Annotated in this window: 38 protein-coding genes and 1 tRNA gene; 24 read left to right on the forward strand and 15 right to left on the reverse strand. The window is 65.0% G+C overall.

Annotated elements, in window-relative coordinates; all coding sequences use genetic code 11:
* Nucleotides 1-84: 84 nt before the first annotated feature.
* A complete protein-coding gene (locus G0P99_RS24205; protein ID WP_164133067.1) occupies nucleotides 85-975 on the reverse strand; it encodes a LysR family transcriptional regulator in 891 nt (296 codons plus the stop codon).
* A 112-nt stretch (nucleotides 976-1087) separates the two neighbouring features.
* On the opposite strand from G0P99_RS24205, the gene G0P99_RS24210 reads away from it, so the two are divergent.
* Both G0P99_RS24210 and G0P99_RS24215 read left to right on the forward strand, forming a co-directional pair.
* Nucleotides 1088-2638, forward strand: a complete 1551-nt coding sequence (locus G0P99_RS24210) for a proton-conducting transporter membrane subunit (protein ID WP_164133068.1) — start codon at nucleotides 1088-1090, stop codon at nucleotides 2636-2638.
* Between the two features lie 16 nt (nucleotides 2639-2654).
* Nucleotides 2655-5057 (forward strand): YbcC family protein, encoded by a 2403-nt coding sequence (locus G0P99_RS24215; protein ID WP_164133069.1) that lies wholly within the window; start codon nucleotides 2655-2657, stop codon nucleotides 5055-5057.
* A gap of 55 nt (nucleotides 5058-5112) precedes the next feature.
* On the opposite strand, the gene G0P99_RS24220 is transcribed toward G0P99_RS24215, so the two are convergent.
* The 3 genes from G0P99_RS24220 to dnaE are packed head-to-tail and all read right to left on the reverse strand — an operon-like array spanning nucleotide 5113 to nucleotide 9286.
* Nucleotides 5113-5481, reverse strand: coding sequence for a hypothetical protein (locus G0P99_RS24220; protein WP_164133070.1), 369 nt, complete (start codon nucleotides 5479-5481; stop codon nucleotides 5113-5115).
* 33 nt (nucleotides 5482-5514) lie between these two features.
* Nucleotides 5515-5730 (reverse strand): hypothetical protein, encoded by a 216-nt coding sequence (locus tag G0P99_RS24225; protein ID WP_164133071.1) that lies wholly within the window; start codon nucleotides 5728-5730, stop codon nucleotides 5515-5517.
* A 55-nt stretch (nucleotides 5731-5785) separates the two neighbouring features.
* Entirely contained in the window at nucleotides 5786-9286 is a 3501-nt protein-coding gene (dnaE, locus tag G0P99_RS24230; protein ID WP_164133072.1) for a DNA polymerase III subunit alpha, read from the reverse strand.
* A 99-nt stretch (nucleotides 9287-9385) separates the two neighbouring features.
* On the opposite strand from dnaE, the gene G0P99_RS24235 reads away from it, so the two are divergent.
* The 11 genes from G0P99_RS24235 to G0P99_RS24285 all read left to right on the forward strand — a co-directional run bounded on the left by G0P99_RS24235 (nucleotide 9386) and on the right by G0P99_RS24285 (nucleotide 20960).
* A complete protein-coding gene (locus G0P99_RS24235) occupies nucleotides 9386-10183 on the forward strand; it encodes a sulfite exporter TauE/SafE family protein (protein ID WP_164133073.1) in 798 nt (265 codons plus the stop codon).
* A 315-nt stretch (nucleotides 10184-10498) separates the two neighbouring features.
* Nucleotides 10499-11884 carry a xanthine dehydrogenase small subunit gene (gene xdhA, locus G0P99_RS24240; protein ID WP_164133074.1) on the forward strand — a complete coding sequence of 462 codons (1386 nt, stop codon included), beginning with the start codon at nucleotides 10499-10501 and terminating at the stop codon, nucleotides 11882-11884.
* Complete coding sequence (gene xdhB / locus G0P99_RS24245; RefSeq protein ID WP_164133075.1) at nucleotides 11881-14211, forward strand: xanthine dehydrogenase molybdopterin binding subunit; 2331 nt, start codon at nucleotides 11881-11883, stop codon at nucleotides 14209-14211. Before xdhA ends, xdhB begins: the two co-directional genes overlap by 4 nt.
* A complete protein-coding gene (xdhC, locus tag G0P99_RS24250; protein ID WP_164133076.1) occupies nucleotides 14201-15133 on the forward strand; it encodes a xanthine dehydrogenase accessory protein XdhC in 933 nt (310 codons plus the stop codon). The genes xdhB and xdhC overlap by 11 nt, the downstream gene beginning before the upstream one ends.
* Entirely contained in the window at nucleotides 15130-16647 is a 1518-nt protein-coding gene (locus G0P99_RS24255; RefSeq protein WP_164133077.1) for an ABC transporter ATP-binding protein, read from the forward strand. Before xdhC ends, G0P99_RS24255 begins: the two co-directional genes overlap by 4 nt.
* Nucleotides 16648-16701: 54 nt before the next feature.
* Nucleotides 16702-17784 carry an ABC transporter permease gene (locus G0P99_RS24260; protein ID WP_164133078.1) on the forward strand — a complete coding sequence of 361 codons (1083 nt, stop codon included), beginning with the start codon at nucleotides 16702-16704 and terminating at the stop codon, nucleotides 17782-17784.
* A complete protein-coding gene (locus G0P99_RS24265) occupies nucleotides 17784-18080 on the forward strand; it encodes a hypothetical protein (protein WP_164133079.1) in 297 nt (98 codons plus the stop codon). Before G0P99_RS24260 ends, G0P99_RS24265 begins: the two co-directional genes overlap by 1 nt.
* Nucleotides 18080-19000 (forward strand): ABC transporter permease, encoded by a 921-nt coding sequence (locus G0P99_RS24270; RefSeq protein WP_164133080.1) that lies wholly within the window; start codon nucleotides 18080-18082, stop codon nucleotides 18998-19000. The genes G0P99_RS24265 and G0P99_RS24270 overlap by 1 nt, the downstream gene beginning before the upstream one ends.
* 37 nt (nucleotides 19001-19037) lie before the next feature.
* Nucleotides 19038-20111: a BMP family ABC transporter substrate-binding protein gene (locus G0P99_RS24275; RefSeq protein WP_164133081.1), complete on the forward strand. Its 1074-nt coding sequence runs from the start codon at nucleotides 19038-19040 to the stop codon at nucleotides 20109-20111.
* A gap of 211 nt (nucleotides 20112-20322) precedes the next feature.
* On the forward strand, nucleotides 20323-20556 hold the full coding sequence (locus tag G0P99_RS24280; protein ID WP_164133082.1) for a hypothetical protein: 234 nt from the start codon (nucleotides 20323-20325) through the stop codon (nucleotides 20554-20556).
* 5 nt (nucleotides 20557-20561) lie between these two features.
* Nucleotides 20562-20960, forward strand: a complete 399-nt coding sequence (locus G0P99_RS24285; RefSeq protein WP_164133083.1) for a hypothetical protein — start codon at nucleotides 20562-20564, stop codon at nucleotides 20958-20960.
* 43 nt (nucleotides 20961-21003) lie between these two features.
* Here G0P99_RS24285 and G0P99_RS24290 read toward each other — a convergent pair whose 3' ends face one another.
* A complete protein-coding gene (locus tag G0P99_RS24290; RefSeq protein WP_164133084.1) occupies nucleotides 21004-22242 on the reverse strand; it encodes an HlyD family secretion protein in 1239 nt (412 codons plus the stop codon).
* Nucleotides 22235-22648 (reverse strand): hypothetical protein, encoded by a 414-nt coding sequence (locus G0P99_RS24295; protein ID WP_239059927.1) that lies wholly within the window; start codon nucleotides 22646-22648, stop codon nucleotides 22235-22237. Before G0P99_RS24295 ends, G0P99_RS24290 begins: the two co-directional genes overlap by 8 nt.
* Before the next feature lie 125 nt (nucleotides 22649-22773).
* On the opposite strand from G0P99_RS24295, the gene G0P99_RS24300 reads away from it, so the two are divergent.
* From G0P99_RS24300 to G0P99_RS24315, 4 genes are all read left to right on the forward strand, one after another.
* Entirely contained in the window at nucleotides 22774-23712 is a 939-nt protein-coding gene (locus G0P99_RS24300) for an aldo/keto reductase (protein WP_164133085.1), read from the forward strand.
* Complete coding sequence (locus tag G0P99_RS24305; protein ID WP_164133086.1) at nucleotides 23709-24779, forward strand: FAD-binding oxidoreductase; 1071 nt, start codon at nucleotides 23709-23711, stop codon at nucleotides 24777-24779. The genes G0P99_RS24300 and G0P99_RS24305 overlap by 4 nt, the downstream gene beginning before the upstream one ends.
* Nucleotides 24776-25426, forward strand: a complete 651-nt coding sequence (locus G0P99_RS24310) for a DUF938 domain-containing protein (protein ID WP_164133087.1) — start codon at nucleotides 24776-24778, stop codon at nucleotides 25424-25426. Before G0P99_RS24305 ends, G0P99_RS24310 begins: the two co-directional genes overlap by 4 nt.
* A gap of 68 nt (nucleotides 25427-25494) precedes the next feature.
* Nucleotides 25495-25830, forward strand: coding sequence for a carboxymuconolactone decarboxylase family protein (locus G0P99_RS24315; protein WP_164133088.1), 336 nt, complete (start codon nucleotides 25495-25497; stop codon nucleotides 25828-25830).
* 12 nt (nucleotides 25831-25842) lie between these two features.
* On the opposite strand, the gene G0P99_RS24320 is transcribed toward G0P99_RS24315, so the two are convergent.
* Nucleotides 25843-26454, reverse strand: coding sequence for an MliC family protein (locus G0P99_RS24320; RefSeq protein WP_164133089.1), 612 nt, complete (start codon nucleotides 26452-26454; stop codon nucleotides 25843-25845).
* A 74-nt stretch (nucleotides 26455-26528) separates the two neighbouring features.
* Nucleotides 26529-27380: a LysR family transcriptional regulator gene (locus G0P99_RS24325; RefSeq protein ID WP_164133090.1), complete on the reverse strand. Its 852-nt coding sequence runs from the start codon at nucleotides 27378-27380 to the stop codon at nucleotides 26529-26531.
* Between the two features lie 101 nt (nucleotides 27381-27481).
* On the opposite strand from G0P99_RS24325, the gene G0P99_RS24330 reads away from it, so the two are divergent.
* Nucleotides 27482-28072 (forward strand): HD domain-containing protein, encoded by a 591-nt coding sequence (locus G0P99_RS24330; RefSeq protein ID WP_164133091.1) that lies wholly within the window; start codon nucleotides 27482-27484, stop codon nucleotides 28070-28072.
* Nucleotides 28073-28374: 302 nt separating this feature from the next.
* Nucleotides 28375-28806 (forward strand): EF-hand domain-containing protein, encoded by a 432-nt coding sequence (locus G0P99_RS24335; RefSeq protein WP_239059928.1) that lies wholly within the window; start codon nucleotides 28375-28377, stop codon nucleotides 28804-28806.
* A gap of 75 nt (nucleotides 28807-28881) precedes the next feature.
* On the opposite strand, the gene G0P99_RS24340 is transcribed toward G0P99_RS24335, so the two are convergent.
* The 5 genes from G0P99_RS24340 to G0P99_RS24360 form a co-directional block, all read right to left on the reverse strand.
* Nucleotides 28882-29679, reverse strand: a complete 798-nt coding sequence (locus G0P99_RS24340) for a hypothetical protein (protein WP_164133093.1) — start codon at nucleotides 29677-29679, stop codon at nucleotides 28882-28884.
* 16 nt (nucleotides 29680-29695) lie between these two features.
* Nucleotides 29696-32203, reverse strand: a complete 2508-nt coding sequence (locus G0P99_RS24345; RefSeq protein ID WP_164133094.1) for an FAD-dependent oxidoreductase — start codon at nucleotides 32201-32203, stop codon at nucleotides 29696-29698.
* Between the two features lie 233 nt (nucleotides 32204-32436).
* Nucleotides 32437-33834, reverse strand: a complete 1398-nt coding sequence (locus G0P99_RS24350; protein ID WP_164133095.1) for an FAD-binding oxidoreductase — start codon at nucleotides 33832-33834, stop codon at nucleotides 32437-32439.
* A 101-nt stretch (nucleotides 33835-33935) separates the two neighbouring features.
* Nucleotides 33936-35726, reverse strand: a complete 1791-nt coding sequence (gene ggt, locus G0P99_RS24355; protein ID WP_164133096.1) for a gamma-glutamyltransferase — start codon at nucleotides 35724-35726, stop codon at nucleotides 33936-33938.
* Nucleotides 35727-35821: 95 nt separating this feature from the next.
* Nucleotides 35822-36808, reverse strand: coding sequence for a D-glycerate dehydrogenase (locus G0P99_RS24360; protein WP_164133097.1), 987 nt, complete (start codon nucleotides 36806-36808; stop codon nucleotides 35822-35824).
* A gap of 165 nt (nucleotides 36809-36973) precedes the next feature.
* On the opposite strand from G0P99_RS24360, the gene G0P99_RS24365 reads away from it, so the two are divergent.
* On the forward strand, nucleotides 36974-37465 hold the full coding sequence (locus tag G0P99_RS24365; RefSeq protein WP_164133098.1) for an SH3 domain-containing protein: 492 nt from the start codon (nucleotides 36974-36976) through the stop codon (nucleotides 37463-37465).
* A 7-nt stretch (nucleotides 37466-37472) separates the two neighbouring features.
* On the opposite strand, the gene G0P99_RS24370 is transcribed toward G0P99_RS24365, so the two are convergent.
* Entirely contained in the window at nucleotides 37473-38381 is a 909-nt protein-coding gene (locus G0P99_RS24370) for a haloalkane dehalogenase (protein ID WP_164133099.1), read from the reverse strand.
* A gap of 83 nt (nucleotides 38382-38464) precedes the next feature.
* Between G0P99_RS24370 and G0P99_RS24375 the strand changes: the two genes are divergently transcribed.
* The 4 genes from G0P99_RS24375 to G0P99_RS24390 all read left to right on the forward strand — a co-directional run bounded on the left by G0P99_RS24375 (nucleotide 38465) and on the right by G0P99_RS24390 (nucleotide 42356).
* Complete coding sequence (locus G0P99_RS24375; RefSeq protein ID WP_164133100.1) at nucleotides 38465-39457, forward strand: NADPH:quinone reductase; 993 nt, start codon at nucleotides 38465-38467, stop codon at nucleotides 39455-39457.
* 93 nt (nucleotides 39458-39550) lie between these two features.
* Nucleotides 39551-39625, forward strand: a tRNA-Gln gene (locus G0P99_RS24380).
* Nucleotides 39626-40006: 381 nt separating this feature from the next.
* Nucleotides 40007-41293 (forward strand): hypothetical protein, encoded by a 1287-nt coding sequence (locus G0P99_RS24385; RefSeq protein WP_164133101.1) that lies wholly within the window; start codon nucleotides 40007-40009, stop codon nucleotides 41291-41293.
* A complete protein-coding gene (locus G0P99_RS24390) occupies nucleotides 41205-42356 on the forward strand; it encodes a calcium-binding protein (RefSeq protein ID WP_164133102.1) in 1152 nt (383 codons plus the stop codon). The genes G0P99_RS24385 and G0P99_RS24390 overlap by 89 nt, the downstream gene beginning before the upstream one ends.
* A 110-nt stretch (nucleotides 42357-42466) precedes the next feature.
* Here the strand turns inward: G0P99_RS24390 and G0P99_RS24395 are convergent, their stop codons facing one another.
* Nucleotides 42467-43972, reverse strand: coding sequence for a hypothetical protein (locus tag G0P99_RS24395; RefSeq protein WP_164133103.1), 1506 nt, complete (start codon nucleotides 43970-43972; stop codon nucleotides 42467-42469).
* Nucleotides 43973-44142 lie beyond the last annotated feature (170 nt).

The raw sequence follows: 44142 nt of genomic DNA on the forward strand, positions 1-44142 counted from the left end.
TACGTCGAATTAACCGTTTTGTGCCCGCTCTCGGGGACGGTTTGACCGTTTTGTACAGGTGTGCGGGCGCGGGTACCGCGCCGCTCAGGCCATTAACTCCGGACTGGCGTTACGGGTCAGCAACTCCTGCACCAGCGGGTTCGGGAACCGCCGCCGCTGGGTGACGGCGAAGAAGGTCTCGCGGATGCGCGGGTGCGCCCGCGCCTCGACCAGACGACCCGAGGTGAGTTCGTCCCGGACCACGATGGGGGCGACCAGCGCCAGCCCGATATCCTCGCGTGCCAGCAGGCGCATCATCGCCATGTCATCGACCTCGGCCACCACCTGTGGCCGCACCCCCATCCGGCTGGCCATGGCGTCGAAGGCGGTGCGCAGGGTGCTGTCGGTGGTGGGCAGGATGAAGGGTTGTTCCGCCAGCAGCGCCTTGATCGGGCGGTCGGGGTCGAGCCGGTCGGGCGTGCCGACGATGCTGACCGCCTGTTCGGCGACATGGTGGGTCTCGTAAGGCGTCAGGCTGTCGTCGGGCGGTTCGCGGTTCATCAGAACCATGTCGAGGTTCAGGGTGCCCAGACCTTCGAGCAGTTCGGTGGGGCTGCCGGAGCGCAGGATGACCTCGACATCCTCGCGGCCGAGGATCGGGCGTAGAAAGCCGATCTGGAAGTTGCGCGACAGCGTGGCTTGTGCGCCCACCCGCAGCGCCCGGCGGGTGCGGCCGGTTTCCTGAAGCGTCGCCACCAGTTCCTGCCCGGTGGCGAAGATCGCATCGGCATGGTCGAGCGCAATGCGCCCGGCCTCGGTCAGGTGCAGCTGGCGGCCGCGCCGCTCGAACAGGGCGTGGCCCAGACGGTCTTCGAGCTGCTTGATCTGCACCGAGAGGGCCGATTGCGACAGGTTCAGACGCTCGGCAGTGCGGGTCAGGTTGCCGTCATGGGCGACGGCCCAGAAATAGCGCAGGTGATGATAATTGAGAGGCATATCGTTCTATTTAAATGAACGTTTCCCTGCAAACAATGAATTTTTATTAATTCTTATGATGGCCTAGGTCCAGTGCAAAGGGCTGTGCCCGCAAGGATCGAAGGGAATTGCCATGTGGTATCTGTATCTGCCTCTCTTGAGTCCGCTGCTGTTGCTGGCGGTTGTTGTTCAGGCGCGCCGCACGCCGGGCCTGCGCCCGGGACGCTTGCCGAAACTGGCCGAGAGCGCGGCGCTGGCCGGATTTGCGGTGGCCGTTGTCGCGGCGCTGTTTCTGGTTTTGAACGGGCCGGGCACCTCGGGCCTGATCGGGATCTGGGGGATCGGGCTGTCGGTGCGGCTGGATGCGGTCAGCGCCACGATGCTGGTTCTGGTCAGTTTTATCGGCTGGATCGTCCTGCGCTATAGCGCCACCTACATGGATGGCGAGGCGCGGCAGGGCGCCTTTACCGGCGGGATGGCGGCCATTCTGGCCGCGGTCCTGCTGCTGGTTATGTCCGGCAACCTGGTGCAGATGCTGGCGGCCTGGACGGCGACCAGCCTGGTGCTGGGCCGACTCTTGCTGTTCTATCCCGAGCGCACCACCGCCCAGCGCGCGGCGCGCAAGAAAGCTGTCGTTGCACGGCTGAGCGAGGTGGCGCTGGCGGGTGCGGTGATGCTGTTGATCGCGGCCTATGGCACGACGGATATCGCCACGATTCTGGACACGGCCACGCCCGGCTGGGCAACGCTGGCGGCAGCGGCGCTGCTGGCGCTGGCGGCGGCTCTCGCCTCGGCCCAGTTCCCGGTACATGGCTGGCTGACCGAGGTGATGGAGGCGCCGACGCCGGTCTCGGCCCTGCTGCATGCGGGCGTGATCAATGCCGGGGGGTTCCTGCTGATCCGGATGGCCGATGTGATGCTGACGGCACCGGGCGTGATGGCGGTGCTGGTGATGCTGGGCGGGCTGACGGCGCTGTTTGGCGGGCTGGTGATGCTGACGCAACCGGCGGTCAAGACCTCGCTGGCGTGGTCGACCATCGCGCAGATGGCCTTCATGATCATGCAATGCGGTCTGGCGCTGTTCCCGCTGGCGCTGCTGCATATCGTGGCGCATTCGCTGTACAAGGCGCATGCCTTTTTGAGCGCGGGCGAAGCGGTGCGCAACGTGGCCGCGATCCGTCGGCCCGGCCCGGTGGCGGTGCCAAGTGCGCGCAACGTGGTGCAGGCCTTTGTCATCGGCATCGCGATTTACGGGCTGGTGGGGCTGGTCATCGGCTTTGACGGCAAGTCGGTGCAGGCCATTGCGCTGGGCGTGATCCTGATCTTTGGCGTGGCCTATCTGCTGGCGCAGGGGTTTGCCGATGCAGCGCCCGGTGCGCTGACCCGGCGGATGGTGATCTATGCCTCGGTCACCTCGGTCAGCTACTTCGTTCTGCAACTTGTGGCGCTGCACCTTACCGCCGGGACACTGCCGCCGGTGCCCGCACCGGGGCCGCTGGAATGGGCGCTGATCGTGCTGGCGCTGATCAGTTTCGGCGTGGTTGCGGTGGCGCAGGCGACCTTCCCGCTCTGGGCCATGCATCCGGCGGCCGCCGGTATCCGGGTGCACCTGTCGAACGGACTTTATGCCAATGCGATCTTTGACCGGCTGCTGGACGGCTGGTCGAAGCGGACCCCTGCCTGACCTGGAGACGAGAGAGATGTTTGCAAAGCTTGAAACCCTGCCCGCCCCGCTTTTGGAACTGGTGTCCGAGGCCAATGGCGCCGCGCGCGCGATCCCGCCGCTGTTCCCGTTGTCGGCGAGCGTCGCGGTCAACCCCTTTCTGGGCCAGTCGGACGAGCCGCTGGCAGTGAGTGCCGCGCGGCTGGCGCGGGTGGCCGGCGCCCGGATCATGCCCGAGCGGGCGGTCTGGGCCGAGAAGTTCTCGGCAGGCGAGATATTGGAGAGCGATCTGGCGGCGGCGCTGCGGTCGGCCCGGTTCGGGCGGCTTACGCTGGCCGAGGTGGTGGCGGCGGTGGAGACGCAGGCCGCGCAGCCCGAGGCGCTGCCCACGGTGGCCGATCTGGCCGCCGAGGTGTCGGGCGTCGACTGGCCCGGTCTGATCGAGGACCGGATCGGGGTCTGGGCGGCCAGCCATTTCGATGAAGGACAGGCGCTGTGGCAGCCGGGGCGGACCGGCGGGGCGTTCAGTGCATGGCGCGAGTTTGCCAGCCGTGACCTGACGCCCGAGATTCACGGGCTGACTGGGTTCGGTGCCTTTGTCGCGGCGACCAACCGGTCGCATTGGCGGGCAATCGGACGGGCGAGCGAGGCGCTGGGGCTGAGCACAGCGGCCTCTGGCACAGCCTTTCACCGCTGGTTGATGACGCTGGGCGGTTGGGCGCAATATGCCCGCTACCTGCTGTGGCAGGCCGAGCTGGAAGGGGCGACCGACAACACGGTGACCGAGCTGCTGGCGATCCGGATGGTGTTCGACGAGGCGTTGATGGGGCTTTACGGCGCTCAGATCGCGGATCGCTGGGCCAAGGCGGTGGCCGCGCATGAGGTGCCGGTGACGCCCACGCGGGACATGGCCATCGACGCGGTCTGGCAGGAGGCCAGTGAGCGGGCGGCGCAGCGCAGGCTGGCCGAGACGCTGGAGGGCGGCGCGGCAGCGATCCGGCAGGAACGGCCTGCGGTGCAGGCCGCGTTCTGCATCGACGTGCGGTCCGAAGTGTTCCGCCGGGCGCTGGAGGCACAGGACGCAGGCATAGAGACCATCGGCTTTGCCGGGTTCTTTGGCCTGGCCAGCGCGCATAGGGCGGTCGGGTCGGACGTGGTCGAGACGCGGGGGCCGGTGCTGCTGCGGCCCGGGGTGCAGTCGCAGGCGGTGGAACCCGGCGAGGTGGACCTGGGGCGCCGATATACCGCACGGGCCGGGCGGGCCTGGGGCCGGTTCAAGCTGGCGGCGGTGTCGTCCTTTGCCTTTGTCGAGGCGACGGGGCCGGTCTATGCCGGCAAGCTGGTGCGCGATGCACTGGGGCTGGGCAAGGTGGCCAAGGCCGATCCGGCGCCGCAGCTCGACCCAGCGATTGGCCCCGAGGCACGGGTTGCCATGGCACGGACTGTGCTGGGCGCGATGTCGCTGACAAGCGGGTTCGCGCGGGTGGTGATGGTTGCGGGTCATGGCGCCGATGTCACCAACAACCCGCATGAAAGCGCTTTGCAGTGCGGGGCCTGTGGCGGTTACGCGGGCGATGTGAACGCGCGGCTGCTGGCCGGGCTGCTGAACGACGCGGGCGTGCGCGAGGGGCTGCGGGCGGAGGGGGTCGAGATCCCCGCCGACACGGTGTTCCTGGCCGCGCTGCACCATACGACAACCGACCGGGTGACGCTGTTCGATCAGGACCTGCCGTCAGGCGATTGGGCGGCGGATATCGCGCGGCTCAGGGCCTGGCTGGAGCAGGCCGGGCAACTGGCACGCGCCGAGCGCGCCGCCCGGCTGCCGCGCGCAAAGGGCGGGGCGGATATTGCACGGCGGGCGCAGGACTGGGCCGAGCTGCGCCCTGAATGGGGGCTGGCGGGCTGCCGTGCCTTTGTCGCCGCCCCCCGGCACCGGACCGAAGGCACCGGGCTGGCGGGACAGGCGTTTCTGCACAGCTATGACTGGCGCCGCGACGAAGGCTTTGGCGTGCTGGAGCTGATCCTGACCGCGCCGGTGGTGGTGGCAAGCTGGATCAGCCTGCAATATTACGGCTCGACCGTGGCCCCTGTCCTGTTCGGCGGCGGCAACAAGCTGCTTCATAACGTGGTGGGCGGTATCGGAGTGCTGGAGGGCAACGGCGGCGCGCCGCGCCCGGGCCTGCCGTGGCAGTCGGTGCATGACGGCGAAGGGTTCCAGCACGAGGCCCTGCGCCTGTCGGTGGTGATCGAGGCGCCGCGCGCGCCGATGACCGACGTATTGCGGCGGCACCCCGGGGTCAGGGCGCTCTTTGACAATGGCTGGCTGCACCTGATCGCGATGGACGATACGGGCAAGCTGGCCTGGCGCTATGACAGTGATCTGACCTGGGTGCCCTTTGCACCTGAGGCACAAGAGGATCGGGCAATCGCCGCCGAATAAGGCGGCCAATTGCCCCCGCGCGGCGGCAAGTCCCCCGCCGCCGCGCGTCTGGCCGTTACAGCCCCAGCGTGGATTTCACCGCCGTATCGACTACCCCGCCCAAAAGCGCGTTCTGGTCTGACTGGCATCCTTCGCCCAGCGCGGCGACGAAGGCTTCGCGCAGGCGGGTCTTGTCCTCCTCCGAGGTGGAGTAGGCGGTGATGTCGATCTCGCGATTGTAGAGCGACAGCGCCACCATCTTCGACACCACGTCGAGGACATAGGCCTCGTCCCCGTCTGCCTCGTCGATGACCGACTGGCAGGTGTGGTACATCACGTCGAGCGCGTCCTGCACCATCTTCTCGGCCTCTTCATCCGCCCGCGCGGCGGTGGTGAACAGGCAGGTCGCGGCAAGTGCGGCGATCCAATGTCTTGTGTCAAACATCCCGGCCTCCCGACTGGATATCGCGTGGGTGTGTCATTTCTTGTTGGCGCCGACGATGGCGCCGACAACCGCGCCCGCGGCGGCGGTCTTGCTGTCGCCGACCAGTGCCCCGACCCCGGCGCCGATCAGGGCCCCCTTTATGGCACGGTCGGTTTTCTTGTCGGCAAGCGCCGCGCCGGGCGCAATCGCGGCAAGGCCCAGGGCAAATGCCAGCGCGGCGGTCAGGTAAAAACGAGGATTGCCTGTCATGTCTGTCCTCCCTTCAAGAGTTCTGACGAAAAACGGAGACAGGGGAAGTATCGCCTCAGATCTCCTCGACGTCCAGCACCCCGTCGAGCGACTTGATCGCGCCCTTGATCTGGGGGTTCAGCGGGAAGTCCTGGCCCAGGTCCATCTCGACCTCGCCGGGCAGGCCCGGGTCCATCAGGCAGAGCTGGATCGGGCCGCGGGCGGCATTGCGGGCGGCCTGCGCCGCCTCGGCCAGGATATGGGCGACGGTGGCCACGGCGCTGGCATCGTCCATGAAGACGCGCAGGCCGGTGGCACCCGCTTCGGCCACCACGGTATCGGCGGGGCCGACCGAGCGGGCGAGCAGTTTCAACTGGTCGGCCTCCATCGTCGCCTCGGCGGTCAGCACCACATGGGCGCCGGTTTCGAGATAGTCGCGGCTTTTCTCCAGCACCTCGGAGAAGAGCGTCACCTCGAAGGCGCCGGTGGGGTCGGACATCTGGGCAAAGGCGAAGCGGTTGCCACGGGCGGATTTGCGTTCCTGCCGCCCGGCGACAACGCCCGCCATCTTGGCCAGAACCGGGCCTGAACGGGCCTGTTCGGTGACCTCGTCCAGCGTCAGCACGCCCCGGCGTTTCAGCGCGGGCATGTAATCGTCGAGCGGGTGGCCCGAGAGGTAGAAGCCGATCGCCTTGAACTCCTCCGACAGGCGCTCGGCGGGCAGCCAGTCGGGAACGGCGGCCAGGCGCGGTTCGGGCAGGTCATCGCCCGCCTCGCCAAAGAGCGAGACCTGGTTCGAGGCTTTCTGGTCATGGATGGCGGCGGAATAGGCGCTGAGCGCCTCGATGCTTTCAAACACCCGGCGGCGGTTGGGGTCGAGCTGGTCAAAGGCCCCGGCGCGCGCGAGCATTTCCAGCGGACGTTTGCCGACCTTTTTCAGATCGACCCGGCGGGCCACGTCGAAGAGGTTGACGAAGGGTTTCTGTCCCCTGCCCTCGACCACCAGGCGCATCGCCTCGACGCCCACGTTCTTGAGCGCGCCCAGCGCATAGACGAGCTCTCCGTTCACCACGTCGAACGTGGCCTGGCTGCGGTTCACGCAGGGCGGCACGTAAGGCAGACCCAACCCCTTGCGGACCTCTTCGAAATAGACCGCCAGCTTGTCGGTGAGGTGGATATCGCAGTTCATGACGCCCGCCATGAACTCGACCGGGTGGTTGGCCTTGAGCCAGGCGGTCTGGTAGCTGACCACGGCATAGGCGGCGGCGTGGGATTTGTTGAAGCCGTAGTTGGCGAATTTTTCCAGCAGGTCGAAGACCTCGCCCGCCTTTTCCTTGGTCACGCCATTGGCGGTGGCCCCTTGGATGAACTTGGGGCGTTCCTTGGCCATTTCCTCGGCGATCTTCTTGCCCATGGCGCGGCGCAAGAGGTCGGCGCCGCCAAGGCTGTAGCCCGCCATCACCTGGGCGATCTGCATCACCTGTTCCTGATAGACGATGATGCCTTGTGTTTCTTCGAGGATGAAGTCGATCGAGGGGTGGATCGAAGCCAGATCGCGGACGCCGTTCTTGACCTCGCAATAGACCGGGATGTTCTCCATGGGCCCGGGGCGGTAGAGCGCCACAAGGGCCACGATATCCTCGATACAGGTGGGTTTCATGCGCTTGAGCGCATCCATCATGCCCGAACTTTCCACCTGGAACACGGCGACGGTCTTGGCGGCGGAATAGAGTTTATAGGTGGGCTCGTCATCCAGCGGGATGGCGTTGATCTGGTTCTCGGCCCCCTCGGCGGGATCATAGAGCTGGCGCCCGTCTGCGGCCATATGCAGCGGGCGGCCCGATTTGAAGATCAGATCCATCGCGTTCTGGATCACGGTCAGGGTTTTCAGGCCGAGAAAGTCGAATTTCACCAGCCCCGCCTGTTCCACCCATTTCATGTTGAACTGGGTGGCCGGCATGTCCGAGCGCGGATCCTGGTAGAGCGGCACCAGCGCATCAAGGGGCCGGTCGCCGATCACCACACCGGCAGCATGGGTCGAGGCGTTCCGGAGCAGCCCTTCGACCTGCTGGCCATAGGTCAACAGGCGGTCGACCACCTCTTCCTCGCGCGCGGCATCGCGCAGGCGCGGCTCGTCGGCCAACGCCTTTTCGATGCTGACGGGTTTCACGCCTTCGACCGGGATCATCTTGGAGAGGCGATCCACCTGGCCATAGGGCATCTGCAACACCCGGCCGATGTCGCGCACGGCGGCCTTGGACAGAAGCGCACCGAAGGTGATGATCTGGCCCACCTTGTCGCGGCCGTATTTCTCCTGCACGTAGCGGATCACCTCTTCGCGCCGGTCCATGCAGAAGTCGATGTCGAAGTCGGGCATCGAGACCCGTTCGGGGTTCAGGAAGCGTTCGAAGAGCAGGCTGTAACGCAGCGGGTCGAGGTCGGTGATGGTCAGCGCATAGGCCACCAGCGAGCCCGCGCCCGAGCCCCGCCCCGGCCCCACCGGAATATCATGATCCTTGGCCCATTTGATGAAATCGGCCACGATCAGGAAGTAACCGGGAAAGCCCATGCCCTCGATGATGTCGAGCTCGAAATCGAGCCGTTTCTGGTAATCCTCGGCGCTGACCGCATGCGGGATCACCGCAAGACGGGCCTGCAAGCCCGCGTTGGCCTGGCGGCGCAGTTCCTGCACCTCGTCATCGGCGAACTTCGGCAGGATCGGCGCGCGCTTGTAGGCCATGAAGGCGCAGCGGCGGGCGATCTCGACGGTGTTCTCGACCGCCTCGGGCAGATCGGCAAAGAGAGTCGCCATCTCCTGCGGCGATTTCAGGTAATGCTGCGCGGTCAGGCGGCGGCGGCCCTGCTGCTGATCGACATAGGCGCCCTCGGCGATGCAGATCAGCGCATCATGCGCCTCGTACATGTCTGAGCTGGGGAAATAGACATCGTTGGTGGCCACCAGCGGCAGGCCCTTGGCATAGGCCATCTCGACATGGCCGCGTTCCGTCAGGCGCTCGGCCTCGGGCGCGCCACCCTCGCCCGGGTGGCGTTGCAGCTCGATATAGAGGCGGTCGGGGAACATCCCCGCCAGCTGGTCCACCAGCGCCTCGGCCGCCGGGCGCTGACCCTGCTGCAAAAGCCGCCCCACCGGCCCGTCGGGCCCGCCGCTGAGACAGATCAGCCCTTCGGAATGGGCGGCAAGCTCGTCCAGCGTGACCTGCGGCAGCTGCCCGCCCTTGTCGATGTAAAGGCAGCTGTTGAGCTTCATCAGGTTCTCGTACCCCGCCTCGGACTGGGCCAGCAGAACGATCCCGGCAGGCGGCTTCGGCTTTTCCCCCGGCATCGGCGTGACATAGGCCAGCGAGACCTGGCAGCCGATGATCGGCTGGATGCCCGCGCCGCTGGCCGAAACCGAGAATTCCAGCGCGGCAAAGAGGTTGTTGGTATCGGTGACCGCCACCGCCGGCATGCCCATCTTCTCGCAAAGCGCGGGCAGTTTCTTGAGCCGGATCGCGCCTTCGAGAAGCGAGTATTCGGTATGCAGGCGGAGGTGGATGAATCGGGGGGTACTGCTCATGCCAGAGACGATAGGCGATCCGGATCAGGGGCGCCACGGGGGATGTGACGACCCCGGCGAAAACCCCGATTGCGGGACGCCCGGGAATAGCTTAGCGAGATGGCAACCAGGCTCTTTTCCCCCGAGTCGCCCTTGGACCTGTTCCTGACCTTCGCCCTTGTGGGCTTTATCGCGCAGCTTGCAGACAGTGCCCTGGGCATGGGGTTCGGTGTCATCTCGGCCTCGGTGCTTTTGGCCCAAGGTGTGCCGCCGCCGCTGGTGTCCGCCAGTGTCAACGCGGCCAAGGTGCCGACCGGCATCGTGGCGGGGATTTCCCATGCGCTCAACGGCAATATCGACAAGGCGCTGTTTGGGCGCCTGGCGCTGGCCGGGGCGGCGGGCGGCATCATCGGCGCGCTGATTTTGGGCGAGCTGAAACGGCCGGTGCTGACGGTGATCATCGGCGGATACCTCTTGCTGATCGGCGGGCTGATCCTGTGGCGCGGGCTGTCGGGGCGGGCGCCGCGCCTGTTGGCGACCGGACGGATCTCGGCGCTGGGGGCCACCGGCGGGCTGATCGAGGGGATCGGCGGCAGCTGGGGACCGGTGGTGACCAGCGGGCTGATCAGCGCGGGCCACGAGCCGCGCCGCGCCATCGGGTCCTCGGCGCTGGCCGAGCTGGTGGTCAGCCTGACGGTGTTCCTGGCGCTGATGGCCGGGTACCATCTGGGCCGATGGGGCACCGGGCGCGACCTGCACGAGGTGTTGCTGCCCGTGGCTGGACTGGTGGCCGGCGGCGTGCCTGCCGCGCTGGTGGGCGGCCGGCTGGCGGCCATCGCGCCGCGGCGGCCCCTGACGGTGGCGGTTGGAGTGCTGGCGATCGGGATCGGCCTGCAACGGCTGGCCTCGCTGCTCTGAGGCGGCAGGACGGGCCGCAGACTACCACCCGTTCGCCAAAAGGCCGCTTGCGATTATTCGTTAAAACCTGAAGGTCTTTCAAACCCGCGTCCGGGCCGCAGGGGCAGACCGTTGATTCAGTTGGAGTATTTTTCAGGCATCTTTTCAAACCCGCGACGGACAACGCAAAAATGTTGCAGCGCAGAATGAGTTTTTCTTGCCAGATGGCCGCTCGCGTTTCTAACCTTTTGCCATAACACAGCCCGCCTCTTCTTCTACGTCGCATCGAAGGAGGGCACCGATGGGCCAACAGGGTAAGGCGACGGGTTTCACAGTATGAAGATCACGTTTCTTCTGAACGGAGAGACAGTGGAGCTGGTGGAGGCCGACCCCACCGCGACGCTGCTCGACTGGCTGCGCGAGGATCGCGGTCTGACCGGCACCAAGGAAGGCTGCAACGAGGGCGATTGCGGCGCATGCACCGTGGCCGTCAGCGATGCCGACGGCACCCGCGCCCTGAACGCCTGCATCCTGTTCTTGCCGCAGCTTCACGGCAAGGCGGTGCGCACGGTCGAGGGGCTGGGCGGCAGCCATCCGGTGCAACAGGCCATGGTGACCCATCACGGCAGCCAGTGCGGCTTCTGCACGCCGGGCTTCGTGATGTCGATGGTTGCGGGCCATGCCGAGGGCGCCACCGACCACGACACCCAGCTGGCCGGCAATCTCTGCCGCTGCACCGGCTATGCCCCGATCATCCGCGCCGCCCGTGCGGTCGAAAGCGCGCCGAAACCCGACTGGCTCGCCACCGATCGCGCCTTCATTTCGCCGGAAATACTCCGGGGGGAGGCCGCAGGCCGGGGGGCAGAGCCCCCCTCCTCCCCCACCTCAAGCGATGAACTCGCGGCCCTCTACGAAGCCCACCCCGACGCCACGCTGGTCGCCGGGGCGACCGATGTGGGCCTCTGGGTCACCAAGCAGCTGCGCGAGTTGCCCAAGGTCATTTTCCTCTCCGGCTGCGCCGACCTTAAAGAGATCGAGGTCACCGATACACATGTGCGCCTGGGCGCCATGGTCGACATGAACCGGATGCGCGACGCCGTCGCCCCCCTGCACCCCTCTTATGGTGAGATGATCCGCCGCTATGCCAGCGTGCAGGTGCGCAACGCCGCCACTGTCGGCGGCAATATCGCCAATGGCTCGCCCATCGGCGACAACCCGCCCGCGCTGATCGCGCTGGGCGCCACCCTGCATCTGCGCAAGGGCGACACACGCCGCGACCTGCCGCTCGAGGCGTTCTTCCTCGACTATGGCAAGCAGGACCGCGCGCCGGGCGAGTTTGTCGAGGCGGTGAGTTTCCCGCGCCAACCCGACCGGCTGAAATGCTACAAGCTGTCGAAGCGTTTCGATCAGGATATCTCGGCCGTTTGCGGCTGTTTCAACATCACCGTCGAGGGTGGCATCGTTACCGCCGCCCGCATCGCCTTTGGCGGCATGGCGGGCATCCCGAAACGCGCCCGCGCGGTCGAAGCTGCGCTGATCGGACAGCCATGGACGCAACAGGTTGTTAACGCCGCGCTGCCAGAGTTCGAGGTCGATTTCACCCCGATGTCGGACATGCGCGCCTCGGCCGCTTACCGGATGGAGACCGCCAAGGCGATGCTGAGCCGCTATTTCACCGAGGATCAGGGCCAGTTGGCCAATGTGCTGGAGGTACGGGCATGAGCGTTGCAAAACCCCTGCCGCATGACGCGGCACCGCTGCACGTGGCCGGCACCGCCCGTTATGTCGACGATATCCCCACCCCGCGCGACACGCTGCATCTGGCCTTTGGCCTGAGCACGATTGCCAAGGGGCGGATCACCGCGATGGATCTGGACGCGGTCCGGCAAGCGCCCGGCGTGGTGCTGGTGATGACGGCCGATGACCTGCCCTTTGCCAACGATGTCTCGCCCTCGATCCATGACGAGCCTTTGCTCTCGGACGGTACGGTCAACTACGTGGGCCAGCCGATCTTCGCGGTGGTGGCGACCAGCCACCTGGCCGCGCGCAAGGCGGTGCGGCGGGCGCGGATCGACTATGCCGAGGAACCCGCGATCCTGACCATCGAACAGGCGCTGGCGGCCAACAGCCGGTTCGAGGACGGGCCGCGCATCTATGAAAAGGGCGATGCCGAGGCGGCGATTGCCGGGGCGGCCCATGTGATCGAAGGCACGTTCGAGCTGGGCGGGCAGGAGCATTTCTATCTCGAAGGTCAGGCCGCGCTGGCCCTGCCCGGCGAGGGCGGCGACATGCTGGTCCACAGCTCCACCCAGCATCCGACCGAGATCCAGCACAAGGTGGCCGAGGCTTTGGGCGTGCCGATGCACGCCGTCCGGGTCGAGACCCGCCGCATGGGCGGCGGCTTTGGCGGCAAGGAGAGCCAAGGCAACGCGCTGGCGGTGGCCTGCGCCGTGGCGGCGCGCGCCACCGGCCGCGCCTGCAAGATGCGCTATGACCGCGACGACGACATGGTGATCACCGGCAAGCGCCACGCGTTCCGCATCGCCTATCGCGCCGGGTTCGACACGGAGGGCCGGATATTGGGCGTCTCCTTCCTGCATCACGCGATCTGCGGCTGGGCGCAGGATCTGTCGCTGCCGGTGGCGGATCGGGCGATGCTGCATGCGGACAATGCCTATCTGCTGCCCAACGCGCGGATCGAAAGCCACCGGCTGAAGACCAATACCCAATCCGCCACCGCCTATCGCGGGTTTGGCGGGCCGCAGGGGATGGTCGGGATCGAGCGGGTTATGGACCATGCCGCGCATGTGCTGGGGATCGACCCGGTCGAGTTGAGGCAGCGCAATTACTATGCGGCGCCGGCGGGGGGCTCTGCCCCCCACACCCCCCGGAGTATTTCCAGCGAAATGAAGGAGAACACCACGCCCTATGGGCAGGTGGTCGAGGATTTCGAACTGCACGGGATGACCGAGGCGCTGCTGGCGTCGTCGGATTACGCCACGCGAAAGGCGGCGGTGGCGGCGTGGAACGCGGCCAACCCGATCGTCAAGCGGGGCATCGCCTTTTCGCCGGTAAAGTTCGGGATTTCCTTTACCCTCACTCATCTGAACCAGGCGGGCGCGCTGGTGCATGTCTATCAGGACGGCTCCGTGCATCTGAACCATGGCGGCACCGAGATGGGCCAGGGCCTGTTCCAGAAAGTGGCGCAGGTGGCGGCAAGCCGGTTCGGCATTCCGCTGGAGATGGTCAAGATCACCGCCACCGATACAGCCAAGGTGCCCAATACTTCGGCCACGGCGGCCTCGTCGGGGTCGGACCTGAATGGCATGGCGGTCAAGGCCGCCTGCGACACCATCCGCGACCGGATGGCGGCCTCTCTGGCCGAGCGGCATCAGGCGGAGGTCGCCTCGGTCCGGTTCGGGAATGGGCAGGTCGAGGTGGGCGAGGCGCGCTACAGCTTTGCCGAAGCGGCGGCGCTGGCCTATCAGGGGCGGATCAGCCTGTCGGCGACCGGGTTCTACAAGACGCCCAAGATCGAATGGGACCGGATCCAGGGACGCGGGCGGCCGTTTTACTACTTTGCCTATGGCGCCTCGGTGACCGAGGTGGCGGTGGACACGCTGACCGGCGAATACCGCATCCTGCGCGCGGACATCCTGCATGATGCCGGTGCCTCGCTGAACCCCGATCTGGATATCGGCCAGGTCGAGGGCGGCTATGTGCAGGGTGCGGGCTGGCTGACCACCGAGGAGCTGGTCTGGGACGATCACGGACGGCTGAGGACGCATGCGCCTTCGACCTACAAGATCCCGGCCTGTTCGGACCGGCCCGAGGTGTTCAACGTGGCGCTATGGGACGGGCAGAACCGTGAGGACACGATCTACCGGTCGAAGGCCGTGGGCGAGCCGCCGTTCATGCTGGGCATCTCGGCCTGGCTGGCTTTGTCTGATGCTGTGGCGTCCTGTGGCGATGCCTATCCGGCGCTGAACGCGCCCGCGACGGCGGAGGAGGTCTGGAAAGGCATCCGGAGGCTTGGCGATGGCATTTGATCTGGAGGGGCTGCGCGCGGCGGTGGCCGACCATGGGGTGGTGACCCGGGTGGTGATCGCGGCGATCAGGGGATCGTCCCCGCGCGAGGTGGGCGCGGCGATGCTTGTCTGGAAGAACGGCCAGTCTGGCACTATCGGCGGCGGTGCCTTGGAGTTTCAGGCGGCAGAGGCGGCGCGGGCCGGGCGGCTGGGGCTGAGTCGGCATGCGCTGGGGCCGGAGCTGGGCCAGTGCTGCGGCGGGGCGGTGACGCTGTTGACGGAAGTCTGGGATGCGGCGCGGCTGGAGGCGATTGACGGCGAGGTTGTCGCGCGGGCGGCGAGCGGCGCGGCACCTGTGCCGCTGGCGGTCAAGCGCCTGCTGGCGCGGGCGCGCGGACAGGGTGTGCTCCCCGAGGCGCAGCTGGTCGGCGACTGGATGGTCGAGCCTGTGTTGAGACCGGCGCGGCAGCTCTGGATCTGGGGCGCGGGCCATGTGGGCCGGGCGCTGGTCGATGTGCTGTCGCCGCTGCCCGAGATCGCCATCACCTGGGTCGATACCGGGGTGGAGCGGTTTCCCCAAGACGTTCCTGCCGGGGTGACGCCGCTATCCGCGGCGCGGCCCACCGATCTGGTTGCCTATGCGCCGCGCACGGCCGAGCACCTGATCCTGACCTATTCGCATGAACTGGACCTGGAACTGTGCAACCGCTTGCTGCGGCACGATTTTGCCTTTGCCGGGCTGATCGGCTCGGCTACCAAAAAGGCGCGATTCCGGTCGCGGCTGGCGGCCCTTGGCCACACGCCGCAGCAGGTCGCCCGCATCACCTGTCCCATCGGCGATCCCGCCCTGGGCAAACATCCCGCCAGCATCGCCATTGGCGTTGCCGCCCGGCTGCTGAGCCCGGCGCATAGCGAAAAGACAAGGAAGGAGCTGAGCGCGTGAGCACACCACTTCTGAGCATCAAGGGGCTGACCAAGGCCTATCCCGGCGTGGTCGCCAACGACAATGTCAGTTTCGACATTGGCGAGGGCGAGGTGCATGCCCTCTTGGGCGAGAACGGCGCGGGCAAGTCCACGCTGGTCAAGATGATCTATGGGCTGGTCAAGCCCGACAGCGGCACCATGTCCCTGCGCGGCGCGCCCTATGCGCCGCCTGAGCCACGCGCGGCGCGGGCCGACGGGATTGCCATGGTGTTCCAGCATTTCTCGCTGTTCGACGCGCTGAACGTGGCCGAGAACATCGCGCTGGGGATGGAGAACCCGCCCGCGATGGGCGATCTGGCCGCGCGCATCCGCGAGGTGAGCGAGACCTATGGCCTGCCTCTGGATCCGTTCCGCACCGTCGGTGATCTGAGCGCGGGCGAGCGGCAGCGGGTCGAGATCATCCGCTGCCTGTTGCAGGACCCCAAGCTGTTGATCATGGACGAGCCGACCAGCGTGCTGACGCCGCAGGAGGTGGAGATCCTGTTCCAGACGCTGCAAAAGCTGCGCTCCGAGGGGACCTCGATCCTCTATATCAGCCACAAGCTGGAGGAGATCCGCACGCTTTGCGATCATGCCACCATCCTGCGGCTGGGCAAGAACGTGGGCGAATGCACCCCGCGCGAGACCTCGGCCCGGGACATGGCCGAGATGATGGTGGGCACGGCGCTGAAGACGCCGGAACGGTCGGGCCGGGAGTTCGGCGAGATCGCGCTGGATATCTCGGGCCTGTCGGTGCCCTCGCCCAGCGAATTCGGCACCTCGCTGAAGAATGTGCATATGACGGTGCGCAAGGGCGAGGTTCTGGGCATCGGTGGGGTTGCGGGCAACGGGCAGGACGAGCTCTTGGCCGTCTTGTCGGGCGAGATCCTGACGGCGGCGGACGCGGTCAAGAAGGATGGCCAGCCGGTGGGCCGGATGGGTCCGACGGCGCGGCGGCGGCTGGGCCTGCTGACGGCGCCCGAAGAACGGCTGGGCCATGCAGCGGCGCCCAACATGAGCCTTACGGAAAACGCGCTGCTCACCGGATCGGTGCGCGAGGGGCTGGAAAGCAACGGGTTCCTGAAATGGGCCGAAACGCAGGCGTTCGCCGAGCGGATCATCAAGGAATTCGACGTGCGCACGCCGGGGCCGGAAAACGCGGCGCGGTCGCTGTCGGGCGGCAACCTGCAAAAATTCGTCATCGGGCGCGAGGTGTTGCAGAACCCTGACGTGCTGGTGGTGAACCAGCCCACCTGGGGCGTGGATGCATCGGCGGCGGCCGCGATCCGGCAGGCGCTGCTGGATCTGGCGGCCAAGGGCACGGCGGTGGTCTGCATCAGCCAGGACCTGGACGAGCTGATGGAGATCTCGGACACGTTCGCGGCGCTGAACGAGGGGCGGCTGAGCGCACCGCGCACCACCACCGGGCTGACCGTGGACGAGATCGGCCTGATGATGGGCGGCGCCCACGGGATGGAGGTGGCGCATGTCTGACCTCATCCTGAAACAGACTGGCAACAAGAACACCGTGATTGGGGGGACGCGCGGATGATCGTTCTGGAGAAACGGCCGCAGCCTTCGCGGGCCTGGTCGATGGCGACGCCGCTGGTGGCGGTGCTGGCCACCATGTTTTTCGGCGGGCTGCTGTTTGCGGCGCTGGGCAAGAACCCGGTCGAGGCGATCGGCACCATCTTTTGGGAGCCGCTGTTCGGGGAATATGCGTTCTACTATCGTCCGCAACTGCTGGTCAAAGGGGCGCCGCTGGTGCTGATCGCCATCGGCCTTTCCCTGGGGTTCCGCGCGGGCATCTGGAACATCGGGGCCGAGGGGCAGTACATCATGGGCGCCATCGTGGGCGCCGGTGTGGGGCTGGCCTTTTACCCGATGGAGGCGTTTTACATCTTTCCGTTGATGGTGATCGCGGGGGCATTGGGCGGATGGGCCTGGGCCATGGTGCCCGCCTTCCTCAAGGTGCGGTTCGGCACCAACGAGATTCTGGTGTCGCTGATGATGGTCTATGTGGCCGAACAGCTCTTGGCCTCGATGTCGTTGGGTCTGCTCAAGAACCCCGAGGGGTTCGGCTTTCCCGGTTCGCGCAACCTGCAATCCTATGCCAGCGCGCATAATGCCGAGCTGATCGAAGGAACGGGGATGCATTGGGGCGTGGTGGCGGCGCTGATCGCGGTGATCTTTGCCTATGTGCTCTTGAACCGGCACATGACCGGGTTCCACATCCGCCTGACCGGCGAGGCGCCGCGCGCGGCGCGGTTTGCCGGGGTGAAACCAGCCCGGCTGATCCTGTTCTGCCTGGGCGTCTCGGGCGCGCTGGCGGGGCTGGCGGGGCTGTTCGAGGTCTCGGGCCCATCCGGCCAGGTCAGCATCGATTTCAACGTGGGTTATGGCTTTACCGCGATCATCGTGGCCTTTCTGGGCCGTCTGCATCCGGTGGGCATCCTGCTGGCCGGGGGGTTGATGGCGCTGACCTATATCGGTGGCGAGATCGCACAGGGCAGCCTGGGCCTGCCTGCCGCCGCGATCCAGGTGTTCCAGGGGATGCTGCTCTTTTTCCTGCTGGCACTGGATCTGTTGACCAACTACCGCATCCGTGCGGCCCGCAAAGAGGTGGCGTGATGAAAACCCATCTCCGCCGCTTTGCGATCTTTGCCGGGTGCAGCTTTGTTCTGTTGGCCGCGCTTGCGTTCACACCGCTGGATGGCATTCCAATGATCATGAGCCTTGCAGCTTTTGGGTGGGAGGGGTTGCTGGTCACGCTGCTTGCTATCGGTGCTCCATTTGGTGGATTCCTCCTGCTCTTGCTCGTGACGCCGACCAGCAGATGGGCACATGAGGCATCCGCACTTTCCGGAATGTGGTTTGGTACCATTTTCGGCTCTTTCACTGGCCTTAAACTCGCGGGGACGCTGTAATGGACCTGTCTGCAATCAATCCCGTCCTTCTGGTGGCCTCTCTGATGGTCGCCGCAACCCCCCTCTTGCTGGCTGCAATCGGTGAATTGGTGGTGGAGCGCGCGGGCGTTCTGAACCTGGGCGTCGAGGGGATGATGATCGTTGGTGCGATCAGCGGTTTCGCCATCGCGGTCGAGACCGGCTCGCCCTGGCTGGGCTTTATCGGCGCTGCCGTGGGCGGCGCGATCCTGTCGCTCTTGTTCGTGGTGCTGACCCAGGTGGCGCTGGCCAACCAGGTGGCGAGCGGTCTGGCGCTGACGCTGTTCGGTCTGGGGCTGAGCGCGTTGATGGGCCAGTCCTATGTCGGGATCAAGCCGCCGGCGATGGGCAAGCTCGACATTCCGGTGCTGAGCGATCTGCCGGTGGTGGGGCCGATCCTGTTCAGCCATGATCTGGTCCTGTACCTGGGCATCGCGCTGACGGGTGCGGTCTGGTGGATGCTGAAATACAGCCGCGCGGGCCTGATCCTGCGGGCTGTGGGCGAGAACCACGATGCCGCCCATGCGCTGGGGTACAAGGTAATCCGCATCCGGGTCATGGCGATCATGTTCGGCGGCGCCTGTGCCGGGCTGGGCGGGGCCTATATCAGCCTCATTCGCGTGCCGCAGTGGACCGAGGGCATGACCGCCGGTGTCGGCTGGATCGCGCTGGCGCTGGTGGTGTTCGCAAGCTGGAAGCCCTGGCGGGCGCTGTTGGGGGCCTATCTCTTTGGCGGAGTCACGGTCATTCAGCTTAATCTGCAAGCGGCGGGCGTTGCCATCCCGGTCGAGTATCTGGCAATGTCGCCCTATGTCATCACCATCCTTGTCCTTGTCATCCTTTCGGCCGACAAGAGCAGCGCACCGGCCTCGCTGGGCCGCACCTTCCACGCCTCTCACTGACGAGAGCAAACTAACAACCAAACAGGGGAGTTCCTAAATGAAGTTCACGTCTCTTCTCGCAACCGCCGCGATGGCGCTGGGTCTGGCGACCGGCGCGATGGCACAGGACAAGACCAAGGTCGGTTTTGTCTATGTCGGCCCCGTCGGCGACGGCGGCTGGACCTATGAGCATAACAAGGGCCGTCTGGCCGTCGAGGAGCATTTCGGCGACAAGGTCGAAACCGTCTTCGTCGAAAGCGTGCCCGAGGGCCCGGATGCCGAACGGGTGATGACCCAGATGGCGCTGGAAGGCGCCGATCTGATCTTTACCACCTCGTTCGGTTACATGGATCCGACGATCAACGTGGCCAAGAAGTTCCCGAAGGTGAAGTTCGAGCATGCCACCGGCTACAAGACCGCGCCAAACGTGTCGGTTTATTCGGCCCGTTTCTATGAGGGCCGCGCCGTGCAGGGCACCATTGCCGGGCGCATGACCAAGTCGAACGTGGTGGGCTATATCGGCTCTTACCCGATCCCCGAAGTGATCCGGGGCATCAACTCGGCCTTTATCCACGCCCGCAAGGTGAACCCGGACGTTCAGTTCAAGATCGTCTGGGCCTATACTTGGTTCGACCCGGCGAAAGAGGCCGATGCCGCCAAGGTGCTGATCGAACAGGGTGCCGACGTGATCCTGCAACACACCGATTCGACCGCACCGCAGGCCGCCGCGCAGGCCGCAGGCAACGTCATCACCTTTGGCCAGGCCTCGGACATGAGCGAGTATGCCCCGATGCCGCGCGTCAGCTCGATCATCGACAACTGGGCGCCCTACTATATCGCGCGCACCCAGGCGGTGATGGACGGCAGCTGGGCCACCGTGAACACCTGGGACGGCATCGGCGCCGGAATGGTGGGCATCGGCGAGATCTCGGACGCGGTTCCGGCCGAGGTGAAGGCCGAGGCGCTGGCGCTGAAGGACGCGATCGCAAGCGGCTCCTACCACCCGTTCACCGGCCCGCTGAAGAAGCAGGACGGTTCTGACTGGCTGGCCGAGGGCGAAACCGCCGATGACGGCACGCTGGCGGGCATGAACTTCTATGTCGAAGGTATCGAAGGCGATATCCCGAACTGATCCCCGGTCTGAAACCTGGATCCAAGGCCCCGCTTCGGCGGGGCCTTTTTCACTTCGCCCACGCCTCTGGACCGGGGCGGATCGGCGGAGTTTGGCCTATGCGTGCAACGGGGTCCGGTATTCCCGCATAGGATGCTGACTGGCCATCATGTATCCTGTTCCTGCCCCGCACGTATTTTCAGGGGCGGCACTTTTCATCAAGGAGACTGACATGGCACGTTTTGTTGTCGATACCGGCGATCTGGAAATGGATCGGAACTCGGAGCTGGAGCTTCAGGCGGACATCCAGAAGATGGTTCTGGGCCATATCGCCCGCACCGGGTTCGAGAAACCCTGGGTCACCAAGTTCCCGCGCGAATGGTACGGGATCATCCTGCATCCCGAACTGGGCCCGCTGCTGGAGCGGGAAAAGGAACTGGGCGGCATGCTCGCCCGTATGGGGTGATCACGATGTCCGCCCCGGACAAGACCTGCCCGAGCGCGCGCTGCGCGCCGGGCAACCAGCTGTTGGGCGTCAAGGGGTCGGACGGGCATGTGCGCCACCTGCGCAGTTCGATGACCATCGACGCGGATTTTGTCGAGACCGCCTCCGCCCATGGCAAGCCCGAGGCGCGCATGCGCTTCTCCTCCCCCTGTGCGACCTCGGGCTGCGCGCAATGGACCGGCAGCCGCTGCGGCGTGATCGACCATGTGCTGGAACATCTGGACCAGGCCCGGGTGCCGCTGGCGGACCATCTGCCCCCCTGCCCGATCCGCGCCAGCTGCCGCTGGTTCGACCAGACCGGCGAAACCGCCTGTCGCGCGTGCAGCATGGTGATCACCGACCAGTCGGCCATTGCCGCCGAATAGGAAAGGGGCCGGAAACGGCCCCTTTCATTGCGCTTGTGTCGGATCAGTGCCCGCCGCTGAGCACCAGCGTCTTGACCGGCATCAGCAGCGTCTGGATACGCAGCAGGATCGCATGCACCAGCCCCACGGTGTCGACCACATGCAGGAACAGCCAGCGGCCGGTGCTGAGGTCTTCGTTCTGCAAGATGTCGTGGTTGTTGGTATAGGCATTGGCCAGACAGTTCGAGCCCGCGGGGATGCCATCGGCCTGACCCGGATAGACCGGTTCCATATACACGGTCACGGTGCCCGGACGGGCGTTGTCCTGCGGGTCGACCAGCAGGTCGGTCGGCCTGATCTGGCCCGAGGGGACCACATCTTGAATACCGACGACCACCATCGGAATCACGGTGAAGGGTTTCGACAGGCAGGTCATTTCCGCATACATGCCCGGCTTGATCACCCCCGCCGCGATCTGGTGGAACCCGGCGACGTAGCGGTGCTGGTCCACGAAATCTTCGGGAACGAGAATGCCGGCGGGGCGCAGGATCGGGTTGATGTAGTCGCCGACCTGAAGACCGAACTGTTCCACCGTGCCCGAGACCCCGGCATGGACGCTGGTCTTGGCCAGTTCGGTTTCGGCCTGTTCCAGCGCCGCCTCGGCGCTGGCCCGCTGTGCGGGGATCAGCACGCGGATCTGTTCCTCGACGGCCTGCTGCTGGGCGCGGGCGGCGGCAAGTTCGCCCTCGCGGATGCCGACCTCGTTGGTGAAGCGGTCCAGTTCGGCCTGACGGGCCGCGCTGGAGCCGCGATTGATCAGCTCCTGTTCGCGGGCCAGATCCTCTTGTGACTGGTTCAGCGCCGCTTCGGCACGGGTCACGCTGCCCAGCGCCGCGGCCAGGTTCGCCTCGGCCACGACCAGCGAGGCCTCGACCTCTTCGACCCGGCGTTCGGCGGTTTCGACCGCCGCGCGCTGGCTGGCGTCGTCGAGCCGGAACAGCAACTCGCCCGCCGCGACCTGCTGGTTGTTGGCCACATGCACCTCGGACACCCGGCCGCCGGTTTCCGGCAGGATGGTGACGGTGCGGAAGAAGGAGCGCACGTTCGAGGTCGCCGGATGATAGAAGAACACCAGCGTGATCAGCGAGATGGTGAGCATGGCGCACAGCGTGATGCCATGGCGCAGCTCGTACCACATGGTGAAAAAGGTGATCTCGTGCCCCCAGCGCTTGCCCTGACGGTAGCGGCGGTAGAGGTAATCCGGCACGATGGTGACCAGCGAACAGATCAGAAGCTCAAACATCGCGGGGCGCCTCCGGTTCGGCCGGCGCGGCGGGCGGTGGTGCGTCGGATGGAGCGGACATCCGGCTGAGGATACCGCTGAGCGAGCCTGCCATCGACTGGAGCGGGGTCAGGAAATCCGGCATCCGGAAGGCGGCGAGCAGCAGGGCGGCCACCCAGAAGATATTGTTATGGGTAAAGAGCGCGATCAGCGCGAGAATGCCGATCACCTGGAACTGGGTGTGATTGCCGTGATGGGCCATGCGTTCCGGCAGGGCGTGCAGCGTGAAGTACATCGCGCCGATGAACACGATGAGCGCTATGGTAAAGGTCGCAACCCCGATGAACAGCGGGTCGCTGCCATCGGCCCCAGGCAGATAGCCGGGCAAATGCGCCGTGGCCATAGGATGCATTTCAGATGTGTTCATTCCCTCTTCCTGTCCGTGTCTTTGATTTCCCGCCCGACTATGCGATCCGGCGGGTTTTCAGGCAAGTCGCTGCGCGTGCCTGTTTGCCCTTTTCGGCCAGCGCGGGGCATGTCATGGTCTGCGGCATGACACGTTTTCTGACCACACTCGATGGCACCGACGCGCGTGGATTTGCCTTTGGCACCATGCAGTTCGGGGGCCGTGCCGACGCGGCGGCAAGCCGCCAGATGTACGAGGCCTGCCGGGCGGCGGGCATCACCCATTTCGACACCGCGCATGTCTACACCGGCGGCCAGTCCGAGACCCTGCTGGGCGAGATGATCGGGGCGGAGCGCGAGCGGCTCTTGATCGCCACCAAGGTAGGGAACACTGGCGGCGCGGGAGCCGCCAACATGCGGGCGCAGCTTGATGTTTCCTTGTCGCGGCTGGGGCTCGAAATGGTCGATGCACTGTATCTGCACCGGTTCGACCCCGAGACCGACCTGAACGAGACGATGGAATGCTTCGCGCGGCTGCGCGACGAGGGGAAGATCCGCTATGTCGGCCTGTCGAATTTCGCCGCCTGGCAGGTGATGAAGGCGGTTTCCATCGCGGCGCAGTTCGATCTGACGATCGACCTGATGCAACCGATGTACAACCTGGTCAAGCGCCAGGCCGAGGTCGAGATCCTGCCGATGTGCGCCGATCAGGAGATCAATGTGGCGGCCTATTCGCCACTGGGCGGCGGCCTGCTGACCGGCAAGTATTCAGGCGGCGGTGCGGGAAGGCTGACCGAGGACGACAGCTATGCCAAACGCTACGGGCCGGACTGGATGCCGCGCACGGCCGAGGCGCTGATGCAGATCGGAACCGAACTGGGCGTCGACCCGGCGACGCTGGCGGTGGCCTGGGTCGCGGCCGGCCCGTTGAGCGCGCAGCCCATCATCTCGGCCCGCTCGGCCGAGCAGTTGCGCCCCTCGCTGGCGGCGATGACGTTTGAGATGTCGCCGGAGCTTTATGCGCGGCTCACGGCGCTGAGCCCGACGCCGCCCCCGGCAACCGACAGGATCGAGGAACAGGCATGATCGACTTTCTGGTGATCGGCGGCGGTATCGCCGGGCTGAGCGCGGGCGCGCGCCTGTCGGCGCATGGCAAGGTGACCGTGCTGGAGGCCGAAGAGGCGCTGGGGTACCACGCCTCGGGCCGTTCGGCGGCGCTGTTCGAGGCGGCTTATGGCAAGCCCGCGGTGGTGGCGCTGAACCGGGCCAGTGCCGACTATCACCACACCGCCAATGGCGGTTACCTGACCCCGCGCGGGCTGATGCTGCTGGGACGGTCGGATCAGGTGGCCGAATACAATGCGGATGTGGCCGACATGGACATGACACCGATTTCGGTGGACGAGGCGCGCGCCATGGTGCCGATCCTGAACCCCGAGACGGTGGCGCTGGCCGCCCATCACCACGAGGCCTGGGATATCGATACCGACCGGCTGATGCAGGATTTCGCGCGTGTCATTCGCGCCAATGGCGGCGCGGTGCTGACCCGGCGGCGGGTGACGCGGATCGCGCGTGGCGTGGTCTGGCAGGTCGAGGCGGGCGATGTGTTCGAGGCGCGCAACATCGTCAACGCCGCCGGGGCCTGGGCCGATCAGGTGGCGGGGATGGCCGGGGTGGCCCCCATCGGATTGCAACCCTATCGCCGGTCCATGGCGCGGATCCCCGCGCCGGGCGGCCATGACGTGAGCGGCTGGCCGATGCTGATGGGGGTCGGCGAGACCTGGTATGCCAAGCCCGATGCGGGCAAGCTGATCGTCTCGCCCGCCGATGCCGACCCGGTCGAGCCGCAGGACGCCTGGGCCGATGATATGGTGCTGGCCGAGGGGCTGGCGCGCTATCAGGAAATGGTGACCGAGGAGGTGACCCGGATGGACAGCAACTGGGCGGGCTTGCGCAGTTTTGCCCCCGACCGGGTGCTGGTGCTGGGGCCGGACCCGGATCAGCGCGATTTCATCTGGTGCGCGGGTCAGGGCGGCTATGGGTTCCAGACCTCGCCTGCGGCCTCGCAACTGCTATGCGATGTTGTGACAGGGGCTGTGCCCGAGATCGAGGCCGGGGTGGTGGCACAATTGCGGCCGGAGCGTCTGAGATGAGCCGCAAGCCTCCCTCGGTCGCCAGTATCGCCACGCAGGGCGACGGCGCGCGCATGGTGGCCCCGGCGGCAGAACGCAATGTGGGCGTGCTCTGCGACCTGCTGGAGCAGGTGGCCCCGCATAAGGGCCGCGCACTGGAACTGGCCAGCGGCACCGGCCAGCATGTGAGTGCCTTTGCGGCGCGGTTGCCCGGGCTCCGCTGGCAGCCGACCGAGGTGGACGCCCAGCGCCGCGCCAGTATCGACGCCTATTGCGAAGGCCTGGACACTGTCGCCCCCACGCAAGAGCTGAACGCCACCCGCCCCGGATGGGGCGCGGTTTGGGCGGGGCAGGATCTGGTGGTTCTGATCAACCTCCTCCACCTGATCTCGGCGCCCGAGGCTGCGACCCTGATCGCCGAGGCCGCCGCCGCGCTCGCGCCTGGCGGGCGGCTGGTGATCTATGGCCCCTTCATGCGAGCGGGCGAATTGACCAGCGAGGGCGATGCGCGGTTCCATGCCGCGCTGACCGCCGAGGACCCCGAGGTCGGCTACAAGGACGATTTCGACACGATGGACCTGATGCAGGGCGCCGGGCTGGAGATGACCGAGGTCGTCGAGATGCCAGCCAACAATCTGGCCCTGATCGCGGAAAAGCCACGCATCTGATCCAGATCAAAGCGCAAGCCCGGTCGCCCTTACATATGCCGATACAAAGATATGTAAGGGACATTCCGATGAGCTGGAACGACAAGCTGGCAGCCACCCGCGCGGGGCTGCGCAATCTTCATGGTGCCATTCCTGATACTGCCCGCGCGTTTGGCGCCCTGGGCAAGACGGTAAAGGAAGGCGGCACGCTGGATTTCAAGACCAAGGAATTCGTCGCGCTTGGCATCTCGGTCGCGTCGCGCTGCGAGCCCTGCATCTCGCTGCATGTCGAGGCGCTGGTCAAGGCGGGCGCCAGCCGGACCGAGGTGGCCGACGTGCTGGCGATGTCGATCCAGATGGGCGGCGGGCCGTCGATGATGTACGCGGCCAAGGCGCTGGAGTGTTTCGACGAACTGGCCGGGTGACACGCGGTCCGGTCAGCCGTTCGACGACAGAACGCAGTCCCATTCGCTGCCGTCAGGGTCGGGGTCGCGGTACATGGCGCTGTCGCCCTTGATCCAGATCGAGCGGCCAAAGCTGCCTTCGTATTTCGAGCCCGACCCGGTGGGCGCCAGCGCGCCGGTATCAATGCTGTCGCCGCGTTCGAAGCGGACGCTGGGCAATTCGGTGGCATAGAAAAAGGTCACCACCTCGTTGGCCGGATTGCCGCCGCAGGCCCAGAAAGCGATGCCGGTCGGGTCCTCCAGCATCCAGCGGGCGACCAGTTCGCCCTCGCGCCGCAGGTAGCTGTCGGCAACACAGGCGCGCAGATCCTCGGCCTTCCAGCACTCGTCGCGCCCCTTGATCCAGCCGCGCTGTTCGGCGCGCAGCTGTTTTTCCGCCGCCTCCGCGCCTGCGTCCAACCCCTTGACCACGTCGAGCGCCGCAGAGTAGCGGCCGGTTACCAGCCGGTCGAGCCGAGCAAGATCGGCATCCTGGCAGATCAGGGTTTCGGCATCGCTCTGCGCCTTGGCGCAGTCGAACGCCGGACCCTCCTGGGCCAGAACGGGGGAGGCCAGCAAAAGGCTGGCGGTGAACAAGGCGCGCATGGCGGATTCTCCTGAACGTCAAACTGCAATTCGCCACCAGTGTAGCACGGCATCGCAACCGACCAAGCCCGCAGTCAGCGTATGGAACGGAGCTTGCGCAGCCCGGTGATCACGGTTTCGATCTGGCCCAGGCCCGGATTGTCGCGCAGATGGATGGCCCGGCAGGCCAGCCGCATTTCGGGGGCGCCGCGCACCGCGTGCAGCCGCCCGCGCCGCAGCGGACCGCCCACCATCGTGTCGGGGAAGTACCCCACCCCGCCCCGCCGCATCAGGTAGCGCAGCCCCATCGCCGCATTGCCCAGAACGATATGCTGACGGCTGCCGGGCGGCATCACCTGTTGCCAGAGCCGGTCGTATTCGGCGCAGAACTCCAGGTTGATGAAGAGCGGCATCTCGTCCGATCCAAGGGTCAGCGGCGTGTCGGAAACCAGCGTCAGCCGCTCATCGGGCAGGTCGGTTACCTCGATCCCCGGCTGCGTCGGGCGGTCATGCACCAACGCGAGGTCGACAAGACGTTCGGCCACCGCCGCGCCCATGTCGAGCGCGTGGTCATAGTTCAGGGTGAAGGGGACAACCCCCTGCTCCTGTTCCAGCCAGACCGCCATATCGACCAGGAGCGCATCCCAGAGCGACAGTTGCGCGCCCAGCCGCAAGGCGCCGCGCGCACCGGGGCCAGCGGCCATCTCGGCGGTGACAAAGCTCCATGTCCGCGACATCTGTTCGGCATGGGGGCGAAAGCGCTGGCCCGCAAGGCTGAGCCGCGTGCCAGCCGGACCGCGCTCAAACAGTGCGACGCCAAGCGAGGTTTCCAGCGCCTTGATGCGGGCGCTGACTGCGGTCTGGGTGACGTTGAGCGCGCGGGCGGCAGCGTGGAAACTGCCGGTCTCGGCAATGGCAAGAAAGGTCTCGAGCGCGGCGATCTGCATGAGTGATAGATTTTTCACATCAATCTGAGCAAATCAATTCGTTTTCCTGCTCAGATGCGCTCTGCTACCTTTGCCCCAAGCAGACACAAAGGAAACGCGCCATGCTGGACAAGTCACTAAAGCCCACCTGGACCAGTTTCGAAGAAGCCACCCAGGCCGATTGGGACGCGGTGATGGAATATGAAGAGGCCTATAACGCCGCCCTGCCCGAGCGGATACTGGATGCGATCCGCTCGTTGGACGAGGCCTGGACCCCCTACCCGATCAACCGATATCAGCACTCGCTTCAGGCCGCGACGCGCGCCCATGCCGATGGCGCCGAGGACGAGATCGTGGTGGCGGCGCTGGTGCATGATGTGGGCGATATCCTGTCGCCCTACAACCACGGCGAACTGGCCGCTGCGATGATGAAACCCTATGTCAGCGAGAAATGTTACTGGATCCTGCAACATCACTGCGTGTTCCAGGGGTATTACTACAACCACTACTGGGGCGGCGACCGTAACGCGCGCGACAAGTATCGCGACAGCCCCTATTGGGAAGATGCGCGTTACTTTTGCCATGAATACGACCAGTGCGCCTTTGACCCGGACTATCCGACCAAACCGCTGGAGTTCTTCGAACCGATCTTGCGGCGGGTGCTGTCGCGCGGCGGCGGTCACATGGAGTTGAACGAGACTGCCGCCGACTGAGGCGACGGAAAACCGCTCCCCTGCCGTTAAGAAACCGGAAAACCGGCAGGGAGCGCGATCATGAGAACCGCGATACTGGTGGCCGCGATGGCAATGGCTGCGGTCCTGGAACACCTGAAGCTGGAGGGATCCGGCCTGTTCTGAGCGTCGCCACGCGCAGCGTGGCGCCCGGCCCAACCGGGGGTGGCGCATCTGCGATGCGCGGCCGCCGGGCGGGAGCGCCCCCTGCGGCGAAATGGCCCGACGGAAATCGGCCCGCCCTGCGTTCAGTCTCCAGGTGCATGTCTCAAGGAGATTCCAGAATGCGACTGCTTGTCCTGTCTTCCGCCTTTGCCCTGACCGCAACGGCAACCCTGGCCCAGGGTGTCCCCGGCGCCCATTTCATCGAGAACTGGGACATGGATGGCGACGGCCGGATCACGCCCGCCGAGATCAGCGAGAAACGCGCAGAGATCTTTACCATGTTCGACCAGGACGAGAACGGCCTGCTGGACGCGGCCGAATACGATCTCTTCGATGAAACCCGCCGCGCGGATATGGAGGCCAGTGGCGGCGGGCTGAAAGGGCCGATGGCCGTTGTCGACAAGGCGATGGATCGCAGCTTCAACGATGGTGATGGAAACGGCCTGGTCTCGGCAGATGAATTCGCCGCGCGGGATGCCGAGTTCTTCGGGATGCTGGACCGCGACGGCGACGGCGCCGTCGCACCGGCCGATTTCAAGCGCGGCGGCTAGGCAGGATCGCGCCCCCGGCAACGGCGCCGCGCCGCGCAAAGCGCGGCGCCGGGCCCAACGGGCGGGAGCGCCCGCTCAGCCGCCTTCGGGGCGGTGCGCGAAAAAGCGGGTCAGGATGAAGAGCGCGCCCGCCAGCAGGGCGGGCAGCACGAAGATCTTGAACACGAACACCGCCAGGAGCGCCACGTAGCTGCCGACCAGATCGTCGGCGCGGGTCCAGAGGTTCTGCGCCAGGTCCTGGTACCGGCCCGCCTCTCCCAATGTCTCGCGCATCGTGTCCCACCAGCCGCCCGCCTGTTCCGGTACCGGTGCGCCGACCGAAGCGGTGATTTCGGCGATGATGGCCTGATGCCGGGCCAGCACATCCGCCGTCAGCCAATCGGCCAGCCAGGCGGACATCACAAAAGCCAGCGGCAGCGCCAGCAGAAAGAACCCGCCATACCACGCCAGCCGGCGCGACAGCACCGACACCACGTCGCGCGGTCCCAGCAGCCGGTCCATGATCCAGAGCAGCGACGCCGCCGCAATCATGCCGCCGCCCACCGCGCCCACCGGCCCCATGGCCACGGCGAGGATACCGGTCGCCAGCATCAGGTTGAACACCACGGAGGCGATCCGCTCCACCGTGTCATCCACCGGCTCCAGCATCCTGAGCGGTTGCGCCGTGCCTGAAACCACCAGCGCGCTGCCCGAGACCTCGACCTCTTGCGCGGTCGAGAGCACCGCGTTCAGCGTCCGGAGCGTGACATAGGTCGCGGCACTGGCGGTGGCGACCGAGGTGGCATAGCGCTGTGCCGCGTTGGCCAGCGGGTTCTGCTTGTAAAAAAACGCCGCGCCCAATGAGAGCGCGGCGATCAGGATCAACCAGATCAAAGAGATCCGGCGCGGTTCAGCCGTCCTTGCGGATGGTCTCGTTCTTCGGGTCGTAGGGGCTGTCGCAGGTGACGATTGCATCCCAGAGCTTGTCCAACATCTTGACCTGGAGCTTTGTGCCCTCGACGGCCAGTTCGGGACGAACGTAGCCCATGCCGATCGACTTGCCAAACGCCACCGAATAGCCGCCCGAGGTCAGGCGCCCGACACGCTCGCCCTCGGGGGTATAGAGCGCCTCGCGGCCCCAGGGGTCGGCATCCGCCGGGCCGTCGATCAGCAGCGTGCAGCATTTGGCACGCACGCCGGTCTCGACCAGTTTCGCCTTGCCGTGGAACTCCTTGTCGAGATCGACAAAGCGCGGCAGGTCGGCCTCCAGCGGGGTCGCGTCGCGGCCCAGTTCGGTGCCGAAGGCGCGATAGCTCTTCTCCTGGCGCAGCCAGTTCTGGGCGCGAGCACCCACCAGCTTCATCCCGTGCTTTTCACCGGCGGCATTCAGCAGGTCCCACAGGTAGTTCTGCATCTCGATCGGGTGATGCAGTTCCCAGCCCAGCTCGCCGGTATAGGCGACGCGGATCGCGTTTACGGGGCACATGCCCAGTTCGATCTGACGGGCGGAAAGCCAAGGGAAGCGCTTGTTCGAGAGCGCGGTGTCGGGATCGGCGTCCTTGATCACCTCTTTCAGCACATCGCGCGACTTCGGCCCCGCGATGGCAAAGACGCCCCACTGGGTGGTGACATCCTGGATCTCGATATAGCCGAACTCTTCCATCTTGTCCTCGGCCGCCTTGCGCAGGAAATCGGCGTCATATTCGGACCAGGCCCCGGCGGAGACGAGGTAGTAGTTGTTCTCGCCATTGCGGACGATGGTGTATTCGGTGCGGGTGGTGCCAAGGGTGGTCAGCGCGTATGTCAGGTTGATCCGGCCCACTTTGGGCAGTTTGTTGCAGGTGAACCAGTCGAGGAACTGGGTGGCGCCGGGGCCCTTGACCACGTGCTTGGTAAAGGCGGTGGCGTCAATCAGGCCAACGCCTTCGCGGATCGCCTTGGCCTCTTCGACGGCATATTGCCACCAGCCGCCACGGCGGAAGCTGCGGGCGTCATGGTCGAAGCTCTCGGGCGCATCGAGGGGTCCGTAATAGTTGGGGCGCTCCCAGCCGTTGACGAAGCCGAACTGCGCGCCACGCGCTTTCTGCCGATCATAGGCAGGTGCGGTGCGCAGCGGGCGGCAGGCTTCGCGCTCTTCATCCGGGTGGTGCAGGATATAGACGTGGCTGTAGCATTCCTCGTTCTTGCGCGCGGCGAACTCGGTGGTCATCCAGTTGCTGCTGTAGCGTTTGGGGTCGAGGCTGGCCATGTCGATCTCGGCCTCGCCATCGACCATCATCTGCGCGAGATAGTATCCGGTGCCGCCCGCGGCGGTGATGCCGAAGGAGAAGCCCTCGGCCAGCCACATGTTTCTGAGACCCGGCGCCGGGCCGACCAGCGGGTTGCCGTCGGGCGTGTAGCAGATCGGGCCGTTGAAATCGTCCTTCAGGCCGCTGTCGGCACAGGAGGGCACGCGTTCGGCCATTGCCATGTACTGGTCGGCGATCCGGTCGAGATCGAGCGGGAACAGGTCGGCGCGGAAACTGTCGGGCACGCCATATTCGAACCGCGCCGGTGCGCCGTGTTCGTAGATACCCAGGATCCAGCCGCCGCGCTCCTCGCGGGCATAGGATTCGTTATCGGCATCGCGCACCACCGGGTGCTCGGGGTTGCCCGCCTCGCGCCATTTGACCAGCTCGGGGTCCTTGTCCATCACGATGAAGGTATGCTCGACCGGGATCGCGGGCATCTTGATGCCCAGGAGCTTCGCGGTGCGCTGCGCATGGTTGCCTGATGCGGTCACCACATGCTCGGCGGTGATCACCACCTGTTCGTCGGACGGCACCAGGTTGCCGCCCTGCTCCACCATCTTGGTGCAGGTGACTTCCCAATGGGTGCCGGTCCAGTGGAAGGCGTCGGCCTGCAACTTGCGCACGATGTCGACGCCGCGCTGGCGCGCACCCTTGGCCATGGCCTGGGTCACGTCAGCGGGGTTAATATAGCCGTCCTCGGTGTGATAGAGCGCGCCCTTCAGATCGTCGGTGCGGATGAGCGGCCAGCGTTCCTTGATCTGGTCGGGGCTCAGCCATTCGTATTTCACGCCGCAAGTCTCGGCGGTCGAGGCATAGAGCATGAACTCGTCCATGCGGTCCTGGGTCTGCGCCATGCGCAGGTTGCCGACCACGGCAAACCCGGCGTTCAGTCCGGTCTCCTCTTCCAGCGTCTTGTAGAAATCGACCGAGTACTTGTGGATATGGGTGGTCGCATAGGACATGTTGAACAGCGGCAACAGGCCCGCCGCGTGCCAGGTCGAGCCGGAGGTCAGCTCGTCCCGCTCGATCAGCATGACATCGTCCCAGCCCGCCTTGGCCAGGTGATAGGCGATCGAGGTACCGACGGCACCGCCGCCGACGACCAGTGCTTTGACTTGGGTTTTCATTGGACCGCTCTCCGGGTTGAGTCTCTTTGGCTTGGTTTATGCCGAAGCCGCGCGTGTTACGCCAAGTTCATCCGACGCAAAAACGCGCAAAACCGACCTCTGCCCAGACAACGCCCGGCACGCTGGGCCGGGACGTCGGTGCATTTGAGTATTTTTGGCGAGATGAAGGGACATCCGGTCTTCATTTCGCGCCAAATACTCCCCCCGGAGGGTGGGGTGCTGTTGCGATGCGATCAGAGAATCTTGCCCGGATTCATGATGCCTAGCGGATCGAGCGCGGCCTTGATTGCCGCCATGTAGCGCGGGGTCTGGCCCAGTTCGCGACTCAGGTATGCGCGTTTGCCCTGGCCGATCCCATGCTCGCCCGTGCAGGTGCCGTCCATCGAGATGGCAAGCTCGGCCAGCCAGGCGGTAAAGTCCTCGGTCTTTGCCACCTCGTCCGGGTTATCCTTGTCGATCAGCGGCGAGATGTGGAAATTGCCGTCGCCCACATGGCCCACCAGCGGTGCGAAAAGGCCCAGCTCCTCGGCCTTGGCGGTGGCGGCGTTGACGCAATCGGCCAACCGCGAGATTGGCACGCAGACATCGGTGGCCAGCGCCGTGCAACCCGGGCGCAATTGCAGCGAGGCCCAGTAAAACTCGTGCCGCGCCTTCCACAGCCGGTTGCGTTCTTCGGTCGAGGTGGTCCAGGCAAATCCGCTGCCTTCGTTTTCTTCGGCGATGCTGCCGAAGAGTTCGGCCTGTTCGGCGACGCCCGCCTCGGACCCGTGAAACTCCAGCAGCAACAGCGGCGTTTCCGGCAGGTCGAGCCTGGAATAGGCGTTGACCGCCTGCACCGCGATCACGTCGAGCAGTTCCATCCGCGCCACCGGGATGCCGAACTGGATCGTGGTCATCACCGCCTGACAGGCGGCATCGACCGTCGGGAAAGAGCAGCGGGCGGCCGAGATCGCCTCGGGGATGCCCTGGAGCTTCAGGGTGATCTCGGTGATGATGCCCAGCGTGCCCTCGGCCCCGATCATCAGCCGGGTCAGGTCATAACCTGCCGAAGTCTTCTTGGCGCGCTGCGCGGTGCGGATGATCTCGCCGTCTGGCATCACCACTTCGAGCGCCAGAACGTTGTCCTTCATCGTGCCATAGCGCACCGCGTTGGTGCCGCTGGCCCGGGTCGAGGCCATGCCGCCCAGCGAGGCGTTGGCGCCGGGGTCGATCGGGAAGAACAGGCCCTGGTCGCGCAGGTGGGTGTTGAGCTGTTCGCGGGTGACGCCGGGCTGAACCACGCAGTCGAGATCGCTGGCGTGCACGGCGAGAATTTTGTTCATCTGCATCAGGTCGACCGAGATGCCGCCGGCGGGGGCATTCACGTGCCCCTCGAGCGAGGTGCCGGTGCCGAAGGGGATCACCGGCACCTTGTGCTCGGCGCAGGTCTTGACGATCTCGGACACTTCGGCAGTGGATGTGGGAAAGACCACCGCATCGGGCGGCTGGTTCTGGATCCAGGTGGTGGTGTGGCCATGCTGTTCACGGATCGCCTGGCCGGTCTGTACCCGGTCGCCGAAGCGCTGTTTCAGGATGCCGATCACGGTTTCGATGCCGGTATCGTTGCGCGGCAATGCGGTGATCTGAGCCATGTCTGTCCCCCCAAGGCCCCGGCGGGCCAGCCCCACCAAGGTTCATGTGTTAAGTAGAGAGCCGGGGGCTTGCGGGTCAATACCCACTAACCCCGACCGGCTTATTCGCCCATGGCAATTCCTTCGCGGCGCGGGTCGGCGGCGCCCTTGAGGGTTTCACCGATCTCGATGGCGTGCAGGCCCGAAGTCAGCGCGCGCACCGAGACCTTGTAGCCGAGGCCGGTCAGCGCCTCTTCCATCGCCGCTGCATCGGTGCCTTCTTCCAGATCATAGGTGCCGAAGCGGTTGACCAGATGCGGCGCGTTCAGCGCCTGTTGCACGTTCATGCCCCAATCGGCCCAGGCGATAATTGACCGGGCGACATAGCCGATGATGCGACTGCCGCCGGGCGAACCGATGGCCAGCACCGGCTTGCCGTCCTGCATGACGATGGTGGGTGCCATAGACGAGCGCGGGCGCTTGCCCGGCTCCAGCCGGTTGGCGATGGGCACGCCATTGTCATGGGTCTTGAACGAGAAATCGGTCAGCTCGTTGTTGAGCAGGAAACCGTTCGTCATCAGCCGCGAGCCAAAGCCGTTTTCGATGGTGGTGGTCATTGACAGCACGTTGCCATAGCGGTCCACGATCGAGATATGCGAGGTCGAGGGCAGTTCGAGCGAAATGTCGTTCGCCCAGTTCGAGGCATGGTCAAACTCGGGGTTGCCGGGGTCTGCGCTCTCCAGCGCGTTGGGACCGGCGAGCAGCTCGCTGCGCGATTTCAGATAGGCGGGGTCGACCAGCCCCTTGGTGGGCATCGGCACGAAATCGCTGTCGGCCATGTAGCGGCCCCGGTCGGCGAAGGCGAGGCGCGAGGCATCGCCGATCAGCCGCCAGCTTTCGGGGTTTTCAGCCCCCAGCGCCGCCAGGTCATGGGACTCGAGCATACCCAGGATCTGGCCCACGGTCAGCGCCCCCGACGAGGGCGGTCCCATGCCGCAAACCTCGTAGGCGCGGTAGCTGGCGCAGACCGGCTCGCGCTCGATCACCTGGTAAAGCGCCAGATCGGCGCCCGAGAGGACACCGGGATTGCCCTCGGCGTTGCGGACGGTGCGCACGATATCGGCGGCGATGGGGCCGCCATAGAAGGCGGCCGACCCATCGGCGGCCAGCGCCCGCAGGGTGGCGGCATAAGCGGGGTTCTTCAGCGTATCACCGGCCTTGATGGCCTCGCCACCGGGCAGGAAGTAGGCAGCCGTTTCGGGAAAGCGGCCGAGCCTTTCGGCGTCTTCCTCGACCAGACCGGCAAGGCGCGGCGAGACGGTGAAACCGTTTTCGGCCAGCCAGATCGCATCGCCAAACAGAGACCCCCAATTGGCCTGACCCCAGCGGCGGTGTGCCTCTTCCAGCAAGGCGGGCGTGCCCGGCGTGCCGACAGAGAGGCCACCAACCACGGCGTCGAAGAATTTCAGCGGCGCGCCGGTGTCGTCCTGGAACAGGGTCGGCGTTGCTTCGCGCGGGGCGGTTTCGCGGGCGTCGAGCGTGGTCATCTGGCCGGTGTTTCCGTCGTACCATACCAGAAAGGCGCCGCCGCCGAGCCCTGAGCTTTGCGGTTCGACCAGACCCAGCACGGTCTGTACCGCGACCATGGCGTCGGCGGCGGTGCCGCCATGGCGCAGCACATTGCCCCCGGCCATAACCGCCAGCGGGTTGGCGGCGGCAACCATCCAGTTCTGCGCCTCGACCGGTTGACCCGCCTCCTTGGCCGCCTGCGCAGCCTCGACCACGGCCGAGAAGGGCCTGACCTGACCAATTGCCGCCCCTTCAGGGGCCACCGTGTCAGCCTCTTGCTGCGCCAGTGCGGCCCCTGCCGCAAGCGTCGAAAGCCAGAGGCCCGCCATCATACCCGTTCGCATCGTCACTCTCCCTGCTGTCGCGTTTCCGCGTCCATCCTGACAGCGAAGCGGGGACGATACAATCTAAGGCTGTTCGACTCTGCCCCCTTGGCGGTTCAGAGCATCGCCGGCACCACCTGATCGGGCGGACGGTGCCCGTCGGCGAAGGTCTTGATGTTGATGATCACCTTCTCGCCCATCTCGATCCGGCCTTCGAGCGTGGCCGAGCCCATATGCGGCAGCAGCACGACATTGGGCAGTTCGCGCAGGCGCGGGTTCACCTGGGTGCCGTGTTCGTAGACGTCGAGCCCCGCCCCCGCGATCTCGCCCGAACGAATCATCCGGGTCAGCGCATTTTCGTCGATCACCTCGCCGCGCGAGGTGTTGACGAGAACGCCCGAGGGTTTCATCAGCTTGAGCCGCCGCGCATTCATCAGGTGAAAGGTCGAAGGTGTCGAAGGGCAGTTGACCGAGATCACATCCATCCGGGCGATCATCTGGTCGAGGCTTTCCCAATAGGTCGCCTCGAGCGATTCCTCGATCTCGGGGCGCAGGCGGCGGCGGTTGTGATAGTGGATCTGCATGCCAAAGGCGCTGGCGCGGCGGGCCACGGCCTGACCGATGCGGCCCATGCCGAGAATGCCAAGCCGACGTCCACCGACACGACCGCCCAAGAGCGCGGTGGGCGCCCAGCCGGTCCATTCGTTCTTTTGCATAACCGCCAGCCCTTCGGGGATGCGGCGGGTGACGGCGAGAATCAGCGCCATGGTCATGTCGGCGGTGTCGTCGGTCAGCACGCCGGGCGTGTTCGACACCAGCACCCCGCGCTGGCGCGCGGTGGCCACGTCGATATGATCGACGCCCGCACCGTAGTTGGCAATCAGCCGCAGCCGCTCTCCGGCCTGGGCCAGCAGACCGGCGTCTATCTTGTCGGTCAGGGTCGGCACCAGCACGTCACACGTGCGCATGGCCGCGGCCAGCTCGTCGCGGGTCATCGGTGTGTCGTCATCGCGCAGACGGACATCGAAAAGCTCGCTGAGGCGGGTTTCGACCACCTCGGGCAACCGTCGCGTTACGACAACACTCAGACGTTCTCTTGGCACTTGAGCCCTCCCACAGCTTTCAAACGGTCACGCGCCATGGCATCGTGGCGCAGGAGAAGGCGGGGCACAAGAACCCCATGCGCAAATGACGCAGCCTTTTTTCGAGAGACAGGCAAACATACTGGCAGGCAAGCAGTGACAGGTTCATTCAGTTTCGGACGCCCCATGGTGGCGGCAATTTTTGCGGTTTCGCTCGTACTGTCCCAGGGCGCGCGGGCCGAAGAGGAAAAGCGTGGGGCGGTGACCAACCTTCCCGTGCCACGCTATGTTTCGATGAAGACGTCCGAGGGCAACGTGCGGCGCGGACCGTCGCTGACCCATCGGGTCGACTGGGTGTTCAAACGCCGCGACATGCCGTTGCAGATCACCGCGGAATACGGCCACTGGCGCAAGGTGCAGGACCGCGAAGGCGCTGGCGGCTGGGTGCATTACGCGCTTCTGTCGGGCGCGCGCACGGTGCTGGTGGAAAAGGACATGATGCCGGTCTACGACCGCCCCGACACCAATTCGCAGATCGCCGCCCATTTCGAATTGGGCGTCGTGGCGCGGCTGGGCAGTTGCACGGCGGACTGGTGCCGGATCACGGCGGGCGGCTATCGCGGCTGGGCGCTGAAATCGAACCTCTGGGGCGTGGACACGGACGAGATCCGGGACTGAGCCCCGGTCAGCCGGTGTGGGCGATGAAATCGAGCGTGTGGCGGACGAGATCGTCGCCCACGTCCTCTTGCAGGAAGTGACCCGCAGCAGGCAACACCGCGTGCGGTTGACCGGCAGCCCCGGGGCAAAGTTTCTGGAACACCCGGTCGATCCCGGCCATGACCTTGTCTTCGGCCCCGAAGAGGGTCAGCACCGGGGTGTGTAATGTGCGGATCACCTGCCAGGCGGCGCGGTTCGTGGAGGCCTCGGGGTTGTCAGGGCCATCAGGCACGAGCATTGGGAACTGGCGCGCGCCCGCCTTGTAGGTCTCGTCCGGGAAAGGCGCGTCATAGGCGGCGACCTCTTCGTCGGTCAGTTTGCCGACTGTGCCGCCATATACGATGCGCCCGGCACGGAAATCGGGGACCGACTGGCTGAATTCGCGCCAGGCGCGGAAGGCATCGTTCATCGGCTGGTCGCCGGTTGGCAGCGCGGTATTGGCAATCACGATCCGGGCAAACCGGTCGGGCATCGCGGCCCAAAGCCGGAGCCCGATCAGCCCGCCCCAATCCTGACAGATCAGGGTGATGCCGTGCAGGTCGACCCGGGTCAGCCAATCGCTCATCCAGGCGACGTGGCGAGCATAGGTGTAATCCGTTCGTTCTGTCGGCTTGTCGGATTTGCCAAAGCCGATCAGGTCGGGCGCCACCGCGCGGAACCCCTTGGCTGAGAATTGCGGGATCATGTGGCGATAGAGATAGGACCAGGTCGGCTCGCCATGCAGCATCAGGACCGGAGCGGCGTCGCGCCGCCCCTCGTCCACGTAGTGCAGCCGGAGATGGCCGCCCTCGGTATCGTCGGTCTCTACGTAATGCGGGGCAAAGGCGTAGTCCTTGAGCCCGTCGAACCGGTGCTCTGGCGTGCGCAAGATTTGCATCTGTCGTCCTCCCTGCCCCCAAGCCTAGCCTTTGCCGCCGATCCCGCTAGGGTAAACGTGACGGAAAAAACGGGAACTCGACCATGAAAGCCATCACTTATCGCAGCTTTGGACCGGCCGCCGAAGTACTGACACTCGAAGAGATGGAGCCGCCCCGCCCCGGCGCGGGCGAGGTGCTGGTAGATGTGGCACTGTCGGGGGTGAACCCGTCGGACGTGAAGGCGCGCGCCGGGGCGCGGGCCGGGGTGACCGAGCTGCCCTATCCGGTGATCGTGCCGCATAGCGACGGGTCGGGCGTGATCTCGGCCGTGGGGGATGGAGTCGATCCGGCGCGGATCGGCCAGCGAGTGTGGCTGTGGAACGGGCAATGGCGGCGGGCCATGGGCACCTGTGCCGAACAGATCGCCCTGCCCTCGGCCCAGGCGGTGCCGCTGCCACAGGGCGTGAGCCTTGAGACGGGCGCGGTGCTGGGCATTCCCGGCCTGACCGCATCGCATGTGGTGTTTTCGGGCGGGCCGGTCGCGGGCCAGACGGTGCTGGTGCATGGCGGAGCGGGAACGGTCGGATATCTGGCGGTGCAACTGGCGAAATGGGGCGGCGCACGAGTGATCGCCACCGCCGGCGGCGGCGCGGCGGATCGGGTACGCGACGCGGGCGCGGACGCGGTGCTGGACTATGCCGAGCCGGACCTCGCGGCGGCGATTCTGGACGCCAACAAGGGCCAGCCGGTGGATCGCATCGTCGAGGTGGAATTTGGCGTGAACGTCGCCACCGACGCCGCCGTGATCGCCGAGAACGGGCGCATCAATGCCTATGGCTCGGCCAAGGCGATGGCCCCCGAACTGCCCTTTTACCCGCTCATGTTCAAGGCGGTGACCCTGGAGATGGCGCTGGTCTATCTGCTGACCCCGCCCCAACGCGCGGCGGCCATTGACCAGTTGCATGCGGCATTGTCAGCCGGCGCGCTGCGGATTCCGGTGCAGCAAACCTATGCATTGGGAGAGAGCGCCGCCGCGCATGAGGCCGTCGAAACGGGCGGGCGCCACGGCGCGATCCTGGTCGAAACCGCGACCTGAAAACGGACATCAAAAAAGTGATCGGGAGGCGGACATTTTTCGCCGCCGCCCCTTGCGTTGCCGAAACAGGTTGCGTAGATAGCCGCTCACCGTTGGGGTGTAGCCAAGTGGTAAGGCAACGGTTTTTGGTACCGCGTACCGTAGGTTCGAATCCTACCACCCCAGCCATCTCTCTCAAGATCATCAGAGCAAGTAGTCAGGCATCCCTAGGGTCCTGAGAATGCCCCTGTTTATGCCCCACCTAGAGGGCTTCTTATCAGAGGTTATCCCTCCCCATTAATAGGTATAAGTAATGGATAAGAGGTAGTAGAGAAGGGAAGAACCTGAGTAGGGAACCCTGAGCAGATACCCCGCCAGAGCTCCCTGAGCAGAACTACCCGACAAGAGGTCATGACTATGAGTGAGATAACCAACCCTAGGTATTCCAGACCTATAGCGGGCTATAGAGACTCGTTCATGAAGTCGATTGACACAACATCGGGCGCGGGCCTAGCGTTGCGCTGATCGGGCCCAAGTCCGGCAACCCGAGACTCTTCAAACGGGTTGATCATGACATCCTTCCAGATCGAATCCACGGCCGATGCGTTCTTCGTCCGATCTGTTCAGGCCTTGCCGGACGGCGGCTTTGCCGCATTGTTGGCCGGGGTTGGCGCGGCGCCGGCGCAGCTGGCGGTCTTTGGCGTTGCACCCGACGGTAGTGCGCCCCGGATCGACGCCGACATAATCCTTGCGAATGGGGCCATTTCGATGGTCGAGCGCGACGGCGGCGGCTTTGCCGTGCTGTCGCAGATCAACGATTCCTCCCCGGAACGTGGTCGAACCCACGCAACTCTGTTCGACGCATCCGGCAATGAAACCGATGCGTTCATCTTGCCGGCCACGATCTTTCTGGGCAGCTTAGACCCGCAACCGAACTTCTCGGCCATTCCCGGCAGTCCCGACCTTTGGCTGAAAGGCTTTGACGAAGCGGGGTTCTTTCTTTCCCGAGTCGACAGCGACACGCTCAGACCGCTCGATCCGCCCGTCCTGCTGCGCACCGATGCCCCGAGTTTCATCCTTGATGGCGGGTTCGGACTGGTAGCTCCGTTCAGTTTCAGCGGAACACGTGGCGAGTTGATCGAGGCGACATCCTTCACTGCGGAAGATGGTCTTGTGCCGGTCTACGCCAATCCGAGGAATGTCGATTTTTCGTCAAGTATTCACACCGCTGTGGGCAACTCGGTTGTCGAGGTAGGCATCACGCGAGAGCGCCAGAGCATTGCCGAAGGCGGCAACATTCGTGGCAACATACAGATCAATCTGATCGAACCGGACTCCGGCGCGATCCGTACACTGACAAACGATTTTCTCGGGTTCGGTTTCGTCGAAGCCAGGGTGGCCGAGGTGCCCGGTCTTGGCTTTGCCGTCCTTGTCGTTATCGAGGGCGGCCCCAGGGGTACGTCCGGGATCATCGACGCGGCAGAGGTGATCTTTTTCGATTTCGATGGAAACGAACGCGAAAGCGCGGTCATCTCCGACCTCGTGGGCCAGAGAACCACGGCATCGAGCGGCACGTTCACGTTCACGGCCCTTGTCGACCCGCTGCGCCAGAACTTGCGGTTTCTCACCATCTGGTCGCCAACCGACGAAAGCGGAAACATCCTGGCCGCGCGGCACGATCACCACGCTCGCGCCGACGCCCTTCGGCGAACGGGTCGGCTTCTTGCAAGAGGGGACCGCCTACGGCGATTACCTCGCAGGTCTGGCGATGGGCGACGTGATTTCCGGTGGAGACGGACCCGATACCTTGCAAGGCAATGGCGGGGGCGATGTGCTGGGCGGCGACAACGGCGCTGACTTCCTCGAGGGCGGCGACGGCAACGACATCTTGCGAGGCGGTGCCGGTGCGGACCTCCTCTTTGGCGATGAGGGCAATGACAGCCTGTTTGGTGGCGACGACGATGACACTCTCATTGGCGGCAGGGGAGAAGATACGATCGATGGCGGCGACGGCGACGACAATCTAGGCGGCCTCTCGGGCGCGGACTTCGTGCAGGGTGGTGCCGGTTCGGACGCATTGAACGGTGGCCTTGGAAACGATGTACTACACGGTGGCCTCGGCAACGACACGCTCGAGGGAAACGACGATAACGACACTTTGAACGGCGGTGAAGACGACGATCATGTCGATGGCGGTGACGGCAATGACAGCATCATCGGAGAAGACGGGCACGACTCTCTTCTGGGAGGCGATGGCAACGACAGCATCCAGGGCGGCGGCGGCGATGATCTGCTGAACGGCGGCGACGGTACTGACAACCTCGTCGGTGACGACGGCGACGACACGATCATTGGCGGCGACAGTGAAAGCGATCTGCGAGACGTCATCTTTGCCGGGGAGGGCAACGACAGTGTGGATGGCGGCCATGGCAACGACCTGATCTTTGGCATGGGCGGCAATGACACCATTTCTGGCGGGGCCGGGGCTGACGACCTGCGCGGGCAAGATGGCGACGATATCATCAACGGGTCTGCCTTTTCCGACATCATTTTCGGGAATGCGGGAAACGATTTCGTCAATGGCGGCTTCGGGTCCGACCGTGTTAACGGAGGCACAGGGGCCGACAAGTTCTTTCACGTCGGCGTCGCGGGCCACGGTTCGGACTGGGTGCAGGATTACAACGCCGCCGAGGGCGACGTGCTGCTCTTTGGTATCCCCTCTGCCACCAGGGGCGACTTCCTGGTTCAATTCAACCATACAGCAAACGCCGAGGGCGAACGCTCCGGTGAGGATGCCATAGAGGAAGCCTTCGTTACTTTTCGCCCCACCGGCCAAATCATCTGGGCCCTGGTGGATGGAGGCGGGGAGAGTTCGATCAACCTCAAGATAGGTGCGGAGACGTTCGACCTGCTGGCTTAGGAGACTGATACGTGACAGCTTGGATTGTAAGTAGGTCCACTCTTCCTGCCTAAGCAGGCCAGGATCTACAACCTGTCCTTCTGATCCTTTGTGGCATCAGGCCAATTTTCCTAGACAAAAGGACCAATCACCCTTCCCGTTCGTTCTTGGAAGCGTAGCACCCTCCGGACATACCCCTCACAGGCAGTCTGTTCGTTCTCGTAGACCGCCCAGCGCAAGTCATGGACATGCTTAGTCAGTAACTGTTCATCCACATCCTCGAACTCTTCGCGCCCTGGAATGTTGTAGGACAACCGGAGGGGCCTACCCGTGACTTCCTCCGACGCATCCCGCATGACCTGCCTGAGTTCTCCGACATGCCGACAATCGACAAGATAGCTATCATGGACAGACAGAACCGGGATGCCGTTCTCGGTGAAGTGGTTGTGGATCAGGGACGTGATCTCACTGTCTTTCCGCATCAGCCGGATACCCTGATCCGAGAACAGGTAGTCCCCCAGGCACGGGTTCCTGTCGAGAATGGCGTACAGGAGGAGGTCCAGCTTTTCATTGCTAAATGACTTGCCTAAATCACCTGCAGAAAAACTCTCCCGAAACGCCTTGTAAGCTGACGATTTTTCCTTTGCGTTGATCGCAGTAAGCACCAACCGCTTGGCCAACTTGCGCGCTAGTTTTCGAGGCAAATCAGCGAACGTTTTCCCATCAACCATGTAAGGATCATGACCCAGTTCCAGCCCTTCTTCGGCATAGATCATGGCCACATGCATCCCCTCGAAGTCCGCTTCGATTGTGGGTTCATTGTCGATCGTGATCCTGGAACGCCAGTCGCTATCGATCTGTTGCCACCATCCGCCATAGAACCGACCATGCATGTCCCAACTACCACGGCTGAAGATGCGCCGGGTCCGGTTGTTGGCATCCCCTAGTCGTATACGCCTGACTTCATCTATGCCACCCGTTACCCCCGGCGGTAACTCCTTGCTGATCTCCAGGATAGGTTCCTGAAGCGAGGGGATGTCGATGAAGGAATTGGCAATCAGGTCGTTGTATGCCTGAAGCTCCTCTCGCCATCGGTTGGTCTCGGGCGTGTCCTCGTACTCGATCGGCTTGTTGTTGTCGCCCTTCAGGACAATGATCTCTTCGCCTTCTGCCCGGCTGACATCCTCTCGATCGAACTTGGCCGTGGCGAACCAGCTCTGAAGCTTCTCGGATGCTCTTATCCGTGTGGTTCGATTACCATTGGCACCTGCTCCACCATAGCTACCCTTGGCTAGGTCGATCAGGCCAGCCTTGTCCAGTTCCTTGATGATCGGGACGATCTTCTTGGAGATATGAAGGGCATTGTAACGAGAGTTCGTATCCCATGCATTGACAGACATCGAGACCCCGATACTCAGCTCAGGATCATCCAACCAAGCCACATACAGGTCCAGGATTACCACCCTTAACTGCTTTCTGAACCCCATCCTAGGCTTAGGCCCTCTAACCTTCTCGTTGATAGCCTCCCCCAAGAACCCATCCCAGATCCTATCCACCAGGTCCTTCACCTCTGGATGATCTGACCACCTATGCACATCTATAGGTCTGGAATACCTAGGGTTGGTTATCTCACTCATAGTCATGACCTCTTGTCGGGTAGTTCTGCTCAGGGAGCTCTGGCGGGGTATCTGCTCAGGGTTCCCTACTCAGGTTCTTCCCTTCTCTACTACTGTTGATTTCCACCCAGAAGTGAGCCGGGCCGGCGGATAATTTCCACTGAGAACTGAGCCATGTGAACCTTTCCCCG

Source organism: Ruegeria sp. PrR005, assembly GCF_010500245.1.
GTDB classification, from domain to species: Bacteria; Pseudomonadota; Alphaproteobacteria; order Rhodobacterales; family Rhodobacteraceae; genus Ruegeria_B; species Ruegeria_B marisflavi.

What these genes read in the sequence shown, in the direction of transcription:
- G0P99_RS24285 (WP_164133083.1), top strand. Translation starts at nt 20,562, where the DNA reads ATGTCCGCCCCGGACAAGACCTGCCCGAGCGCGCGCTGCGCGCCGGGC.
- G0P99_RS24305 (WP_164133086.1), top strand. Translation starts at nt 23,709, where the DNA reads ATGATCGACTTTCTGGTGATCGGCGGCGGTATCGCCGGGCTGAGCGCG.
- G0P99_RS24210 (WP_164133068.1), top strand. Translation starts at nt 1,088, where the DNA reads ATGTGGTATCTGTATCTGCCTCTCTTGAGTCCGCTGCTGTTGCTGGCG.
- G0P99_RS24315 (WP_164133088.1), top strand. Translation starts at nt 25,495, where the DNA reads ATGAGCTGGAACGACAAGCTGGCAGCCACCCGCGCGGGGCTGCGCAAT.
- G0P99_RS24345 (WP_164133094.1), bottom strand. Translation starts at nt 32,203, where the DNA reads ATGAAAACCCAAGTCAAAGCACTGGTCGTCGGCGGCGGTGCCGTCGGT.
- G0P99_RS24215 (WP_164133069.1), top strand. Translation starts at nt 2,655, where the DNA reads ATGTTTGCAAAGCTTGAAACCCTGCCCGCCCCGCTTTTGGAACTGGTG.
- G0P99_RS24280 (WP_164133082.1), top strand. Translation starts at nt 20,323, where the DNA reads ATGGCACGTTTTGTTGTCGATACCGGCGATCTGGAAATGGATCGGAAC.
- G0P99_RS24385 (WP_164133101.1), top strand. Translation starts at nt 40,007, where the DNA reads ATGACATCCTTCCAGATCGAATCCACGGCCGATGCGTTCTTCGTCCGA.
- G0P99_RS24270 (WP_164133080.1), top strand. Translation starts at nt 18,080, where the DNA reads ATGGACCTGTCTGCAATCAATCCCGTCCTTCTGGTGGCCTCTCTGATG.
- xdhB (WP_164133075.1), top strand. Translation starts at nt 11,881, where the DNA reads ATGAGCGTTGCAAAACCCCTGCCGCATGACGCGGCACCGCTGCACGTG.
- G0P99_RS24225 (WP_164133071.1), bottom strand. Translation starts at nt 5,730, where the DNA reads ATGACAGGCAATCCTCGTTTTTACCTGACCGCCGCGCTGGCATTTGCC.
- G0P99_RS24365 (WP_164133098.1), top strand. Translation starts at nt 36,974, where the DNA reads ATGGTGGCGGCAATTTTTGCGGTTTCGCTCGTACTGTCCCAGGGCGCG.
- G0P99_RS24395 (WP_164133103.1), bottom strand. Translation starts at nt 43,972, where the DNA reads ATGAGTGAGATAACCAACCCTAGGTATTCCAGACCTATAGATGTGCAT.
- G0P99_RS24350 (WP_164133095.1), bottom strand. Translation starts at nt 33,834, where the DNA reads ATGGCTCAGATCACCGCATTGCCGCGCAACGATACCGGCATCGAAACC.
- G0P99_RS24265 (WP_164133079.1), top strand. Translation starts at nt 17,784, where the DNA reads ATGAAAACCCATCTCCGCCGCTTTGCGATCTTTGCCGGGTGCAGCTTT.
- xdhA (WP_164133074.1), top strand. Translation starts at nt 10,499, where the DNA reads ATGAAGATCACGTTTCTTCTGAACGGAGAGACAGTGGAGCTGGTGGAG.
- G0P99_RS24320 (WP_164133089.1), bottom strand. Translation starts at nt 26,454, where the DNA reads ATGCGCGCCTTGTTCACCGCCAGCCTTTTGCTGGCCTCCCCCGTTCTG.
- G0P99_RS24330 (WP_164133091.1), top strand. Translation starts at nt 27,482, where the DNA reads ATGCTGGACAAGTCACTAAAGCCCACCTGGACCAGTTTCGAAGAAGCC.
- G0P99_RS24300 (WP_164133085.1), top strand. Translation starts at nt 22,774, where the DNA reads ATGACACGTTTTCTGACCACACTCGATGGCACCGACGCGCGTGGATTT.
- G0P99_RS24290 (WP_164133084.1), bottom strand. Translation starts at nt 22,242, where the DNA reads ATGTTTGAGCTTCTGATCTGTTCGCTGGTCACCATCGTGCCGGATTAC.
- G0P99_RS24335 (WP_239059928.1), top strand. Translation starts at nt 28,375, where the DNA reads ATGCGACTGCTTGTCCTGTCTTCCGCCTTTGCCCTGACCGCAACGGCA.
- G0P99_RS24205 (WP_164133067.1), bottom strand. Translation starts at nt 975, where the DNA reads ATGCCTCTCAATTATCATCACCTGCGCTATTTCTGGGCCGTCGCCCAT.
- G0P99_RS24390 (WP_164133102.1), top strand. Translation starts at nt 41,205, where the DNA reads ATGGGCGACGTGATTTCCGGTGGAGACGGACCCGATACCTTGCAAGGC.
- xdhC (WP_164133076.1), top strand. Translation starts at nt 14,201, where the DNA reads ATGGCATTTGATCTGGAGGGGCTGCGCGCGGCGGTGGCCGACCATGGG.
- G0P99_RS24325 (WP_164133090.1), bottom strand. Translation starts at nt 27,380, where the DNA reads ATGCAGATCGCCGCGCTCGAGACCTTTCTTGCCATTGCCGAGACCGGC.
- G0P99_RS24310 (WP_164133087.1), top strand. Translation starts at nt 24,776, where the DNA reads ATGAGCCGCAAGCCTCCCTCGGTCGCCAGTATCGCCACGCAGGGCGAC.
- G0P99_RS24375 (WP_164133100.1), top strand. Translation starts at nt 38,465, where the DNA reads ATGAAAGCCATCACTTATCGCAGCTTTGGACCGGCCGCCGAAGTACTG.
- G0P99_RS24235 (WP_164133073.1), top strand. Translation starts at nt 9,386, where the DNA reads ATGGCAACCAGGCTCTTTTCCCCCGAGTCGCCCTTGGACCTGTTCCTG.
- ggt (WP_164133096.1), bottom strand. Translation starts at nt 35,726, where the DNA reads ATGCGAACGGGTATGATGGCGGGCCTCTGGCTTTCGACGCTTGCGGCA.
- G0P99_RS24295 (WP_239059927.1), bottom strand. Translation starts at nt 22,648, where the DNA reads ATGAACACATCTGAAATGCATCCTATGGCCACGGCGCATTTGCCCGGC.
- G0P99_RS24260 (WP_164133078.1), top strand. Translation starts at nt 16,702, where the DNA reads ATGATCGTTCTGGAGAAACGGCCGCAGCCTTCGCGGGCCTGGTCGATG.
- dnaE (WP_164133072.1), bottom strand. Translation starts at nt 9,286, where the DNA reads ATGAGCAGTACCCCCCGATTCATCCACCTCCGCCTGCATACCGAATAC.
- G0P99_RS24275 (WP_164133081.1), top strand. Translation starts at nt 19,038, where the DNA reads ATGAAGTTCACGTCTCTTCTCGCAACCGCCGCGATGGCGCTGGGTCTG.
- G0P99_RS24220 (WP_164133070.1), bottom strand. Translation starts at nt 5,481, where the DNA reads ATGTTTGACACAAGACATTGGATCGCCGCACTTGCCGCGACCTGCCTG.
- G0P99_RS24370 (WP_164133099.1), bottom strand. Translation starts at nt 38,381, where the DNA reads ATGCAAATCTTGCGCACGCCAGAGCACCGGTTCGACGGGCTCAAGGAC.